We start from the raw sequence: 57,671 nt of genomic DNA, 5'->3' as shown, positions 1-57,671 counted from the left end.
GCCGGCCCGTGGCCGGGATCGACAGCCAATCGTGCCGGAACGTGCCGCAATAGTGGCCGACGGCAGCGACATAATCCCGCCCCTGATAGTCGCCGCCGATGAGGATCAGGTCGCGCCGCTCGAGGTCGGGGAGGGCGCGCTTGAGAGGCAGCCAGACCGTTTCGAGCGCCTGGTCGCGTCCTGTCATTTCGTTGAGGGGATGCGACATTCGCCACTGCGCATCTGCCGTCGACACCGAGGCCAGGCGGGCCGGAAGCTCTGACGCCGCCGCTTCGGCGATCTCCTGCAACGCCCGGTACAGGCTTTGCTTGTTGGCGACATGCCGGTCCGAATTCTGCATTTCCTGTCCTCCCATATCGGTGGTCGCGGCGCGGCGGCGAATGTCCTGCAAAGGGCTTAGTCGCCAAACTTGAAAATTGTTATTGACTACGTAGTCATTTTTTGCAAGCCTTTAATCATCGGGTCAGGCGCCGGTTGGGACGGCGGACGATCGACGCCGAAAACAAGAAGAACCGACCAGAAGGAGAACGCAGATGACAATGACAGTCACGATGAAGGCGCTGTTGTCCGGAGCCATGTTGATGGCGCTGGCGACGACGGCGCAGGCCGCATGCGGGATCGAGAAGGGCTCGATCCGCATTCTGGGCAATGATTTTCCGGCGATCCAGGCGGTCACGGCCGCGGCCGCGACCTGTCGGAGCGATACGGTGCAGTTCAAGGTGAACCTGACCCAGGATCACGAGAGCCTCGCGGTCGCCGCGCTGAAGGCGAATCCCGCCGAATACACGTCCCAGATCGTCGCCAGCTCCTCGATCCTGCCGCTCCTCAACGACGGCCTCATCCGGCCGCTCGACGATTACGTCGCGAAGGATGGCGCCGGGCTCAAGAAGACCCAGCTGATCACCATCAACGGCAAGGTCATGGCCGTCGCCTTCATGGCCAATGCGCAGCACCTGTTCTATCGCGAGGACATTCTCAAGGCGGCCGGCGTCGAGCCGCCGAAGACCTATGAGGAGGTGCTTGCCGCGGCCAAGGCCATCAAGGACAAGGGCCTCGTGAAATATCCCTTCGGCGGCACCTACAAGGCCGGCTGGGACCTCGGCGAGGAATTCGTCAACATGTACATCGGCATGGGCGGCACTTTCTTCAAGGAAGGCTCGGCCGAGCCTGCGATCAACAATGAGAAGGGTGTGGCGGCGCTGGAGATGATGAAGGCGCTGAGCGCCTACATGAACCCGGACTACCTGACCTTCGATTCCAACGCGCTCCAGGCCGAATTCGAGGCCGGAAACGTCGCCATGGCGAACTTCTGGGGCTCGCGCGCCGGCGCGGTGACGGATGGGGAGGGCTCGAAGCCCGAGATCACCGGCAACATCAAGTTCGCCGCCGCACCGACGGTCGCCGGCGGCACGATCCCCGCCACGACGCTCTGGTGGGATGGTTTCACGCTGGCGACCAACATCTCCGACGACGACGCTGCGGCGACCTTCAAGGCACTGGCATCGGGCGTGACCAAGGAGGTCGCCAATGCCAATACCGACAAGGCGGTCTGGCTGGCGGACGGCTTCAACCCGGGACCGCTTGCGCAGGGCACCCTCGAATCGGCGAATGCCGGTGCGCTTCCCTATCCGATGGAACCCTATATGGGCCTGATGCACACCGCGCTTGGCAATGGGCTCGCGGAATTCATGCAGGGCAAGGAGGACGCCGCCAAGGCGCTTTCCGACGTCGAGGCGACCTACAGCGCCGCGGCCCAGGCCGCCGGCTTCCTGAAATAGGGCCGCGCCGGCTCCGCCACGTCGCGGGCAGGCTGCCTCGCCCGCGAACACCTGATCCACAACCGGCACAAAGGGAGGGCTCGATGCCGCATCGGACATTCATTGCGTTTATCCTGCCGTCAGCCCTGGCGATGCTGATCTTCATCGCCCTTCCGATCGTCTCGGTTGTCGTCCAGTCGCTGTTCATCGAGCACGAGCGGGTCATGGTGACCGCCGAGAATTGCGGCCCCTTCGGCTGCAAGAAGGAAAGCCATGTCGACGAGGCGGCGACGGCCGAACTCAGGCGCGACCAGCCGCTCGGCCGCTTCAACGGCCTCGGCACCTATCTGGACCGCAAGCATCTCGCGGCCAAGGAGGTGCGTGAGGCATTCGCCGAGGCCAGCGGGCCGATCGATTTCCTGACGCGCGTCGGCAGCCTGCCCCTGTACAAGGCCTTGGGCTTCACGCTCGCCTATACGTTCGTGGTCACGCCGCTGGTGCTCATCCTCGGCTTCATGATCGCACTCGCGGTCAACGCGCTCCCGTATTTCGTGAAGGGGCCGGTGATCTTCGCCTCCCTCCTGCCGATGATCATCACGCCGCTGATCGGCTCGCTGATCCTGTTCTGGATGATCGATGCGAACGGCATCATCGGAGCGTCGCTCCAGGCGCTGTTCAACGATCCGGACCTCTCGCTCAAGGCGTCACCCACGCTGACCTGGATCACGCTCATGGTCTATGGCGTCTGGCACTCGGCCCCCTTCGCCTTCGTCGTCTTCTATGCCGGTCTCCAGACCCTGCCGCATGACACGCTCGAAAGCGCGATGATCGACGGCGCCAACCGTTTCGAGCGCATTCGCTTCGTGGTCCTGCCGCACCTGATGCCGCTTGCGATCTTCGTCGGGCTGATCCAGCTGATGGATAATTTCCGCGTCTTCGAACCGATCGTCGGCTTCAATGCCGGCGCGAGCGCGACATCGCTCTCCTACGCGATCTACACCGATCTGCGCAGCACCGGCGCGCCGCTCTTCGGCTCGGCGGCGGCGACCTCGATGCTGACCATCATCGGCATCTGCATTCTCATGGCGCCCGTGCTCGTGCGGACCTGGCGCGATTTCAAGCGTCGGCACTGAGGAGTTGGCCATGTCGGTCCTGACTGCAAAGACCTCACCCTGGATGCGCGGGGCCGCGATCGGCTTCATCACGCTCTGGCTGCTGATGGCGGCCTTCCCCTTCGTCTGGACGCTCTGGGGATCGTTCAAGGTGCAGGGCGATTTCTTCTCGCGCCAGGACTGGCTGAATGCGCTCTACGGCGTCCAGACGCTCGCCGAGACCGGCAGCAGCTTCACCGGCCGAGGCTATTACGGCGCCTGGGTCGAACGCGAGTTCTGGCGTTCGGTCATCAATACCGGCATCGTGACCGGCTTCGTCGTGGTCATCTCGCTGACCTTCGGCACGCTGGGTGGCTACGCCCTGTCGCGCTCGACCGCCCGCTATGCCTTCTGGATCCTGATCGCGGCGCTGATCTTCCGCGCCATGCCGCATATCACGTTGCTGTCGGGCTATCTGCTGCCCTTCTTCCAGCTCGGTGTCTGGGGCTATCTGTCCACGGCGATCATCGTGCTCGTGGCGATCAACCAGCCCTTCACCATCTGGATGCTCAATTCCTTCTTCCAGACCATCCCGAAGGACCTCGACGAGAGCGCGATGGTCGACGGCTGTTCACGCTTCCAGGCGTTCCGGCTGGTCATCATCCCGGTCATGTGGCCGGGCGTGATCACCACCGGCCTGTTCTCCTTCCTGCTCGCCTACAACGATTTTGCGGTCACCGCCGTCCTGCTCTCGCAGGAGAACCAGACGATGGTGCCGAAGATCGCGAGCTTCATGGGCAGCACGCAGGTGCAGGGCAATGTGATGTTCGCCGTCTCGGCGGTCGTCTCGGCCACGGTGCCGCTCTTCATCCTCGTGCTTTTCTTCCAGCGCCACATCGTCAGCGGGCTCACCGCCGGCGCAGTCAAGGGTTAACCGGCATGGCGACCATCAGCCTCAAGAATGTAAGCAAGAAATGGGCGGGGTTCACCGGCGTCGATGCGCTCAGCCTCGACATTGCCGACGGGGAGTTCCTTGTGCTGCTCGGTCCCTCGGGCTGCGGCAAGACCACGACCATGCGCATGATCGCCGGTCTCGAAACCATCTCCGACGGCGAGATCTGGATCGGCGATCGCGTGGTCAACACGCTGGAGCCCAAGGACCGCGACATCGCCATGGTGTTCCAGTCCTACGGCCTCTATCCGACCATGTCGGTCTACGAGAACATCCGGTTCCCGCTGAGGGTGCGCAAGGTTCCGCGCGAGACCCACCATGAACGCGTCATGCGGGCGGCCGCCATGGTCGAGCTCGGCGACTTCCTGGAGCGGCGGCCGGCGGCGCTGTCCGGCGGTCAACGGCAGCGCGTGGCGCTCGCCCGCGCCATCGTGCGCCAGCCGACCGTCTTCCTGATGGACGAGCCGCTGTCCAATCTCGATGCCAAGCTGCGCGTCTCGACGCGCGCCCAGATCAAGAACCTGCACCACGAACTGAAGACCACCACGATCTACGTCACCCATGACCAGATCGAGGCCATGACGCTCGCCGACCGCGTGGTCGTCATGAACCGTGGGATCGTGCAGCAGGTCGGCACGCCGATGCAGATCTACGACCGCCCGGCGAACACCTTCGTTGCCGGCTTCATCGGCTCGCCGGCCATGAACCTCATCGAAGGCGACATCCGGTCCGGCGTTTTTACCGCGACCAACATGCGGGTCGAGGGCCTTGCCGGCATGCCGGACGGTCCGGTGACGCTGGGCTTCCGGGCCGAGGATGCCGGCGTGGCGGACCGGGGCGGCCAGATAAGCGCGCCGGTCTATTCCATGGAGCTGCTCGGCGATGCCTCGATGGTGACCGTGCAGTGCGGCAAGGCGCTCGCCGCGGTCAAGACACCCAAGGATTTCCGCATCGCGATCGGCGCACCGGTGGGGATCACCGTGCCGGCCTCGATCTGCCACTTCTTCGATGCCCGCAGCGGGCATCGCATCGAACATCCAGGAAAGGATTGATTGACATGAAAGGCTCAAGACCGGAACAGGGCGTCCTCACCAAGGACAACGACCACAGCAAGACCGCCGAGACCAAGGCGGTGATCGAAGGCATGGTCGATGGCCTCAACGACCATCGCATCTCCGATATCGGCGAGTTCTTCGCCGAGAATTTCCGCTGGCTCGGCAATGCCGGCTGCGGCACCAAGATGGGCCTCAAGGAGTTCCAGCGGAACTGGCAGCATCCGTTCCAGGCCGCCTTCTCCGACAAGGTCTGCGTCGACGAGGCGCGTCTCTTCGACGGCGAGTGGGGCGCTGCCTTCGGACGCCAGGAAGCCACCCATTCCGGCGAGTTCATGGGCATCGCCCCGACCGGCAAGCGCGTCGAGATCCGCTACATGGACTTCTGGAAGGTCGTCGACGGCAAGATCGTCGACAACTGGGTCACCGTCGATTTCCCCCATGTGATGCGCCAGCTCGGCGTCGATCCGTTCAACGGCCATGGCTGGGAAGCCTATGACAGCGGCGAGAAGGTTCCGCCGAAGAAGCAGGGATGAGACCATGCCTGTCACGTATCTGAAGAAGGGAAAGTCCGCGGAGGAGCGGTCGGGCGACGACGCCACGGTCCGCGCCAATGTCGAGGCGATCCTGGCGGATATCGAGGCGCGCGGCGATGCCGCCGTCCGCGCGCTGTCCGTCAAGTTCGACCGCTACGATCCGCCGGCCTTCCGGCTGACCGCGTCCGAGATCGAGGCCCTGATGAACCGGGTCTCCGCCCGCGACATGGCGGATATCCGCTTCGCCCAGGCACAGGTCCGGCGCTTTGCCGAAGCGCAGCGTGCCTCGATGACGGATGTCGAGATCGAGACGCTCCCGGGCATCATCCTCGGGCATCGCAACCTGCCGGTCCAGTCGGTCGGCTGCTACGTTCCGGGCGGCAAATTCCCGATGGTCGCTTCGGCGCATATGTCGGTGCTGACCGCGTCCGTGGCCGGCGTGCCGCGGATCGCTGCGGCGACACCGCCCTTCAAGGGTGCGCCGAACCCGGCCGTCATCGCGGCGATGCATCTCGGCGGCGCGCATGAGATCTACGTGTTGGGCGGCATCCAGGCCGTCGGCGCGCTGGCGCTCGGCACGCAGACGATCGAGCCGGTGCACATGCTCGTCGGCCCCGGCAACGCCTATGTCGCCGAAGCCAAGCGCCAGCTTTTCGGGCGGGTCGGCATCGACCTCTTCGCAGGGCCGACCGAGACGATGGTCATCGCCGACGAGACGGTGGACGCCGAGGTCTGCGCCACCGACCTGCTGGGCCAGGCGGAGCATGGCTACAATTCGCCCGCCGTGCTGGTGACCAATTCGCGCCGGCTCGCCGAGGCGACGATGGCCGAGGTCGAACGCCTGCTGAAGCTGCTTCCGACCGCCGAGACGGCATCCGCCTCCTGGCGCGATTACGGCGAGGTCGTCCTTTGCGACAGCCATGAGGAGATGCTTGCCGTCGCCAATGACATCGCCTCCGAGCATGTGCAGGTGATGACCGACCGCGACGACTGGTATCTGGAGAACATGACGGCCTATGGCGCGCTGTTCCTGGGACCGCGCACCAATGTCGCCAATGGCGACAAGGTGATCGGCACCAATCACACCCTGCCGACCAAGAAAGCCGGCCGATATACCGGCGGGCTGTGGGTCGGCAAGTTCCTCAAGACGCATTCCTACCAGAAGGTGCTGACCGACGAGGCGGCCGCGACGATCGGCGAATATTGCTCGCGCCTGTGCATGCTGGAAGGTTTCGTCGGCCATGCGGAGCAGGCCAATGTGCGCGTGCGCCGTTATGGCGGCCGGAACGTGCCATACGGAGCGGCCGCCGAATGACCCCCGCATCCCTGCCACGCACGCCGTCGTTCCGGCTGGATGGCCGTCGCGCCCTGGTCACGGGGGCGTCGTCCGGGATCGGGCTCGGCGCTGCCGCGGCGCTGGCGGCGGCGGGCGCGCATGTCGTGTGTGCCGCCCGAGGCCGGGAGCGGCTTGCGGACGTGGTGAGGGCGATCGGCGCGGAAGGCGGAAAGGCCGAAGCGATAGCGTTCGACATCGCGGATATCGCCGCGATGCGGGACGCCATCGGCGGGCTCGAACCCTTCGACATCTATGTCAACAGCGCGGGGACTGCGCGCCATGGTCCCGCGCTGGAGACGCAGGTCGCCGATTTCGACAGCGTTTCGGCCATCAACTGGCGGGCGGCGCATTTCTCGGCGGCTGAAGTCGCGCGCGGCATGATCGCCCGCGGCCGCGGCGGATCGATCGTCACGATCTCGTCCCAGATGGGCCATGTCGGCGGGGTCGACCGCTCGGTCTATGCGGCGTCGAAACATGCGCTCGAAGGCATGACCAAGGCGATGGCGATCGAATGGGCGCCGCACGCCATCCGGGTCAACACGATCTGCCCGACCTTCATCCGCACGCCGCTGACCGAGCAGACCTTCGCCAACCCCGAGCGGACGCGATGGATCACCGAGAAGATAAAGCTCGGCCGGGTCGGCGAGATCGAAGACATCATGGGTGCCGTCGTCTTCCTGGCGTCGGACGCCGCGGCGCTCATCACCGGAACTTCCCTTCTTATCGATGGCGGCTGGACCGCCGGTTAGGAGACCGCATGCCCCTCAAGGGATTTGACAAGAAATTCAGGGATTTCCCCGACTACATCCTCGGTGTCACCAAGGAGATCTGGGAAGATCGCGGCATTGCCACCCTGCACCAGTATTACGCGCCCGATATCGTCGTGCGCTCGCCGGCCTCGGTGGTTCGCGGCAACCGGAACGTCATCGGCGCCACCATGGCGACGCTTGCGGAATTTCCGGACCGCCAGCTCCTGGGCGAGGACGTCATCTGGTCGGGCAGCGACGAAGACGGCACGCTGCTGTCCTCGCACCGCCTGCTGTCGATAGCCACCCATCTCGGCGACGGCGTCTATGGCAGGGCCTCGGGCAAGTCCCTGACCTACCGGATCATCGCGGACTGCGCCGCGCGCGACAATATGATCTACGACGAATGGCTGATCCGGGACCAGGGGGCGATCGTGCGCCAGCTCGGCTGGGATCCCAAGCAGTTCGCGATCGACCTGATCGAGCGCGAGGGAGGCTCGGAAGCCTGCGTCAAGCCGTTCACGCCCGAGATCGACATCGCCGGCGACTACAAGGGCCGCGGCAACGACCATCCGGTCGGCAAGGACTACGCGGACTTCCTTTCCGCGATCATGGCGGCCGATTTCAGGGTCATTTCGAAGGTCTACGACCGCGCCTGCCAGCTCGACCTGCCCGGCGGCGTCACCGCTCATGGCCGGGGCGCGGCGGATCGCTTCTGGATGGAGTTGCGCGCGGCGTTTCCCGATGCCCGCTTCGAGATCCACCACGTCATCGGCCGGACCGATGCGGCAATGCCGCCGCGCGCGGCGCTCCGATGGTCGCTGACGGGCACCCATGACGGCTGGGGCGGCTTCGGCGCGCCGACAAAGGCGGAGGTCCACATCATGGGCATGTCGCATGCGGAATTCGGCCCCTACGGCCTCAAGCGCGAATTCGTGATCTTCGACGAAACCGCGATCTGGAAGCAGATCGCCCTCAAGACGGGATGAGAGATATGACACCTCAGGAAATGGAACGGCGCATCGTGCGCTATGGCGAGCTGAAACCGTGCAAGACCGCCTTCATCGACGCCCATACGCCGGGTTCGAACCAGAAGGAGAACTTCACCATCATCGGCGCCGGCGTGTCGGAGAGCCCGGACCAGCATATCCACATTCGCGAGACGCCCGGCTTCAACATCGGCGCGGCCGGCCAGCCGCCCAAATGCCGCAACTCGCTGCATTCACATCGCACGGCCGAGGTCTTCTTCGTGCTCAAGGGGCGCTGGCGCTTCTTCTGGGGCCGCCATGGAACGGCCGGCGAGGTCGTGCTCGAGGAAGGCGACATCTTCAACATTCCGACCGGGATCTTCCGCGGCTTCGAGAATATCGGCACCGATTACGGGATGATCATGGCCATACTCGGCGGTGACGATGCCGGCGGCGGCGTCATCTGGGCGCCGCAGGTCATCGAGGATGCGCGGGACCACGGCCTGGTGCTCGGCAAGAACGGCAAACTCTACGATTCCAAGAAGGGACAGTCCCTGCCGGACGGCGTGCCGCCCATGCCGCTCCTGACGGATGAAGAGCTGAAGGCCTTCCCCGAGCCGACGACCCTCGATGTCGTGCCGCACTATGTCGGCCGCTACTGGGACATGATGGCGCTGGCGGATCGCCAGCCGGCCAGGGTGATCGGCACCGAGGGCATGCTGCGCGACCGCCCGGGCTTCGAGGTCGAGCTGCTCGGCCGCGGTTCCATTCCCGAAACGCCCTACACGACCCCCTCGCACGAGGTTCTCATGGTCATGCGCGGTCACTGGAAACTGTCGTGGCAGGGCGGCGAAGCCGTCCTTGCGCCCGGCGACACCTGCGCCGTGCCGCCCGGACTGGAGCACGCGCTCGTGCCGTCCATGACAGGGGAGGCCAGCCTCTACCGCGTCCGCAACACCGACGACCCCGCTGGCCCGACGCACAAGCTGGCCGCGTGAGCGCGCCGCTGCTCCTGATACCCGGCCTGATGTGCGACGAGCGCCTTTTCGCACATCAGGCTGCGGCGCTCGCCGGCGGGGCCGAGGTGATCTGCGCCCGGCTCGACGGGCCGCCGAGCATCGAGGGACTTGCCCGCATGCTTCTCGACCGGCATCCGGGGCCGCTTCGCCTCGCCGGGCTTTCCATGGGCGGCATCGTGGCGATGGAGATGGTGCGGCAGGCACCGGAACGGATTGAGCGGCTGGCGCTGCTCGACACGAACCATCACGCGGATCTGCCGGAGCGCTTGCCGATCCGGAACCAGCAGATCGACGATGCGCGCAACGGCAGGCTGGCCGCCGTCATCGTCGAGGAGATGCGCCCCGCCTATTTCGCCGCCGCCAATGCCGACAAGCAACCGCTGCTCGAATTGGTCCTCGACATGGCGACGGCGCTCGGGCCGGCTCTCTTCGAGCGCCAGTCGATCGCCCTGCGGGACCGACGCGACCAGACCGAGACGCTCCGCTCTTACTCCGGTCCGACGCTTGTTCTCTGCGGGGCGGAGGATCGGCTGTGTCCCCCGCGCCGGCACGAGGAGATGGCGCGGCTCTTGCCCCGTTCCGAGCTCGTCGTGGTCGAGCAGGCCGGGCACCTCACCACGATCGAACAGCCCGGCGCCGTTTCGTCGGCGCTCGCGCATTGGCTCGTCCGGTGACAGTCCCCGTCGCCCGGCGATCTCAAGGAGGTTCATCCATGACACTCGATGCTTCACTTCAAAGCCTGCTGGCCTCCGTCGATACGCCCACGGTCTGCAACGCGATCGAGGTCGCGCAGGGCAGGCGCGGCTTCCAGGGGTTCACCCGGGGCACCGTTCTTACGGCGCAGCCTCGTCTCAAGGCATTTTTCGGCTATGCAAGGACGGCGAGAATTCGTGCGGTTCATCCGTCAACCGAGGCTCCCGACGTGATCCGCCGCCGGCGGATGGACTATTACCGCTACATGGCGGCGGGACCGCGACCGGCGGTCACGGTCATCGAAGACCTCGACGGCGCCGCCGCCATCGGCGCGTTCTGGGGAGAGGTCAACACGACGGTTCACAAGGGACTGAAGCTGTCGGGCGCGATCACCAACGGGGTCATGCGGGATCTCGACGATCTCGCGCCGGATTTCCAGGTGCTCGCCGGATCCATCGGGCCAAGTCACGGTTTCGTTCATGTCGTCGATTTCGACACGCCCGTTACCGTCTTCGGCTTGTCGGTTGCACCGGGTGATTTCCTTCACGCGGATCGCCATGGTGCCGTGGTGGTGCCGCCCGAGGTGCTGCCCGAGCTCGAGACGGCGATCGAAAAGATGCGGGAGAGCGAAACCTTCATTCTGGAGCCGGCGCGAAGAGACGACTTTGATATCGGAAAGTTCGAAGAGGCATGGGCGGCCTTCGAGAGGGCCAGAATATAGAAATGATGGCCGGCTTTCCTCCATTCCCTGGCTCCCAGATTGTTTTTTCGTAGCTTGTGCGTGGTTCATCAGCTTTCGTGTATTTGATCATGGATGGCTATGGCACAGGGTATCGCAGCCATCCTTCGAGGCTATCGGTCAGCCGTCTGCGACCAATCCAGCACGATGAATGGTTCGACGATATGCCGTGCCATGATGTCCCCGTAGAGCGTGGCCGGATCGTCCGGCTTTGCATGATGAACCAGGCCATGAAGCGGGATTTTGTCTTCGGCGAGCCAGTCCAGGGCACGGGACAAGCCGCTGAAAATCGAGTGCGGCGCATTGTTGTAGCCTTCAAGCAGTTCCTCCCAGAGAAAGCTGCGGGCGTGCATGGGAAGTTCCCATTCCCAGCCCGAGCGCAAGGTGACGTGGTTGAAGAAGACGGCATTGAGCACGTCATAGGCCGTCAGATCGGTATGTTTGCGCCAGGGAACGCCGACGAGGACCACTTCTCCCATGCGGCGGATGATGCGGCAGCCTTCCAGCACGGCACCCTCGTGGCCCGAGCAGTCGACCACCAGCGCGACCCGGCCGGCGAGATCGGGATCGTCCAGCGGCATGGCCGAACGCGTATCGCTGATGCCGCTGCGGGCGAGCTGTTCCCGGCGCACGGCGTCGGGATCGACCACCGTGACGCGGTAGCCGCAGATCTGGAACAGATGGGCGGCGAGGAAGCCGACGGGGCCGGCGCCTGTTATGACGACACGATCGCCCGGGCGGGCCTTTGTCGTCATCAGGGTGGTCATCGACACGCCCATCAGCCGTGCGATGACGGCGGTGTCGGGTGCCATGCCGTCCGGCAGCGGCAGGGTGTGTTCGGCCGCGTGGGTCTGGCTCGATCGATGGTAACCCATCGCAAAGCGCCGTTCGCCGCGCGTCACGCCGGTCACGCCTTCGCCGACCTCCTCGACCTCGAAGACTGCGGCATAGCCCGGCCGGACCGGAAAGGCGTCGCCATTGGCCCAACCGATCTCGGTGCCTTGGCTGATCAGCGTGCACAGCGTTCGCCCTCGTATCTCGCCGCGTTGCAGCGGCTGGTCCTCATAGGGCCGGAGCTGGAAGGTCCGGCGGGAGGGGATGATGATTTCCATTGGCATGGGCGAGGCTTTCAGGAGAGGAGCGTGCCGCCGGTCGCCGCATCGAAGAGATGCAGGCCGGCCGCGTTGAAGGTGACATGGACCGACGCGTCGTTTCCCGGCCGGTTGGCGGCAGGAACCTGGGCGATCATCTCATGCAGGCCGACCCTGAGGTCGAGGAGCGCGTCATCGCCGAGATACTCGGTCACTTCGACGGTGGCGCGCAGGGCGCCCGGGTTGTCGGCTGCGGTCAGCGTGACATCCGATGGCCTTGTGCCGATGAGCACGGCCTGGCCCTCCGCGGTGCGGCCGGCGAAGCGGTCGGGCAGGGGGAGCGTGAAGGCTTCGGCCTGCAGCTTTCCACCCATCAGGCGCGCCGGCACCAGATTCATGGCGGGGCTGCCGATGAACGTCGCGACGAAGGTGTTGGCGGGGCGGGTATAGACATCTTCCGGGCTGCCCACCTGTTCCACATGGCCGTCCCGCATGATGACGATCTTGTCGGCCAGCGTCATGGCCTCCACCTGGTCGTGGGTGACGTAGAGGATGGTGGTGCCGAGCCGCTTGTGCAGCTTGCCGATCTCCCAGCGCACCTGCGTGCGCAGTTTCGCGTCGAGGTTCGACAGCGGCTCGTCGAAGAGGAAGACCTCGGGCGTGCGCACCATGGCCCGCCCCATCGCGACGCGTTGCCGTTGGCCGCCCGATAGTGCAGAAGGCTTGCGCGCCAGCAGGGCGTCGAGACCGAGGATGGCGGCCGTCTCCCGAACGCGCCGGTCGACTTCGCCGGGGGCGAGCTTCAGCGGACGCAGGGCGAACTCCATGTTCTGCCGTACGGTCATGTGCGGGTAGAGCGCGTAGTTCTGGAACACCATGGCGACGCCGCGATCCTTGGGCGCCACGTCGTTGACGACCCGCCCGCCGATCGAGAGCTTTCCGTCGGAGACGTCCTCCAGGCCTGCGACCATGCGCAGCGTCGTGGTCTTGCCGCAGCCCGACGGGCCGAGAAGCACGACGAATTCCCCCTTGTCTATGGCAAGGTCGATGCCGTGGACGATCTCGAAGGCGCCGTAGCGCTTGACCACTTTTTCCAGTGCAATGGACGACATGCGCCCCTCCTTACTTGACTGAGCCCATCGTCAGGCCGCGGACCAGCCAGCGCTGGCAGGTCAGGACGAAGACGACGCCGGGGATGAGGATGATGAAGGAACCCGCCATGATGCGGCCCCACTGGACGGCATCGGATGACCAGAAGGACATGACGGCGACGGTAGCGGTCTGCGCCCTGGAGCCTGTGAGCATCAGGGCGAAGAGGAACTCGTTCCACGAGAAGATGAAGCAGAACACCGCCGAGACCGCGAGGCCGGGTGCCGCGAGCGGCAACGTCACGCGCCAGAAGGTCTCGATGATGCCGTAGCCGTCGACCATCGCCGCCTCTTCGAGTGCCGACGGCACCTCGTCGAAGAAACCTTTCATCAGCCACACGACCAGCGGGATGTTGGCGGTGGAATAGACGATGATCAGCGCCAGCGGCGTGTCGAGGAGGCCGGCAGTCTTGAAGATGATGTAGTAGGGTACGACCACCGTGATGGGCGGGAACATGCGCAGCGACAGGATCCAGAAGGCCACGTCGTTCATTCGCCTGTGGCGTATGCGGCTGATCGCATAGGCCGCGAGCGAACCGAAGACGAGGCTGATCGCCGTCGAGCCGAGGGCGACGATCAGGCTGTTGCCGATGAACTTCAGGAACGGACGCTCGGTGAAGAGCACATGGTAGTGTTCCCAGGTCGGCGTGAAGAAGAAGGCCGGCGGCTTCTGGAACATGATGGGCGCAGGCTTCACCGAGGAGGAAGCGACGAGATAGATCGGCGTCAGGAAGACGATCAGCACCACCGCGAGAAGCAGGTAGACGAGGATGGCCTGACGGGTCGAAGGCTTGTTCATGGGGCTACTCCAGCGCCGAGCGGTCGCGGTTCAGCGATTTGAAAAAGAAGGTGACGAGGACCGTGATGATGGCGAGCGAGACGAAGGACGCCGCGGCGCCCATGCCCATGCGCCAGAAGGTGAAGGACTCGCGATAGATGAACATGGAGAGCACTTCGGTGGAGTCGCCCGGCCCGCCCTTCGTCAGCACGAAGATGATGTCGTAGATCTTAAAGGCGTCGATCGCGCGCAGGAACATCAGGCTGATCAGAACGGGCTTCAGCTGCGGCAGCGTCACGCGCCAGAACACGTCCCAGCGCGAGTTTCCGTCGATCATCGCCGCCTCGTAGGGCTCGGGCGACAGCGAATGCAGCGCGGCGGCCGTGCCCATCATGATGAAGGGCGTCCATTGCCAGATGTCGGCTATGGCGATCGCCCAGAGCGCCCAGGTCGTGGTGGTGATCCAGCCGACGCCGGAAAGGCCGACGAGGCTAAGGAAATAGTTGAGATAGCCGAGTTCCGGGAAATAGAGGAACAGCCAGACGAGCCCCACGATGACGGGCGAAATCATCATGGGGATGAGCAGAAGCGTGCGTGCCACACCCATGCCGGGCAGGCGCTGCGTGACGAGAAGCGCGATGCCGACGCCGAGCACGAGCTGGATGGAGAGCGTCATTGCCATCAGCTTCAGCGTCGTGACGAGCGCATGCAGGAACGTGCCCGAGGACAGGATCTCGGCATAGTTCGCCCAGCCGACGAAGATGCGCGGAATGAAGGGTTTGGCAAGGTCGTAATTGCGAAACGACAGCCAGCCCGCATAGAGCATCGGATAGATCGTCGTGAGGAACAGGACTGCGACGACGGGCAGCAGGAAGAGAACGAAGATGCGCCTGTTGCGCGTTGCTTGATAGGCCATGGCGGAACTCCGGCATTATCCTCTTGTTTTGACGCATTCCCGGACGCAAAACCGCGTGCCGCACTTTGCTGGAAATGCTCCGGGAAGCGCCGCCCCGGGGAGGCTGGGGCGGCGCGGCGAACGTGCGCGTCAGTCCGCAAGGACCTTCGCCGGCACGTCGTTGATCCAGCGCAGGCGCGTTTCGACCGGGAACATCTTCAGGCGCGAATTGACCGCATTGCACGCCGTGGTCAGCGCTTCCGCAGCCGTTGCGGTCTCGCCGGCCATGAACTTGTTCAGCTCGACGCCGAAGGTCTCCTCGACATCTTGGTAGAACGGGTGGAAGATGCGGCGCTTGGCATTGGCCTGGCTGTCGAGCAGAACCTTGTAGTAGGGGTATTTCTGCTGCAGGTCCGGATCGGCGAGGATCGCCTTGCGGAACTGGCTGACGCCGTTGCCCTCGGTGGCGAAGCGCCGCATCAGGTCTTCACTCGTGGACCATTTGATGAAGGCCCAGGCGGCTTCCTTTTCCTTGTCGGAGACTTTCGCGTTGATGGCGAAGGAGAGCGCGCCGGTATAGGTCGGCTCAGGTTTGCCGCCGTCCGTCGGATTGGCCGCGAAGCCGGCCTTGCCGATTTCCGCGAGCCTGGCTTCCGCGGGGTTGGTGAGCCGCACGGAGCGGACCGACCAATAGGCGGCCTGAGCAGCCTCGCCGCGCTCCATGTAGCCGGACTGGATGTCCCACATCAGGCCGAGATAGTCCGGAGGGTTGAAGGGGATCAGCGACTTCATGTATTCGGCCGCCTTGATGTGCGGTTCGCCCGTCATGGCGCAAAGACCGGTCTGCGGGTCCCAATAGTCGCCGCCGAACGAGCGCATGAACGGGAAATAGTCATGCGTGATGGCGCCCTGGACGCGGCTGTAGGACTGGCTGGCGCCGTAGAGATCGTTTTCGAGCGGCTTGCCGCCGGCGTTCTCGCCCTTCTTGCGGGTGAAGAATTCGGCGATGTCGCGATACTGGTCCCATGTCGTCGGGGCGGCGAGGTCGTAGCCGTATTTCGCCTTGAACGCGGCCTGTTCCCCGGGATTTTCGAAGAGGTCGGCGCGGTACTGGTTGAGCCAGGTCATGCCGGAGGCGGGAAAAGCGAGAAGCTGGCCCTGCCAGGTGTTTTCCTGCAACTGGATCGGGATGATGTCGTCGAGCTTGATGTCTGCGGCATCGCGCCTGGCGAGGTCCGTCAGGTCGACGAGTGCGCCGGCCTCGCCGAGCATGCCGACCCAGGGGCTGTCGACCCAGAGCAACTGATAGGACGGCGAATCGGAACTTGCTTCTATGATGATCTTGTCGACGAGCCCCGGATAGGGAAACATGTCGATCTGCACCTTCGCGCCGGTCAAGGCCTCGAATTCCCCGACGATCGGGGCAAGGCGGGTGACTGACGTATCGCCGATGCCGAGCATTTTCAGCTCGACGCCTTCGAATGGCTTTTCGGCCATCGCCGCGCCTGCTGTCGCCATGCAGAGTGCCACGGCATAAGCCAGAGTTCGCATTCTACCCATTTTCTCCTCCTGTTGAGTCCCGTTGTTGAAACGTTTCACCAATTGGCGAAACGCCATGCGGTACGGGGCCGCATATTGCGATATCAATCGGTTGCGGGAGACCACTGTGCGGGACCACCCGCCCGCTCGGCGCCCAGGGGACCCGCCATGCTGACGATTTCGAGGAACTGGCCCCAGGGCGCCTTCAGGTAACACCAGGTCAGGCCTTCCATGGGACCTCCGTCGATATAGGTCGGCCCGTCCAGCACCTCGACGCCTGCCGCGCGAAGCCGGGCGGCCGCCGCATTGCAGTCGTCCACCTGAAAGGCCAGGTGATAGCCGCCGGGCTGGCTGTTGCGCTTGAGCGGGGCGTCAGGCTCGGCATCGCCGGAGTACTTGAAGAGTTCGAGATTGGCGCCGTTGCCGACGCGCAGCACCTTGATGTCCTCGATGCGCGCGTTGCACGTCACACCGAGACGCCGCCGCATATATTCGCCATCCACATCGATGAGGCCGGTGGACAGGCATTCCACCGCACCGAACAGCCCTGTGAAAAACGCCACCGCCTGGTCGAGATCGGGCACCGTGAAGCCCACATGCTGCATTCCGTAGACTTTCATGAATTCCTCCCCTTCCTTGGATAAATCAGGCCAATTCCCGTTTGCGACCATGCTCTTGCGACAGGTCCGCCGCCGGCAGGGGCGGCAGGCCGCGAATGAGATCGCTGGCCTTTTCGCCGATCATGATCGTGGGGGCGTTGGTGTTCGACGAGTTGATCTGCGGCATGACGGAGGCGTCGCAGACCCGGAGGTCGGCAATACCCCGCACGCGCAGCTCCGGATCGACCACCGCCATGTCGTCCGTGCCCATCCGGCAAGTGCCGACCGGATGATGATCGGTCTTTGCCATGCGGCAGGCGTAATCGAACAGGGCCTCGCGGTCTTTCACCCCGTCGCCCGGCAGCACCTCGCGGCGCAGATAGGGGCGCAGTGCCGGCTGGCGCAGGATCTCGCGGGCCATTTCCAGCCCGCGCAGCGAGATTTCGCGATCGTAGGGATCGGACCAGTAGTTCGGGTCGATCAGCGGCGCGGCCGCGGGATCGGAAGAGGCAAGGCGCACCGTGCCGCGCGATCGGGGGCGCATGAGGGCGGAATTGAGGGTGACGCCCCAGCCGTTGATCGTGGCGATGCCCTTTTCGATGCCGGAGCCCTGGCCGAGATGGAACTGCATGTCCGGCCAGAAGGCATCCGGATCGGCATACCAGAAGCCGCCCGTCTCGAAGAGGGAGGAGGCCACCGGCCCGGATTTGAGGGCGAAATATTGCAGGCCGGCGGCGATCATCCGGTCCGGCCTGAGCACCCCGTCATAGGAGTGCGGCCCCGTGCATTCGGCGAGCACGCAGATGTCGATATGGTCCTGCAGGTTTTCGCCAACCCCCGGCAGGTCGTGCAGGACTTCAACGCCTGCCACGCGCAGATGATCGGCAGGCCCGATGCCCGAGAGCATTAGGAGGCGCGGAGAGCCGATGGCGCCTGCCGTCAGGATCACCTCGCGGCGGGCATGATGTACGGTTCCGTCCATCATCTCGACGCCGGTCGCGCGGCCGGCGGCAACGAGAATGCGCCGTACCTGGGCGTTGGTCTCGACCGTCAGGTTCCTTCGCGGCTCGGCGTCGCGAAGATAGGTTCCGGCGGTAGACGAGCGGCGAACATCCCGCTGTGTCAGCTGATAGAAGCCGACGCCTGCCTGATGCCGGCCGTTGAAATCGGGATTGTAGGGCATGCCCCATTGCTGCCCGGCGCGCACGAAGGCTTCGCAGATCGGCAGCGCGGCGCGCGGCATCGACACGCCGAGCGGACCGTCCGTGCCGTGGAAGGGTTCGGAAAACCGCTCGTTTCCCTCGGCGCGCTTGAAGTAGGGCAGGACATCGCGATAGGCCCAGCCAAGGCAGCCGTGCTCCTCGGCCCAGGCATCGTAGTCCCGGCGGTTGCCGCGGGTATAGATCTGCGCGTTTATGCTCGATCCGCCGCCGATGACTTTTGCCTGGGTGAACCAGAGCACACGATCGCGCAGGTGCTTTTGCGGCACGGTGGACCAGCCCCAACTCGCAATGCCCTTCGTCATCTTGGCAAAGCCGGCCGGCCAATGGAACAGGACGGACCGGTCGCGCGGGCCTGCCTCCAGCAGGAGGACCGTCATGTCGGCATCTTCCGTCAGCCGTGCGGCGATCACACATCCGGCCGAGCCTCCACCGACGACAATGTAATCCGCGTCCATCGCCTTCCTCACTAGTATGTAACTAGTCCGTTACTTGAAACGATTAACCAAACGAAGCTCGCAGTCAAGGGGAAAGCGCAGGCGAATGTGCGATTCAGGCTGTGATGACGGATTTCCGCTGAACGAGGATTGGCTCAAGCCGATGGCGAGGGGCGGTGTTGGTGCTCGAGAAGACGCGGCGAAGGGCAATTTCAGCAGACATTTGTCCGATCAGCGCCGGTCGGATATCGACGGTCGTCAGTTCCGGCTCAAGGATGCGACCCTGCGGAATGTTGTCGAAGCCGACGATCGAGATATCGCGTCCCACGATCATGCCCAATTTGCGGGACGCGCGATAGGCGCCTGAGGCCTGGTCGTCGTTGAAGCAGATCACGGCATTCGGGAGGATGCCTTGGGATGCCAGCCAAAGCATCTTCTCCTCGGCGAAATCGGGATGCATGAGCCCCGGAACCAGCCGGCACGCCGCTTCCGGCAAACCGGCGCGGGCAAGTGCCCGCCGGATGCCGGCGCAACGGCCGTCCCAGGTGCTGGTGTGGGGATAGCCACCGATGAAAACCATCGAGCGGTGCCCGGCGGCAAGCAGGCAGCTGGCCGCCAGATAGCCGGATTTTTCGTCGTCGACGCCGACAAACGCCGCCTGGCTGCCGGCCAGGTCGCGAACGCACAGGACGAGTGGTAGTCCGTGACCGAGCATGGGGGCCAGGTCAGCCAATGCGGTCCCGTGGACAGGGGACAGGATGACGCTGCCGACGCCCTGCGCCACCATCGAGGCCAAAAGCTGCTCTTGCCGAACCGGGTCGTTCTGGGCGGTCGCCAGAAGCGTGAGCCCTCCCGCTTCGTAGACGGTGGCTTCCAGCGAGGCTACGAGCTCGCTGAAGAATGGATTGATGATATTGTTGAGAATGACGCCGACGAGGTTCGATTTGCCGGTGCGCAGACGTGCCGCCGAGGCATCGCGAATGAAGCCGAGTGCGTTGGCGGCCGCCAGCACGCGCTTGCGCGTCGCCTCGGAGGAGCGCCCGGTTCCCGAGAGCACGTAGGATGCCGTTGCGACCGATACGCCTGCTGCCGCAGCAACGTCCTTGATTCCGGATCGTTTCATGGCGTGCGGCGCAGACAGGTCATGTCAAACGGCGACCAGGCGCGTGATCGTTTCGATGTTGAACCGGATGCGCTGCTCCAAGGCTTCCCTGGCCATCAGGTCCCGCTCGTAGATGATCGAACCGGTGAAGCGGTTCGTCAGATAATAGTAGCCGACGGCGGCGATCGTGATGTTGAGCTGCACCGGATCGATGCCGTCGCGGAAGACGCCTGCCTTCACGCCACGGTCGAGGATGTTCGAGACCATGCCGACAAGCTTGCGGCTGGAGGACTTGACGATTTCCGATTTTTTCAGGTGCTTCGCGCGGTGCAGGTTCTCGCTGTTGACGAGGGTGAGAAACTCTGGGTTCTTGAGGTAATATTCCCAGGTAAAGCGAACCAGCTGTTCGAGCGCGGCCTTCGGATCGAGATCCTCCAGGTGGAGTTTCTGCTCCGCGCTGCGGATGTCGAGATACGCCTCTTCCAGGACGGTCTGGAACAGCCCCTCCTTGCTTTCGAAATAGTGGTAGATCATGCGCTTGTTGGCTTTCGCCTTTTCGGCGATGTCATCAACTCTCGCACCACCCAGACCGTTCTTCGCGAACTCTTTTTTGGCGGCCTCGAGAATGCGGGCCTTGGTGGCCTCCGCGTCGCGGATGCGCGGCTTGCGGCCTGGTTTTTCCTGCTGGTCGCCTGTCGTTGTCAAAACTGTTCTCCGCCGCGGTCAAGGTTTCCACTGTCTCGGTCATATATGCACGAATCGCGCGTCGTCGAAAACAGACGAACCGTGCGGCGCGCTCCAGGCCAGTGTATCCCACTTGACGGCGATGGCAATAATGCAGTAACTAGTTAGTGCGTTAATGGCGCAGCGCACATTGCGGATCGGAGGCATCCGTACGGTGTGGCCTGCCAAATCTGCCGTAACGCAAGCTGCATTTTCAAACGGGAGCCGGAGGAGCCAATGTCGACCTTCATCAAGGATTTCATCGAGCGGGAAACAATCAGCCGCCGCAACTTTCTTTTCGCCACGGCGGCCGGTTTCGGCGCGGCCGCGGTGCCGGGTGTTTTCGGCGGCGGCACCGCCGCGGCGGCGCTGACGGACCCGGCGATCGCCTGGAGCTATCGTGACAGGGCGTCCGCCTACTGGAACTCGGTCGTTTCCGGCGGCGAAGCCTTCGTGGAATCGCTCGGCAAGCCGAAGAGCGCGCTCGTCAGCCTGATCAACGAGGGCTCGACCGAGAAGTCGCTCTCCGACATCAAGGCCTTCCTTGCCAAGAACAACGGCAATTGCGCCATCGCCTGCGATGCCAATGACAGCCCGAACGCCCGCCCCGTCGTCGAGGCGGTCCAGGCGGCTGGCGCCTACATTTCGACGATCTGGAACAAGACCGACGACCTGCACCCCTGGGACTTCGGTGACAACTATGTCGCCCACATGACCTGGTCCGATGTGAAGCCCGCCGAGGAGACGGCCCGCATCCTGTTCGAGGCCATGGGCGGGGAAGGCGGCGTCGTTCACCTTGGCGGCATCGCGGCCAACAATCCGGCCGCCGAGCGCCTTGCCGGCCTCAAGAATGCGCTCAAGGATTTCCCGAACATCGAGCTGCTCGACGCGCAGCCGGCCGACTGGGACACCCAGAAGGGCGCCGCCCTGATGGCTTCCTTCCTCACGCGCTACGGCGACAAGATCAAGGGCGTGCATTGCGCCAACGACAATATCGCTTATGGCGTCATCGAGGCGCTGCGCGCCGAGGGCATCGAGGACATGCCGATCGTTGCCTATGACGGCAATCCGGAAGCCGTGCAGATGGTTATGGACGGCCAGTTGCTCGCCACAGTCTTCACCAATCCCCACTGGGGCGGCGGCATCAGCGCGGCGCTCGCCTACCATGCCGCCATCGGCACCTTCAAGCCTTCCGAGGAGCCGAAGGAGCACCGCGAATTCTACGGCCCGACGATCCTCGTCACGGCCAGGGATGCGGCGGAATTCAAGGCGAAGTACCTCGACTCCGTTCCGGCCTATGACTGGAAGGACTTCTGGGGGCCGTCGAACGGCCAGATCCAGTACTGATCCTTCAGCGAACTCGGCGGCAGCCAGAAGCGCTGCCGCCGCACTCCCTAAAATTCATCGGGAAGAGGGGTGTCTGACGTGACACGTCGCATATCGCGCGAAACCTTGATCAAGTGGGCGCCGTTGCTGGTGCTGCTTGCGCTGGTGATCTTTTTCACCGCGCTCAATCCGACATTCTTCTCTCTGCGGAACTTTGCCCGCATCGCGATTGCGGCGTCCCCGGCCCTGATGGTCGCCGTCGGCGTCACCTTCATCATCGTCATGGGCTCGATCGACCTTTCCATGGAGGGGACGGTCTCGCTCACGGCGGTCTCTTTCGCCTTCATCTTCGCCCAACTCGGCGGCTCGCTCGCCGGGCTCGGTTGGATTGCCATCCCGTTAACGCTCGCCCTCGGCGGCCTGATCGGGCTTCTCAACGGGCTGGTGCATGTGAAGCTGAAGATCCCGTCCTTCATGGCGAGCCTCGCCATGGGTTTCGTCGGGACGGGTGCCGCGATCCTGCTCACCGGTGGCGATATCGTAAAGGTCAGCGATGCGGCTTTCCGCGGCCTGCTCACGGTGCGCTGGCTCGGCTTCCCGCTGATGGTCTATGTCGCGGCCTTCTTCCTGCTCGTCGGCTGGTTCATCCAGACCCACACGACGCTCGGCCGCAACTTCTACGCCGTCGGCGGCGGCGAGGACCTTGCCCATGCCTCCGGTCTCAATGTCACCCGCGTCCGCGTCACGGGCTTCGCGCTGGCCGGCGTCTTCTATGCCATCGCGGCGGTCCTCGTCGTCGCCCGCATCGGGCAGGCGGAATCCGTGACGGGCGCCAATTTCATGTTCGTTTCCATCACGTCCGTGGTCGTTGGTGGCGTTGCGTTGTGGGGCGGCATCGGCGGCGTGTGGAATGCGCTCGTCGGCGTGCTGATCGTCAATGTCATCGACAACGGCATGGTCGTCATCGGGCTGCCGGACTTCCTGCAAGCCGGCGTGCTCGGCCTGCTCGTCATCCTTGCCGTCGTGCTTTCGACCGACCGCAAGATGCTTTCCTTCGTCAAGTGAGGCGCGCCATGTACGAGCTGAAAGCCGTCGACAAGAAATTCCCCGGTGTTCACGCGCTGAAGGCCATCGATTTCCATATCAGGCGCGGCGAGATCGTCGGCCTCGTCGGCGAGAACGGCGCCGGCAAGTCGACCCTGATGAAGGTCATCTACGGCGCCTACCAGCCGGATGGCGGCCAGATCCTGATCAAGGGGTCGTCCGTCCGCTTCGCCAATCCGCGCCAGGCGATGGAGAAGGGCATCGGGATGGTGTTCCAGGAACAGTCGCTGATCCCCAACCTCACGGTCATGGAGAACATCTTCCTCGGTTACGAACGCCAGTTCGTCCGCTTCGGGGTCGTCGACTGGAAGGCGATGGCGAAGGCGGCGAAGGCGCAACTTGCGAAGGTGAAGCTCGGCATCGATCCCGCAATGGTCACGTCGAAACTCTCCTTCGCCCAGCGCCAGCTCGTCGAGCTCGCCAAGGTTCTGACGCTGGAGGAACGGGTCGATGGCGATCTCGTCATCCTGCTCGACGAACCGACATCGGTCCTGTCGAAGGACGAGGTGCAGCTGCTCTTCAAGCTCGTTCGCGAACTGACGACGCGCGCCTCCTTCATCTTCGTCTCGCACCGCATGGACGAAGTCATGGACCTTTCGGACCGCATCTACGTCATGAAGGACGGTGAGGTGGTCGACGTCGTCGAACGTGGCGGGGCGGCGGCCGAGGCCATCCAGCACAAGATGGTCGGCCGCAACGTCGACAAGGAATACTACCGCGAGCACCTGCAGAAACCGTATGAAGCAGCGAAGGTGCTGGTCGAGATGGAGCGTGTCGGCCTGCCCGGCCGCATCCAGGATATTTCCCTCAAGCTGCATGCCGGCGAGGTCCTCTGCCTCGTCGGAACGGAGGGTTCCGGCCGCGAGGCGATCCTGCGCACGATCTACGGCATGCTGACGGCGACGTCCGGCCGGCTTCGCATCAAGGGCGAGGACGCCGCCGCCTTCTCGCCGCGCCAGTCGGTCGCCCACGGCGTCGGCTATGTGCCGCGCGAGCGCAAGATCGAAGGCATCGTCGCCGGCATGAACGTCTACGAGAACATGACGCTCTCACAGATGAAGAAGCATTCGAGCGGCGGCGTTCTGCGCGTTTCGGAAGAACGGGCTCTGGCGCGCGACTGGATCAGGAAGCTCTCGATCAAGGCGCATTCCGAATTCGCCGATTGCGGCAACCTCTCCGGCGGCAACCAGCAGAAGGTCGTGCTTGCCAAATGGCGCTCCGCCGGCTCGGATATCATGTTGCTCGACCACCCGACGCGTGGTCTCGACATCGGCGCCAAGGAGGATGTCTACGACATGATCCGCGCCATGAGCGCGGCGGGCGTCGGCATCGTGCTGGTCGCCGATACGCTGGAAGAGGCGATCGGCCTGTCGCACACCATCATCGTCGTCAAGGACGGGCGCATCCAGAAGCAGTTTGCCTGCGAACCTGGTGCAAAGCCGACGCCCTTCGACCTGCTGCACTACATGATCTGAGGGACAAGATGGATATTCAGCGCCTCAAACCGCACCTGCCCTGGATCACGCTGGTCGTGCTCGTCGCGATCGTCGGCATCAACGATCCCGGCTTCCTGCGTCCCTCGAACCTCCTCGGCATCGCCGGCGATATCGTGCCGCTGTTCATCATGGCGCTCGGGCTCACCTTCGCCATCTATATCGGCGGCATCGACCTTTCGGCCCAGTCCATGGCCAATATGGTGACGGTCATCGCCTCGGTCTATCTCGCCTCCATGGGCGCGTGGGTCGCCGTGCTTTGCGTGATGGCCGGCTTCCTGCTCGGCATGCTCTCCGGCTATGTGACGACGCGGCTCTTCGTGCCGTCCTTCATCTCGACGCTCGCCGTCGGCGGCATCGCCTTCTCGATTGCGCAATGGCTTTCCGGCCAGCGCGCACTCAACATGGATGCGGCGCAACGCAACGAGACCTTCGGCTGGATGATCGGCCGCACCTGGGGCGTGCCGAACGAGTTGCTGATCGCGGCTGTCCTCGTCGCCATCTGCCTGTTCATCGAGCGCCGCACGACGCTTGGACGTGCCCTCAAGGCGGTCGGCGCCGGCGAGCTGGCGGCCGCGGCCTCCGGGCTCAACGTCGCGCGCTACAAGATCCTCGCCTTCGCGATCTCGGGTGCGCTTGCGGCCATCGCCGGCCTGCTCTTCGCAGTGAAACTTTCGGGCGGCGCGCCGACCATCGCCAACGGCTTCCTGCTGCCGGCCATCGTCGCCGTGCTGGTCGGCGGCACGCCGCTGACCGGCGGTGTCGGCGGCGTCGCCAACACGGTCGTCGGCACGCTGATCGTCGCCGTCATCCGCGCCTCGATGCTCTATTTCGAGATCGACGCGACGCGCCAGCAGATCGTCTTCGGCATCGTGCTCATCGTCGCCATCGCGCTGACCATCGACCGCGCCAAGCTGCGCACCGTGAAGTGAGGGCAGGCAATGACGACCATGCGCGCCGCCGTCCTGACCGCGCCGAAACGCTTCGAGCTCCGTGAGGTCCCCATCCCGAACATCGGGCCGGAGGACGTGCTGGTGCGGGTGACGCGCACCGGAATCTGCGGCACGGACATCCATATCTTCAATGGCCATTATGCGGCCGACCGGCTGCCGTTGATCCTCGGCCACGAGTTCTGCGGCACGATCGCCGGGCGTGGAGCCAATGTCCGTCACCTCGATATCAGCGCGCGGGTCGTCGTCGACATCAATATCGGCTGCGACACCTGCTTCTGGTGCCGCCGCAACGAGGTGCTGAACTGCGCCGAAGTCGTCCAGGTCGGCATCAGCCGGGACGGCGCCTTCGCCGAATATGTCGCCGTTCCCGCGCGCTTGACGATTCCGGTCTCCGCCGACATTGCAGACGACGTGCTTGCCTTGACCGAGCCGGTTTCCTGTGTCGTCCGCGCCGCGCGCAAGGCGAAGGCCGCACTCGGCCAGTCGGTCGTCGTTTTCGGCGCCGGGCCGATCGGCAATCTGCATGTGCAGATGATGCGGCTGATCGGCACCGCGCCCATCATCGTCGCCGACCTGTCCGCCGATCGCTGCCGAATGGCCATGGAGGCGGGAGCGGATGCCGCGGTTGCCGATCCGGCCCAGCTAGAGCCGATCGTGCGGAAAATGACCGCCGGGCGAGGGGCTGATCTCGTCATCGAAAGCGTCGGCAGCCGGAGACTTTATAAACAGGCGTTCGATCTGGCGCGTCGGGGCGGCCATGTCGCCTTTTTCGGCATCACGCCGCCGGGTGAGACCGTACCCGTCGATATTCTGCGCACGGTGTTGGAGGAAACGAGCCTGAAGGGCTCCGTCGCCGGCATGGGAGAGGATATGCATGATGCGCTGACCCTTCTATCGCACGGTCGTTTCCGCACGAGCGATTTCACCAAGGCGAGCTATACGCTGGAGAATATCCAGCAGGCTTTCGAAACCCTCGGCGACCGGCCGCAGGACCTGAAGACGCAAATCGCCGTTTCGGCGTAAATACCATCGAAGTGGAGGATTTCATGGACCAGAAAAACCCGCATCTTTCTACGCCGACCGCGGCACGCAACTTCGGTTTCTTCGTCGATGGGCAGTGGAGGGATGGAACGGAGCGCTTCGAGCGCGCCTCGCCGGGTCATGGCACGCCCGTCACGCGTACGGTTCGCTGCACGGTGGAGGACCTGAACGCCGCCGTCGCCGCGGCACGGCTCGCCTTCGAGGATCGCCGCTGGTCGGGCCTTTCCGGTGCCGCTCGCGCCGGCGTCCTGCTGCGCGTCGCTGAAATCCTGCGCCGCCGCCGCGACGAGATCGCCTATTGGGAGGTGCTCGAAAACGGTAAGCCGATCTCCCAGGCGCGTGGCGAAATCGACCATTGCATCGCCTGCTTCGAGGTCGGCGCCGGTGCGGCGCGCATGCTGCATGGCGACAGCTTCAATTCGCTCGGTGACGATCTCTTCGGCATGGTGCTGCACGAGCCGATCGGCGTCGTCGGCCTGATCACGCCGTGGAACTTCCCGTTCCTGATCCTGTGCGAGCGCGTGCCCTTCATCCTCGCTTCCGGCTGCACGATGGTCGTGAAGCCCTCCGAAGTCACCTCCGCCACCACGCTGCTGCTCGCCGAAGTGCTGGCGGAAGCGGGTCTGCCTGCCGGGGTCTACAATGTCGTCACCGGTTCCGGCCGCGTGATCGGTCAGGCGCTGTCGGAGCATCCGGACGTGGACATGCTGTCCTTCACCGGCTCCACGGCGGTCGGCCGCTCCTGCGTCCATGCCGCCGCCGACAGCAATTTCAAGAAGCTCGGCCTGGAACTCGGCGGCAAGAACCCGATCATCGTCTTTTCCGATGCCGATCTGGAGGACGCGGCGGACGGCGCGGCCTTTGGCATCAGCTTCAACACCGGGCAGTGCTGCGTCTCGTCCTCGCGGCTGATCGTCGAGCGCTCGGTCGCCGCCGACTTCGAGAAGCTCCTCGCCGAAAAGATGGCGAAGATCCGCGTCGGCGATCCGCTGGACGAGGCGACGCAGGTCGGTGCGATCACCACCGAGGCGCAGAACGCCACGATCCTAGACTATATTGCCAGGGGCAAGGCGGCGGGTGCGCGGCTTCTGGCCGGCGGCGGGCCGATCGATCTCGGTCGGGGCCAGTATATCGCGCCGACCCTCTTCTCCGGCGTCTCGCGCGACATGCCGATCGCCCGTGACGAGATTTTCGGCCCGGTTCTCTGCTCCATGCATTTCGACACGGTCGAGGAAGCCATCCAGCTTGCCAATGATACCGTTTACGGCCTTGCGGCGAGTGTCTGGACGAAGAACATCGACAAGGCGCTGACGGTGAGCCGTCGGGTGCGTGCCGGCCGCTTCTGGGTCAACACCATCATGGCGGGCGGTCCCGAAATGCCGCTCGGTGGCTTCAAGCAGTCCGGTTGGGGCCGCGAAGCCGGCATGTATGGTGTGGAGGAATATACCCAGGTGAAGTCCGTTCATGTGGAGATCGGCAAGCGGACGCATTGGATCGCGTGATGACAGAGGGTTACGACTACGTCATCGTCGGCGGCGGCAGCGCCGGCTGCGTGCTGGCGGCGCGGCTTTCGGAAAATCCGTCCGCGCGGGTGTGCCTCATCGAAGCGGGCGGGCGCGATAGCCACCCGCTGATCCACATGCCTGTCGGCTTTGCGAAGATGACGACAGGCCCGCTGACCTGGGGGCTGAAGACCGTCCCCCAGAAGCATGCCGGCAACCGCGAGATTCTCTACGCGCAGGCCAGGGTGCTGGGCGGCGGCTCCTCCATCAACGCCGAGGTTTTCACGCGCGGCCATCCCAGCGATTACGACCGTTGGGTCGCGGAAGGGGCCGAGGGCTGGGGCTTCAAGGACGTCCAGAAATATTTCCTGCGTTCGGAGGGCAATTCCATCCTCTCCGGTGCCTGGCATGGAACGGACGGACCGCTTGGTGTCTCGAACATTCCTGAGCCGCAGCGCATGACGCGTGCCTTCGTGCAGAGCTGCCAGGAGTTCGGCATCCCCTACAACCCTGATTTCAATGGCCCGGTACAGGAAGGCGCCGGCGTCTACCAGGCCACGACGCGCGACAACCGCCGCTGCTCGGCAGCCGTCGGCTATCTGCGGCCGGTCCTGCAGCGACCGAACCTGACGGTCGTCACCGGCGCGCTCGTCTTGCGCATCGTCTTCAAGGGGCGCCGCGCCATGGGTGTCGACTATGACGTCGGCGGCAAACGCAAGACCGCGCGGGCGGAAAGCGAAGTGCTCCTCACCTCGGGCGCCATCGGCACGCCGAAGCTGATGATGCTTTCGGGTATCGGCCCGGCCGACGCGTTGCGGCGCCACGGCATCGACGTCGTGCAGGACATGGCCGGCGTCGGCCGGAACCTGCAGGACCATTTCGGTGTCGATATCGTCGCGGAGCTGAAGAACCACGACAGCCTCGACAAGTACAACAAGCTGCACTGGTCGCTCTGGGCTGGCATTCAATACGCCCTGTTCAAGTCCGGCCCGATCACCTCCAACGTGGTGGAGGGCGGGGCATTCTGGTACGGCGACAAGGATAGTCCCTGCCCGGACCTGCAATTCCATTTCCTCGCGGGTGCGGGCGCGGAGGCAGGCGTTCCGAGCGTGCCGAAGGGCGCGTCCGGCATAACGCTCAATTCCTATACGCTTCGGCCGAAATCGCGGGGAAGCGTGACCTTGCGCTCGGCCGATCCGCGCGCCTTGCCGCTTGTCGATCCGAACTTCCTCGCCGACCCCGATGATGTGCGGATTTCCGTGGAGGGCGTGAAGATCAGCCAGGAGATTTTCAGCCAGCCGTCCTTGCAGAAATACATCAAGACGCTGCGCTTTCCCGACGGCAACGTGCGCACGCAGGAAGACTATGTCGCCTATACGCGCCAGTACGGCCGGACCTCCTACCATCCCACCTGCACCTGCAAGATGGGGCGGGACGAGATGGCGGTGGTCGATCCGCAACTGCGCGTGCATGGCCTCGACGGCATCCGCATCTGCGACAGTTCCACCATGCCGAGCCTCGTGGGGTCCAACACCAATGCGGCGACGATCATGATCGGGGAAAAGGCGGCGGACATGATCCGCGGCAATGCCTGATTGTTGCAGGCCGGAACGTGGGAAGGGCGGCCCTGCGGCCGCCCTTTCGCATCAGTCCCATTCCGGCGCCCAGGGCAACTGCCCCGGCTTGATGATGCGATAGCCGGTGGCGTTGAGGGCGTCGATCCGTTCCATGTCGATGGACGACAGCGTGAAATCCATGATGTCGAAATTCGCGCGGATGTTTTCCGGCTTGGTCGACATGGTGTTGAGCGGAACGCCTTTTTGCAGGATCCAGCGCAGCACCACCTGGGCGGCAGTCTTGCCGTAGGCCGCGCCGATTTCGGCGAAAAGACCATGTTTGAACACTTCGCCCCGGGCGATCGACGCGTAGGACGAGAGGGGAATGCCCGTTTCCGACGCCGCGGCGAGGAGTTTGCGCTGGTCGACCAAGGGGTGGAATTCCACCTGGTTGGTGACGAGCGGTCCCTCGATCACGGCGCGCGCCACATGCATCATCCGTGCGGTGTAATTGGAGACGCCGATGGCGTCCGCAAAGCCTCTCTCCCTGGCCGATTGCAGCAGGCGCAGGGACGGCGTGACATCCCCATCCGCCGGCGGCCAGTGCAGGAGGAGTGCGTCGACGCGGTCGATCCGAAGCGCCTTCAGGCTGGCCTCGACGGACGGCAGGAACGTCTCCGCGGAATAGTTGTCCGGGTGTACCTTGGTGGTGATGCAGAGCTCGCCGCGCGCGACGCCGCTCGAAGCAAGCGCCGCACCCGTCTCGGCCTCGTTGCCATACATCTGCGCCGTATCGAACGCCCGGTAGCCGGCGGCGATCGCCGCGTGGACGGCGGTGCGCAGCGCCTCGCCCTTCAAGGGATAGGTGCCGAAACCGCGCTGAAAATTCCGTTGGAAATAGATGTTCATGCTTCCTCCTCGATGGGCCCATGTGGGGCGGTGCGTCCATTGGACGACGGTTCGAAGATCCTTCTTGCGCGACCGCTCCGTTCATGTTTAATGTATAACTAGTTAGTTACTTAATGCAATGGGAATTGGAGGACGGCATGCGGAAGGTGAAGACTGCGGACGAGGCGGCCAGGCTCGTCAGGGATGGTTCGGTCGTTGCGGTCAATTCGTCGTCCGGGCTTTGCTGCCCCGATGCCGTGCTGAAGGCGCTGGGAGAACGTTTCGACCGCGAAGGCCATCCGCGCGGGCTCACCTCGGTTCATCCGATCGCGGCCGGCGACCTCTTCGGCACCAAGGGCGTCGACCATATCGCCAAGCCGGGCATGCTGGCGAAGATCATCGGCGGCTCCTATCCGTCCGGGCCGAGCAATGCCGAGCCGCCGCTCGTCTGGCAGATGATCCTGAAGGAGGAGCTTGCCGCCTGGAACGTGCCGTCCGGCATCGTTTTCGACATGCTGCGCGAGGGCGCGGCCAAGCGCCCCGGCGTGCTGACCAAGGTCGGCATGGAGACCTTCGTCGATCCGGAGCAGGAAGGCTGCGCCATGAATGCCAGCGCACGGGCCGCGCCGCTCGTCAAGCGCGTCTCCTTCGAGGGCGAGGACTGGCTGCATTTCCCGGCGATCCGCCCGGACGTCGCGATCATCCGGGCAACGACCGCCGACCAGAACGGCAACCTGACCTTCGAGCATGAGGGTGCGACGCTCGGCGCGATGGAGATGGCGCTTGCCGCGCGGAACTCCGGCGGCTTGGTCATCGCCCAGGTGAAGCGCGTTGCGGCCAACGGGACCTTCCGTCCCCATGACGTGCGCGTTCCCGGCATCCTCGTCGACGTCATCGTCGAGGCTCCCGACCAGTTGCAGACGACGGCGACACAATATGATCCCGCGATCTCGGGAGAGCTGTTCCGGCCGCTCGAAACCTTCCGCCTGCCCGCGCTCGACGTCGGCAAGGTGATCGCCCGCCGGGTCGCGCAGGAGCTGAGGGCGGACTGGGCCGTCAATATCGGCTTCGGCATTTCCGCGAACGTGCCGCGCATCTTGATCGAGGAGGGGCTGCACGGCAAGATCACCTGGGTGATCGAGCAGGGCGCCGTCGGCGGTGTGCCGCTGCTCGACTTCAAGTTCGGCTGTGCCTCCAATGCGGAGGCCTTCGTCGCCTCGCCGCACCAGTTCTGCTATTTCCAGGCGGGCGCGTTCGATTGTTCGCTGCTCTCCTTCCTCGAAATCGATGCGGAAGGCTCGGTCAATGTCAGCCGTCTGGCGGCGACGCCGCACCGGACCGCCGGTGCCGGCGGCTTCGTCGACATCACGGCACGGGCGCGGAAGATCGTCTTTTCCGGGAATTTCAATGCCGGCGCGAAGATGCGCGTCGATGACGGCCGCCTCGTGATCGACAAGGAAGGGCGTATCGCCAAGTTCGTGCCGAAGGTCGATCAGGTCAGCTTTTCCGGCAAGCGCGCCCGCGCGCAGGGCCAGGACGTCACCTATGTCACCGAGCGCTGCGTGATAAAGCTCGGACAGGAGGGGCTGGTCGTCACCGAGATCGCACCCGGCCTCGATCTCCAGCGGGATATCCTCGACCAGGCGACCACGCCGCTCGGCGTCTCCGACACGGTCAAGACGATGGACGATGCGCTGTTTCGCGATGACCTCATGGGGCTGGTCCTGTGAGCGACGCGCGCATCGAGCTCCGTGTCGAGGAGCGCATCGCGTACCTGACGATCTGCCGCGCGGAAAAGCTGAATGCGATCGACGAGGATATGGTCGATGCGTTGTTGCAGGCCTGTCGTGCCATCGAACGCTCGGATGCTCGCATCGCCATCCTGACGGGAGAGGGCGCAAAGTCCTTTTGCGCGGGCGGCGATATCGAGGCGTGGAGCCGGCTCGATGCAGGCACGTTCTCCCGCCGCTGGCTGCGCGATGGCCATGATGCCTTCGATGCGCTGGCGCGGCTGATCGTGCCGCTGATCGCCGTCCTGAACGGGCATGCGCTGGGCGGTGGGCTGGAGCTTGCCGCCTGCGCCGACCTGCGCATCGCCGAAGCGCATGTGAAGATCGGCCTGCCGGAGGCCGGCCTCGGCATCATTCCCGGCTGGTCGGGCACGCAGCGGGCCTCGCGGCGGTTCGGTGCAGGCCTTGTCCGCCGCATGGCGTTGTTCGGCGAGGTGTTTTCCGCCGAGGAAGCGCTGGCGCTCGGACTGGTGGACCGGGTCGTGACGACGGGAGAGGGAGCGGCGGCCGCGCAGATCGCCGCGGCGCGTGTGTTGCAGCGGTCTGCCCGGGCAACGGAACTCACCAAGATGCTGATCAACGCTGCCGAGGGCGAGGAGAGCGAGCGAGTGGTCGAGGCTCTCGCCGGCGCCGTTGCCGCGTCTTCGGACGATCTGACGGAGGGCCTTGCAGCCTATCGGCAGAAGCGCCCGGCGCGTTTCGGTCAATAGAATGTTCAGCGGCAGCATTCAGCCCTTGGGACGTGGCTCATGAAACCAGGTGACAAAGAATTCCTTGCCGGCCTCTTCGGCGCTGCAGTCGAGGCCGCCGATCCGGAGACGGCGCTCCGTGCCCATCTTCCAGCCCGGCCGCGCGGGCGAACCGTCGTCGTCGGCGCGGGCAAGGGCGTGGCGCAACTCGCGGCGGCCTTCGAAAGGCTGTGGGACGGCCCACTCGAAGGCGTGGTGGTGACGCGCTACGGCTACGCCGCTCCCTGCCGGCGCATCCGTGTCCTCGAAGCCGCCCATCCCGTGCCGGATGCAGCGGGGCTGCAGGCATCGCGGGCGCTCTTTGCGGCGGTGGAAGGTCTCGGCGAGGAGGACCTTGTGGTCGCCCTGGTCTGCGGCGGCGGTTCGGCCCTGCTGCCCTGTCCGCCAGGGCCTCTCACCTTGGCGGATGAGGCAGCGATGAACAGCGCGCTCCTTGCCAGCGGTGCACCGATCTCCGTCATGAATGCGATCCGCAAGCAGGTCTCCGGCATCAAGGGCGGGCGGCTTGCCGTGGCCTGCCGTCCGGCGAAGGTCGTGACGCTCGTCGTCTCCGACGTGCCGGGCGACGATCCGGCGCAGGTCGCCAGCGGGCCGACCATAGCGGATGCCGCCGATCGCGCGGAGGCGCGGGCGCTGGTCGGGACATGGGGCATCAAGTTGCCGGAGGCTGTCGAATCCTGGCTTGCCGGAGAGGAGGGGCAGCCGCCGTCGCCGGCCGATCCGGTTCTTGCCGACCACGAGGTTCATGTCGTCGCTTCGGCGCGTCTCTCCCTTGAGGCCGCCGCCGCGCGAGCGGAAGCGCTCGGCGTGCCCGCGGTCATCCTGTCCGACAGCATGGAGGGGGAGGCGCGCGACGTCGCGCGCGTGCATGCGGCCATCGCCCGCGAAGTCGCCAGCCGTGACCGCCCGTTTACGCGTCCGGTCGTCATCCTGTCGGGCGGCGAAACGACGGTGACGATCCGGGGGCAGGGAAAGGGTGGACGCAATACGGAGTTCCTGTTGTCGCTCGTGCTTGCCGGCGAGGGCGTTCCGTTCGCCGCGCTCGCGGCCGATACGGATGGCATCGACGGTTCTGAGGACAATGCGGGTGCCTTTGCCGATGGCGCCAGCATGCAGCGCTTGCGCGGACTGGGTGTGGACCCTGCCGCCCTGCTTGCCGCCAACGATGCCTGGACGGCCTTCCACCGCCTCGGAGACCTGTTCGTGCCTGGCCCGACGGGAACCAATGTCAACGATTTCCGGGCCATTCTGATCCGGTAGCAAAACCCGCGCCGCCTTGGCGGCGCGGGCGGATGGCGCTTCAGGCCGGGACGGGCGCGTCCTCGCGCAGCAGGCCCTTCTGCTTGAGGTCCGCCCAGAAATCGCCTGGAATCGGATGGGAGAACCAGGCAAGGTTCTGGTCGAGCTGTTCGATCGTGCGCGTGCCCGCCATGAAGGAGGGGACGGCGGGGTGGGCGACGACGAACTGCAGGGCCGCAGCGGCAAGCGGCACGCCGTGTTCCGCACAGACGGCCTCGATCTTCGCCACCTTTTCCATGACGTCACGCGGCGCCGGCGCGTAATTGTACTTCGCGCCCTCCTTCGCGCCGGTGGCGAGGATGCCAGAATTGAAGCCGCCGCCCACGACGACCGCCGCGCCGCGCTCCGCGCAGAGCGGAAGGAAACTGTCGAGCGCCTCCTGTTCGAGAAGCGTATAGCGGCCCGCCAGCAGGAAGCAGTCGAAATCGTGGCGCAGCAGAGCCTCATGGCAGACCTGCCACTCATTCACCCCGACGCCGATCGCCTTCACCACTTTTTCCGAACGCAGCCGCTCCAGCGCCCGCCACGCGCCGTCCATCGCCTGCTCGAACACCTCGGGCTGCTCGCTTCCGCGCGTGAAGACGTCGATGTCGTGGATGAAGCACATGTCCATGCGTTCCAGCCCCAGTCGCTGCAGGCTGTCCTCGAAGGCGCGCATCGTGCCGTCGTAGCTATAGTCGAAATGCATGGTGAAGGGGGCGGCATTCGTCCAGGGCGCAAAGTCGATGGTCTCGCGTTTCGCGGGGCGCAACAGCCGACCCACCTTGGAAGCGAGGACGAAGTCGTCCCGCGTCTTCCAGCGCAGGGCATGGCCGGTGCGCAGCTCGGCAAGCCCGTGGCCGTACATCGGCGCGGTGTCGAAGAAGCGCACGCCGGCCTCCCAGGCGCGCGCGAACATCGCTTCCGACGTCGCCTCGTCGATCTCGCGGAAAATATTGCCGAGAGGGGCGGTTCCGAAACCGAAGGCGGTCACCTCCAGATCCGTCCGGCCGAATTTACGCTTTTGTCCGGGATGCATGGTTCTTCTCCATAAGTAACTATATGGTGCATAATATGCATGCGCCGAATCCGCGCGCAAGCACCTTCCCCGTCTTGTGGGCACTTTTCCATCTTGACGCCGATCGGGCATCAAATGTATGTAACTAGATAGTTACTACATTGGAGGAATCGAATGTATCTCACAGAAGTGCAGGAGCAGGTGCGCGAGATGGCGCGCACATTCGCCGATGAAGTGATCCGGCCGGTCGCCGAGGAGCTGGACCGCGCGGAACGTTTCCCGGCGGAGCTCTACGACGAGATGGCCAAGCTTGGCCTGTTCGGCATCGGCGTACCGGAAGCGCTGGGCGGTCCGGGCTTCGACACGGTGACCTACGCCCTCGTCATGGAGGAGCTGAGCCGCGGCTACGCCTCCGTCGCCGACCAGTGCGGCCTGCTCGAACTCATATCGTCCCTGCTGGTCCGTCACGGGACGGAGCGTCAGCAGGCGATGCTGCCGGACATTCTCGGCATGCGCGCCAAGGTCGCCTATTGCATCACCGAGCCGGAGGCCGGCACCGACGTCTCGGGCATCCGCACGACGGCGACGCGCGACGGCAATGGCTGGCGGCTGAACGGCGGCAAGATCTGGATTCACAATGCGCCGGTCGCCGATTACGGCTTCGTGCTTGCGCGCACCGACAAGGAAGCGGGAAACCGCGGCATGTCGATCTTCATCGTCGACCTGCATGCGGCGGGCGTCGAGCGCGGCCCGAAGGAACACAAGATGGGCCAGCGCGCCAGCCAGGTCGGCGCGCTCAATTTTACCGATGTCCGTCTTTCGGCCGATGCGTTGCTCGGCACGGAGGGCCGCGGCTTCCACATGATGATGTCGGTCTTGGACAAGGGCCGCGTCGGCATCGCCTCGCTGGCGGTCGGCATCGCCCAGGCCGGCCTCGAGGCCGCACTCGACTATGCCGGCACGCGAAAACAGTTCGGCAAGGCCATCGCCGATTTCCAGGGCGTGCAATGGCTGCTGGCCGACATGGCCAAGGATATAGAGGCCGCCCGCCTGCTCGTCCGCTCCGCCGCCTCGAAGATCGACGCCGGCACGGATGCGACGAAGGCCTGCTCGATCGCCAAGTGCTTCGCCGGCGACATGGCCGTGCAGAGGACGGCGGATGCCGTGCAGGTGTTCGGCGGCTCCGGTTATATTCGCGGTTTCGAGGTGGAGCGCCTCTATCGCGATGCCAAGATCACGCAGATCTACGAGGGCACCAACCAGATCCAGCGCATGATCATCGCCCGCGAACTCCTGAAGAAGGGCGCAAGGGAATGAGAGCCGCGTCCGTCCGCCCGGTCGCGCTCGTGACAGGCTCCTCGCGCGGTATCGGGCTTGCGGTCGCGGAAGCCTTGGCGCGCGAGGGTTTCGCCGTCGCCGTCAACGGTCCGGTCGACGACGCGGAACTGTCGGCCGCCGTGGCGCGGGTCGCCGCCCTCGGTGCGCCGGTCGCCGCCGCACCGTTCGACGTCACGCGGGTTGGCGGCCATGACGCCGCCCTCGCCGTCGTCGAGGAAAAGCTCGGCCGGCTGACGACGCTCGTCAACAATGCCGGTGTCGGCGTGCTGAGGCGCGGCGACATGCTGGACGTGTCGGAAGAGAGCTGGGACCGCTGCCTCGCCGTCAATGCGAAGGCCATGTTCTTCCTCAGCCAGGCCTTTGCCCGTCGCCTGCTGTCGCGGGAGCGCTCCCCGCTCTTCCACTCCATCGTCAACGTCACTTCCTCGAACGCCGTCGCGGTGGCCGAGCAGCGTTCGGAATATTGCGCCTCGAAGGCAGCCGCCGCCATGGTCTCCAAGGCGCTCGCCGTCCGGCTCGGGCGCGAGGAGATCGCGGTCTACGACGTCCAGCCGGGCCTGATCGCCACCGAGATGACCGCGCCGGTCATCGACGCCTATCGCGAGCGGGCCGAGCAGGGCCTGACCCTGTTTCCACGCGTCGGCCAGCCAGACGATATCGGCGCGCTGGTTGCCTCGCTCGCGTCGGGGCGGCTTCCCTACACCACCGGACTGTCGATCCCGGCCGATGCCGGCATGCTCATTCCGCGCTTCTGAGGTCTTGCCATGAAAATTGCGCTTCCCGATACCGATGGCCGCCTTTCCGACTATTTTCTGTCTGGCAGGCCGATCGCCGCCGCGACGCTTGGCCGGAACCCCGCCCGCGTCGTCTATTCCGCCGCCCATGTCGTCGCCGATCCCTTCACCGCCAACGACCCATCCGGCCGCGCGACGGTCGATTGGGCGAAGACGATGGAGTTCCGCCGCTATCTCGCCGGCCTCGGCCTTGGCATCGCGGAGGCCATGGATACGGCGCAACGCGGCATGGGCCTCGACTGGCCGGGCGCGCTCGAGCTCATCCGCCGCACGCGCGAGGAACTGCCCGATGCGCTGGTGGCGAACGGCTGCGGCACCGACCATCTCGATCCGGCGGCGGCCACCAGCCTCGACGATGTCCGCAAGGCCTATCTGGAGCAGGCCGAAGCCATCCAGAAGCTCGGCGGACGCATCATCCTGATGGCCTCTCGCGCGCTTGTCCGCGCCGCGAAGGGACCGGAAGACTATGTCAGGATCTATTCGGACGTGCTTGCCGCCTGCGACGAGCCGGTGATCCTCCACTGGCTGGGCGACATGTTCGATCCGCAGCTTGCCGGCTATTGGGGCACCGTCGATTTCGATCCGGCCATGCAGACCGCGCTTGCGGTCATCGAGGAGAACATGGCCAAGGTGGATGGCATCAAGATTTCCCTCCTCGACAAGGAGAAGGAGATCGTCATGCGCCGCCGGCTGCCGGCGGGCGTGAAGATGTATACGGGTGACGATTTCAACTATCCAGAGCTTGTCGAGGGCGACGGCGAGGGCTTCTCCCATGCCCTGCTCGGCATATTCGATCCGCTGGCACCCGCGGCAGCCTATGCGGTCGAGCGGCTGGGTGAAGGCGACAGGGCAGGCTTCCGCGCGACGCTCGATCCGACCGTGCCGCTCGCCCGGCTGATCTTCCGCGCGCCGACCCGGTATTACAAGACCGGCGTGGTGTTCCTTGCCTGGCTGAACGGCTTCCAGGATCACTTTGTCATGCTGAACGGCGCACAGGCCATGCGCCCGCTGCCTTATTTCGTCGAGATCTTCCGCCTGGCCGACCAGTGCGGCCTGCTGCGCGACCCTGAATGCGCCGTCGAGCGCATGAAGAGGCTGCTCACCCTCTATGGGGCATAGGCGATGCGCGACTTCTCGGCCGACCATTCGGCGCTCGCGCTCAACACTGCGAGCCTCGGACACAATCTGGATGGCTACGGCGCAGGCTGGCCGCCGGAGCGGGTCATCGATGCTTGCGCGGCGCGCGGCTTCGGCTCCATCGTCTTCTGGCGGCGGGAAATCGGGACGCGCGCGGCGAAGATCGGCGAGCGGGTGCGCGCCGCCGGCCTGTCGGTCGCCGGGCTTTGCCGCACGCCCTTCCTCGTCGGGGGCGAGGCGACGGACCGGCAGGCGGTAATGGACGGGGCAAAGGCCTCGGTCGACATGGCCGCAGCGCTCGGTGCCCCGGTGCTGACCATCGTCGTCGGGGGCGTACATCCCGGCACCAAAGGAACCGCCGCCAGCCTGAAGATCCTCGCCGACCGGGTCGCGGAACTCGCGCCGTATGCGCAGGCGTGCGGCGTGCGGCTTGCGCTCGAACCGCTTCATCCCGTCTATGCCGGAAACCGCTCCTGCCTGACGACGCTGCGCGATGCCGTCGATCTCTGCGAAAAAGTCGGCGCGCCCAACCTCGGCATCGCCGTCGATGTCTATCATGTCTGGTGGGACAGCGACCTCGAAACCCAGTTGCGCCGCGCCGGCCCTGGCCGCCTGTTCGGCTACCATCTCTGCGACTGGCTGGCCGATACGACCGACGTGCTGCTCGATCGCGGCATGATGGGCGACGGCGTGGCCGATCTGAAAGCCATTCGCGCGGCCGTGGAGGGCGCCGGCTATGCCGGCCCCTGCGAGGTGGAAATCTTCTCGGCCGGCAACTGGTGGAAACGAGACCCGAACGAGGTGCTGGACGTGATCGTCGAGCGCTTCCGTACGCTTTGCTGAAAGGTTACCCCATGAAACTGCTCGTACCGATCAAGCGTGTCGTTGACTACAACGTGAAGATCCGTGTGAAGGCGGATGGCTCGGGTGTCGAGCTTGCGAACGTGAAGATGTCGATGAACCCGTTCGACGAGATTTCGGTGGAAGAGGCGCTTCGGCTGAAGGAGGCGGGCAAGGCGGAGGACGTGGTCGTGGTGTCGATCGGCCCGGCCAAGGCCGAGGAGACGTTGCGGACGGCTTTGGCCATGGGCGCCGACCGGGCCGTGCTGGTCGAGACCGAGGACCAGGTCGAGCCGCTGGCGGTCGCCAAGATCCTCAAGGGCGTGGCGGAAGCCGAACAGCCGGGTCTGGTCATCGTCGGCAAGCAGGCGATCGACGACGATTCGAACCAGACCGGCCAGATGCTGTCGGCGCTGCTCGGCTGGGCGCAGGCGACGTTCGCCTCGAAGGTGGAGATCGGCGATGGCTCGGCGAACGTGACGCGCGAGGTCGACGGCGGCCTGCAGACCATCGAGGTCAAGCTTCCGGCGGTGGTCACGACGGACCTTCGCCTCAACGAGCCGCGTTATGCCTCGCTGCCGAACATCATGAAGGCGAAGAAGAAGCCGCTCGACAGGAAGACGCCGGCCGACTTCGGCGTCGACACGAGCCCGCGCCTGAAGGTGCTGAAGACCGAGGAGCCGTCCGGCCGCAAGGCGGGCGTCAAGGTGAAGAGCGTCGCCGAGCTGGTCGACAAGCTCAAGACCGAAGCCGGCGTGCTTTGATCGGCGAGATTTGAGGAGATTACGAACATGGCCATTCTTCTTCTGGCAGACCACGACAACGCACACCTTTCCGACCAGACCGCCAAGGCGCTGACGGCGGCAGGGCAGATCGGCTCCGACGTGCATGTGCTCGTCGCGGGCTCCGGTGCCAGGGCCGCGGCCGAACAGGCGGCGAAGCTGTCGGGCGTGACGAAGGTTCTGCTCGCCGACGATGCAAGCCTCGCCAACAACCTCGCCGAGCCGCTGGCGGCGCTGATCGTGTCGCTTGCCGGCAGCTATGACGCCATCGTCTCGGCCGCGACTTCGGTCGGCAAGAACGTGCTGCCGCGCGTTGCCGCCCTGCTCGATGTCGCGCAGGTCTCGGAAATTGTCGAGGTTGTCTCGGCCGACACGTTCAAGCGTCCGATCTATGCGGGCAACGCTATCCAGACCGTCCAGTCCACTGACGCCAAGAAGGTGATCACGGTGCGTACGGCGTCCTTCGCCGCAGCCGGTGAGGGCGGCAGTGCTTCGGTCGAGACCGTTTCGGCTGCTGCCAATCCGGGTCTTTCCACCCACGTTCAGGATGCGCTGTCGTCCTCCGACCGTCCGGAACTGACGTCTGCGAAGATCATCATCTCGGGCGGCCGTGCGCTCGGCTCGTCGGAGAAGTTCCAGGAGGTGATCCTTCCGGTGGCCGACAAGCTCGGCGCCGCCGTCGGTGCAAGCCGCGCTGCGGTCGATGCGGGCTATGCGCCGAACGACTGGCAGGTCGGGCAGACGGGCAAGGTGGTCGCGCCGCAGCTCTATATCGCCTGCGGCATCTCGGGCGCGATCCAGCACCTTGCCGGCATGAAGGATTCGAAGGTGATCGTGGCGATCAACAAGGACGAGGAGGCGCCGATCTTCCAGGTCGCAGACTACGGCCTCGTCGCAGACCTCTTCGACGCCCTGCCCGAACTCGAAAAGGCGCTTTGACCGGATGGCGTCGATGGCGGAAGACCTCCCCGAACGCGAGAGCATGGAATTCGACGTTGTGATCGTGGGTGCGGGTCCGGCGGGCCTTTCCGCGGCGATCCGGCTGAAGCAGGTGAACCCGGAGCTTTCCGTCGTCGTGCTGGAGAAGGGCGCGGAAGTCGGCGCGCATATCCTGTCGGGCGCCGTCGTCGATCCGATCGGCATCGACCGCTTGCTGCCCGGCTGGCGCGAGGACGCCGGCCATCCCTTCAAGACCGAAGTGACCGACGACCGCTTCCTCTTTCTCGGCCCCGCCGGCTCCGTCCGCCTGCCGAACGCCTTCATGCCGCCGCTGATGAACAACCACGGCAACTACATCGTCTCGCTCGGCAATGTCTGTCGGTGGCTCGCGATCAAGGCGGAAGAGCTCGGCGTCGAGATCTATCCCGGCTTTGCCGCAACCGAAGTGCTCTACAACGACGAGGGCGCCGTCATCGGCGTCGCCACCGGCGACATGGGCATCGAGCGCAATGGCGAGCCCGGCCCGAACTATACCCGCGGCATGGCGCTTCTCGGCAAGTACACGTTGATCTCGGAAGGCGTGCGCGGCTCGCTCGCCAAGCAGCTCATCGCCAAGTTCAGGCTGGACGAGGGCCGCGAGCCGCAAAAGTTCGGCATCGGCCTCAAGGAACTCTGGCAGGTCAAGCCCGAAAGCCACAGGCCCGGCCTCGTGCAGCACTCCTTCGGCTGGCCGCTCGGCATGAAGACCGGCGGCGGCTCCTTCCTCTATCACCTGGAGGACAACCTCGTCGCCGTCGGCTTCGTCGTGCACCTCAACTACAAGAACCCCTATCTCTATCCTTTCGAGGAGTTCCAGCGCTTCAAGACGCATCCCGCCATCAGGGGCACCTTCGAGGGCGGCAAGCGCCTCTCCTACGGCGCGCGCGCCATCACCGAGGGCGGCTACCAGTCGGTGCCGAAGCTGTCCTTCCCCGGCGGGGCGCTGATCGGCTGCTCGGCCGGCTTCGTCAACGTGCCGCGCATCAAGGGCAGCCACAATGCGGTGCTGTTGGGCATCCTCGCGGCCGAGAAGCTGGCGGATGCGATTGCGGCGGGCCGGGCCAATGACGAGCCGATCGAGATCGAGCAGGGCTGGCGCGACTGCGCCATCGGCTCGGACCTGAAGAAGGTGCGCAACGTCAAGCCGCTGTGGTCGAAGTTCGGCACGGCGGTCGGCGTGGCGCTCGGCGGCCTCGACATGTGGACGAACACGCTGTTCGGCTTCTCCGTCTTCGGCACGCTCAAGCACGGCAAGACGGACGCGCAGAGCCTGGAGCCGGCGGCAAAGCACAACAAGATCGACTACCCGAAGCCGGACGGGGTGCTCACCTTCGACCGCCTCTCCTCGGTGTTCCTGTCGAACACCAACCACGAGGAGGACCAGCCGATCCACCTCCAGCTCAAGAACCCGGAGCTGCAGAAGACCTCCGAGCTCGACGTCTATGCCGGCCCGTCCACCCGCTACTGTCCCGCCGGTGTCTATGAATGGGTCGAGAAGGACGGCCAGGACGTCTACGTCATCAACGCGCAGAACTGCGTCCACTGCAAGACATGCGACATCAAGGACCCTAACCAGAACATCAACTGGGTCCCGCCCCAAGGCGGCGAGGGGCCTGTCTATCCGAATATGTGAGGCGTGGGGGCTGGATCACGGGGACGCTTGTGTTCATGTTCCCCGGCGCCGTCGCCGGGCTGCGGGAGATCTGTTGACAGCGCGAAACGGAACATATAGTGAACATTTATGAAGAAATCGCTACAGGCTCGTTTGGCCATCCTGGCGGATGCCGCCAAATACGACGCGTCATGCGCCTCCAGCGGGACAGAGAAACGGGATTCGCTCAGGTCCAACGGCCTTGGCTCCACGGAAGGTGCGGGGATCTGCCATGCATATGCGCCCGATGGGCGGTGTATTTCACTTCTGAAGATCCTGCTCACCAATTTCTGTATCTTCGACTGCGCCTATTGCATCAACCGGTCCTCAAGCAATGTGGAGCGTGCGCGTTTCACGCCGGATGAGGTGGTCTGGCTGACGCTGGAATTCTATCGGCGCAATTATATCGAGGGGCTTTTCCTGTCGTCCGGGATCATCCGCTCGTCGGATCATACGATGGGCGAGATGGTCCGCGTGGCGCGGGACCTGCGCACGGTGCACGGCTTCCGCGGTTATATTCACCTCAAGTCGATCCCCGATGCCGCTCCGGAGCTGATCGAGGAGGCGGGACTCTATGCGGACCGCCTGTCGCTCAACATCGAACTGCCGACGGACGCGGGCATCGGGCGTCTTGCGCCCGAGAAGCGGCCGGACGGCATTCGTCGTGCGATGGGCGATTTGCGCCGCAAGATCGAGGCGGCGGACGAGCCGACCTTGCAGACCAGGCGCCGCAAGCGTTTCGTGCCGGGCGGGCAGAGCACACAGATGATCGTTGGCGCCGATGGAGCCGACGATGCGACGATCCTGAGGACCAGCGCCCGGCTCTACGGCAGCTACGGCCTGAAACGTGTCTATTATTCCGCCTTCAGCCCTATTCCCGATGCCTCCCGCGCGCTGCCGCTCATCAAGCCGCCGCTGGTGCGCGAACATCGGCTCTATCAGGCTGACTGGCTTTATCGCTTTTACGGTTTCGGTGTGGACGAGATCACGGCATCGATAGGCGGCATGCTCGATCTGGACATGGACCCCAAGCTTGCCTGGGCGCTAACCCACCGCCAGACCTTTCCTGTGAACGTCAACCGTGCGGAGCGCGAAACCCTGTTGCGCGTACCGGGGTTCGGCCTGAAGACGGTGGATGCGATCCTGTCCAGCCGCCGCTTTCGCCGCCTGCGGTTGGAGGATCTGGCGCGGCTCGGCGTTTCCCTGCGCAAGGTGCGCGCCTTCATCGAGGCGGAGGGATGGACACCCCGGCGTCTTGCCGACCGTGCAGACCTCAAGACGCTCTTTGCCCCGAAACCGGAACAGCTTTCGCTGCTCTGATGCACACGATCCCCTTGCTCGGCCGCGGTGATTTTTCCGAATGGCGCGATGCGGCGCGGGCGCTGGCGGCTGCCGGTATTTCGCCGCGCGACGTGGACTGGCGCATTCAGGGCGATATAGGCCTCTTCGAGGCGAGCGCCCCACCCGACCTGCCGGCGCCCGATGCCGCCGCGCCGCCGGTCGTCGTGCCGCCTTCCTTCCTGCCGCTCGCCGAAGCCGTCGCGTGCCACACCGAGCCGGGGCGCTTTCATCTGCTCTATCGGCTGCTCTGGCGGCTGCAATCTGACCGTCGCCTGCTGGAGCTGACGTCGGACAAGGATGTCGCCTGGGCGCGGCTTCTGGCCAGGAACGTCGCGCGCGACAGCCACAAGATGACGGCCTTCGTCCGCTTCAAGGAAATCGCAGGGGAGGCCGGAGGTCGCCGGCGGTTCTTCGCCTGGTTCGAACCGACGCATTTCGTCGTCGCCCGAACCGCGCCGTTCTTCCGCCGCCGCTTTGCCGATATGGACTGGATCATCGCCACGCCGAAGGGCACGGCGAGCTGGGACGGCGAAGCCCTGATCGCCGACACGCGGCCGGGCGATGATCCCGGGCACGGCGACCCGACGGACGAACTCTGGCGCACCTACTATGCCAGCATCTTCAATCCCGCGCGGCTCAAGATCAGGGCCATGCAGGCGGAGATGCCGAAGAAATACTGGCGCAACCTGCCGGAAGCCGCGCTGATCCCCGAACTGATCGCCAATGCGGAGGCCAATGTGCGCGCGATGGCCGAACGCGCCGCCAGCGACCCGCCGGCCTTTCACTATCGGCTGAAGGAAGCCGCGCAGGCCATCGCCGAACCGGGATTGGCGGAAGCCGGCACGCTGGAGGCGTTGCGCGCAGAGGCCCGCCATTGCACGCGCTGCCCGCTGCATTGCACGGCCACGCAGACCGTCTTCGGAGAAGGGCCGCAGGATGCGCGCCTCATGATGGTCGGCGAGCAGCCGGGTGATCAGGAAGACCTGAGCGGCCGCCCGTTCGTCGGCCCGGCGGGAAGGGTGTTCGACGCGGCGCTGAAGGAAGCCAGCATTGCCCGCGATACGCTCTATCTGACCAATGCGGTCAAGCACTTCAAATATGAGCCGCGCGGCAAGCGCCGCATTCACCAGAAGCCAAACCAGGGTGAGATCCAACATTGCCGCTGGTGGCTGGCCAGGGAGGTGGAACTCGTGAAGCCGAAGCTGATCGTGGCGCTCGGTGCGACCGCGATCTACGCGCTGAGCGGCGAGCGCACGCCGCTGAGCCAGCTTCGCAGCAGGCCGATCGCCATGCAGGGCAACGTCGTCCTGTACCCGACCATCCATCCGTCCTTCCTGCTGCGCCTGCCGGACAAAGCGGAGCGCCAACGCCAGCATGCTCTCTTTGTTGAGGACTTACGGTCGGTTCGAGCGCTTGTGTCCAGTGCAGGATGACGATTTCCGCCAATCGATGTGGTTGCTTATGCCTGACAGGTCTCCGTGGTCTCAGCCTCCGCAACCGGATGGGGACCCCCGCGGCACACGCCGCATCCCTCAAGAGCGGCCTTTCCGCACGAGGCCTCTTGCCGAAAGCCGCGTGGGCGCGGCAAATGCGCGCCGGTCGGAGAAAAATTGTATTGAACGTGGTAGAAGCGGCGCCGTCGATCGTCTTATCTCATGAACACAATGCCAATACCGAAAGCGCGCCTGCCGATGTCTGCCCTTCTGAAGCGTTTTGCGTCCTACTATCGCCCGCACCGCGGCCTGTTCGCGCTGGACTTTTCCTCGGCCGTCGTCGCCGGCCTCCTGGAGCTCGCCTTTCCCGTCGCCGTGACGCTGTTCATCGACCGCCTGCTGCCGACCGGCCGCCTCGACCTCGTCGCGCTCGCCGCCCTCGGCCTCTTCCTCATCTACCTCGTCAATGCGGGCCTGCAGGTCATCGTCACCTATTGGGGCCACATGCTCGGCGTGCGCATCGAGGCGGAGATGCGCCGTAAGGCCTTCGACCACCTGCAGAAGCTCTCCTTCGGCTTCTTCGACAACCAGAAGACCGGCCATCTCGTGGCCCGGCTGACCAAGGATCTCGAGGAGATCGGCGAGGTCGCCCATCACGGGCCGGAAGACCTCTTCATCGCCGTCATGACGCTCGTCGGCGCCTTCGTGCTGATGCTGTGGGTGCATGTGCCGCTCGCCTTGATCACCGCCGTCATCGTGCCGCTGACGGCCTTCGTCACCACCCATTACGGCGCGCGCATGACCACGACCTGGCATGCGCTCTACGGCCGCGTCGCCGATTTCAACGCCCGCATCGAGGAGAATGTCGGCGGCATCCGCGTCGTGCAGGCCTTCGCCAATGAGGACCACGAGCGTAAGCTGTTTGCCGAGAGCAACCGGAACTACCTCGTCACCAAGCTCCAGGCCTACAGGGTGATGGCGGCCTCCATGTCGCTCTCCTACCTTTCCATGCGCTTCGTGCAGGTGGTGGTGATGCTGGCCGGCGCCTGGTTCGTGACGCGCGGCGAGCTTTCGGCCGGCGGCTTCGTCGGCTTCCTGCTCCTGGTCGGCGTGTTCTTCCGGCCGATCGACAAGATCAACGCGATCATCGAGACCTATCCCAAGGGCATCGCCGGCTTCACGCGCTACACGCAGTTCCTCGACACGGAGCCGGACATCCGGGACCGCGAGGGTGCCAGGGATGTCGGGCGCCTTGCCGGCGATATCGAATATCGCGCCGTCAGCTTCGGCTATGGTGCCGACCGGCCGGTCTTCGGCGGGCTGAACGTCTCGATCGGAGCGGGCGAGACGATCGCCTTCGTCGGTCCGTCCGGCGCCGGCAAGACGACGATCTGCTCGCTGCTGCCGCGCTTCTACGAGGTCGCATCGGGCGCGATCACCATAGACGGCATCGACATCCGCGACATGACGCTGCGGTCGCTGCGCTCGAACATCGGCATCGTGCAGCAGGACGTGTTCCTGTTCGCCGGCACGATCCGCGAGAACATCGCCTATGGAAGGCTGGAGGCCAGCGAGGCGGAGATCCTCGATGCGGCGCGCCGGGCGCGCCTCGACGACGTGATCGCCAACCTCGCCGACGGTCTCGACACGGTCGTCGGCGAGCGCGGCGTCAAGCTCTCGGGTGGGCAGAAGCAGCGCCTCGCCATCGCCCGCATCTTCCTGAAGAACCCGCCGATCCTCATCCTCGACGAGGCGACCTCGGCGCTCGACACGCAGACGGAGCGGGCGATCCAGCAATCGCTCGCCGAGCTCTCGGCCGGCCGCACCACGCTGGTCATCGCCCATCGCCTGGCCACCATCGCGAACGCCGACCGCATCCTCGTCGTCGACGACGGCCGCATCGTCGAGCAGGGAAGCCACAGCGACCTCATCGAGCGACGCGACGGACGATACCGCAACCTCCACGCCGCGCAGACGCAGACCGAGGGCTCCTCCCTCCATTTCATGAAAGGCAAACGGTAGGGCGGCGCCCCGGTTCCGCCCGGCTTGATGCTCGAAGCCGGTCTCCGATGCCTGGGCTGTGGGGGCGAACCCGCATTGTCCAGCGCAGCGTGGTCGATGGCCGAATGTCCCGTTTTCTTCCGCTCTCATCGCAAGTCCATGGGTGAACGCCGGGGACAAGGTCGGGATTCAGCCCTTTTCCAAACTTATGTAAAATAACATACATAAGTTGATTGACTTATGGATACTGGTGTTGAATTTATTCGCCAAGCGAGAAGGACGCGACGCGTAGGCGACGGCGCTTGGAAGAGACGGGTGGATGAAAATGCCTGAGACAAGCACGCCGGTTCAGCCGGAAGACGGCGCAAACGCGATCCAGGCGCTTTCGATGGATGCCGTCGAGCCCGCCGTGGCCGCAACGGTGCGCAGTCTCCCCGCTGGCGTCGGCAGGAAAAGGTTGACGGTATGAGCCGCAGCTATGTGATCGGGCTGGACTATGGTTCGGAATCCGCGCGCGGGGTCATCCTCGATGCGGTGACCGGCGAGCAGATCGACAGTCATGTCCACGCCTATCGTCACGGTATCCTGACCGGCGCGCTTCCCGGCGGAGCGGCGCTGCCGCGGGGATGGGCCCTGCAGAATGCCGCGGACTATGTCGAGGCGGCAGAGGAGATCCTCGGCCGTCTCGGGCGGAACCGGAGGGTGCTGTCGATCGGCGTCGGCTTCACGGCGAGTTCGCCGATGCCGGCGACGAGCGAGGGTGCCGCGCTATCGGATATCCACCCGAACGACCCGCATGCCTATGTCAAATTGTGGAAACACGGCGCCGCGCAACCCTATGCCGACGCGATCAACCGGAAGGGGGGCGGCTTCCTCGACAATTTCGGCGGCAAGCTGTCCGGGGAATGGCTGCTTCCCAAGGCCGCGCAGATCGCGCAGGAAGCGCCCCATATCTGGGCGGCGGCGGCCCGCTTCATGGAAGGCGGGGATTGGCTGGTCTGGCAACTCTGTGGAACGGAGGCGCGCAGCCTCGGCCTTGCGGCCTACAAGGCGCAGTATTCGCGCGTCTCCGGCTATCCGAAAGGCATCGTGCCGGGGCTTGAGGGCAAGCTGTCGCAACCGCTTCCCGTGGGGTCGGCGGCGGGCAGCCTCTTGCCCGCCTGGCATGCGCGTACGGGCATCGAAGGCCCTACGACCATCGCGGTCGCGGTCATCGACTCGCATGTCGTTCTGCCGGCCATCGGCGCTGTCTCGTCCGGATGCTTCGTCGGCGCGCTCGGCACGTCGGCGGCCTATCTCTATCTCGGCGCGGACTATCGCTCCCTGCCTGCGGGCATCGAAGGCGTGGCTATCGACGGCGCCGTGCGGGATCTCTGGTGCTACGAGGCCGGGCAGGCCAGCTTCGGCGACATGCTCGCCTGGTTCGTCAAGGCCTTCCCGCGGGGCGGCAGCATGGAGGAGAGTTTCGCGCTCTACAACGCGGCTGCGTCGAGGCTGCCGGCCGGGAGCAACCATCTGATCGCGCTCGACTGGTGGAACGGAAACCGTGTGCCGCTCGCCGATTCCATGCTGAGCGGCCTGTTGCTCGGCCTGACGGTTCATTCGACCGCCGACGGCATCTACCGCGCGCTGCTCGAAGCGCTCTGCTTCGGCGCGCGAACCGTTCTGGATCTCTATCGGGCGGCGGAATTCACGGTCGATCGTGTCCTGATGACCAGCGGCCTGGCGAAGAAGAACCCCCTTCTGGTGCAGATCATGGCCGACGTCATGGAGTGCGCGATCGAGGTTCCGCAGATCGCCAACGCGACGGCCGTCGGCGCGGCCATCCACGGCGCGGTCGCGGCCGGGCTCGTCGGCACCTATCGCGACGGCTCGGCGCGCTTCGGCGCCCGGGAGTTCCAGACCTACCGTCCCCGACCGGAGACCGCGGAGCCCTACCGCGCGCTTTATGCCCAGTACCGGACGCTCTGCGCGAATGCGTCGCTGCGGCGCGTGATGAGGGATCTTGGCGAGGTGGCCGCGGCGCCCGGCGAGGTCAGCCTGCCCCCGCAGCCGCGTGACGGCGGGTCTGTAGCCTGACCGACGGATGTCGACGGCGAATGGGCACCTGTCTTATCGGAGAGGAATGACCGTGAGGCGGTGAGTGCGCTGTCCGCGCTGTCCGTTTTTGGCGGCAGCGTCGGCCAGATCGATGTCGCCTTCAGGCCCGAAGTGACCTGCTGTGCATGGGACGGCCGCACGCGGGGCGCGGCCGTCCTTTCAAGGTTTAGAAGCTGAAGGCGCGGTCGCCATCCTCGTCCTGGATGCGGGTCGGCAGGCCGATCCGGTTCAGCAGGTTGATGAAGGGCTTCGGCGGCAGTTCTTCCACGTTGGCCATCTTCTTCACGTCCCATTCGCCGGTGGCCACGAGCATCGCGGCGGCGACCGGCGGAACGCCGGCGGTATACGAGATGCCCTGCGAGCCGACTTCCTCATAGGCTTCCTTGTGGTCGGCCACGTTGTAGATGAAGACGGTCTTCTCCTTGCCGTCCTTCAGGCCCTTCACATAGTCGCCGATGCAGGTCTTGCCTTCATAGCCGGGGGCGAGCGACGCCGGATCCGGCAGCACGGCCTTGACGACCTTGAGCGGCACGACTTCGAGGCCCTCGGCGGTCTTGACCGGCTGCTCGGAGAGCAGGCCGAGGTTCTTCAGCACGGTGAAGACATTGATGTAGTGGTCGCCGAAGCCCATCCAGAAGCGCACATTGGCGCCGTCCATGTTCTTGGCCAGCGAATGCACCTCGTCATGGCCGCAGAGATAGGCGCGGCGCGTGCCGACGACCGGCAGGTCGTAATCCTTGCCGATCTCGAACATCTTGTTCGTCTGCCACGCACCGTTCTGCCAGGAATAGACGACGCCGGTGAATTCGCGGAAGTTGATTTCCGGGTCGAAGTTCGTGGCGAAGTACTTGCCGTGGCTGCCGGCATTGATGTCGACGATGTCGACGTCGGTCACCTTGTCGAGATACTCGTCCTTGGCGAGCTTGGCATAGGCGTTGACGACGCCCGGGTCGAAGCCGGCGCCGAGGATGGCGGTGATGCCCTTCTCCTCGCATTCGGCCGCGCGCTTCCACTCGTAGTTGCCGTACCACGGCGGGGTCTCGCAGATCTTGCCCGGCTCCTCGTGGATCGCGGTGTCGATATAGGCGACGCCCGTATCCATGCAGGCGCGCAGCACCGACATGTTGAGGAAGGCGGTGCCGACATTGATGACGATCCCGGACCTGGTTGAGGTGATCAGCGCCTTGGTCGCTTCGATATCGAGGGCGTCGAGCGCATGGCCTTCGAGCACGCCGGCCTGTTTCATCGCCTTCTTCTCATGGACCGACGCGATGATCTTGTCGCACTTCGCCTTGGTGCGCGACGCGATGTGGATGTCGCCGAGCACGTCGTTGTTCTGGGCGCATTTGTGCGCCACGACCTGTGCGACGCCGCCGGCGCCGATGATGAGCACGTTCTTCTTCATTTCGGGGGTTATCTCCTTCTACCCGTTCAGGACGCCTCAGGAGAGGCTTTCTTCATAGTCCGCGTAGGTGAATTCGCGGACGGTCTTGATCTCGCCATCGAGTTCGCGGATGGCGATCGCCGGCATTTTCACGCCATTGAACCAGTTCTTCTTGACCATCGTGTAGCCGGCCGCATCCTGGATGGAGATGCGGTCGCCGACCTTCAGCTCGTTCTCGAAATCGAACTCGCCGAAGATGTCGCCGGCCAGGCACGACTTGCCGCAGATCATGTAGCGGTGCGGCCCGGTGTTTGGGGAAAGCTTGGCCTTCTCCCGGTAGATCAGCAGGTCCAGCATGTGGGCCTCGATGGAACTATCGACGATGGCGAGGTCCTTGCCGTTGTTCAGAAGGTCGAGCACCGTCGTTTCGAGCGTGGTCGACCTGGTGATCGAGGCCTCGCCCGGCTCCAGATAGACCTCGACACCATATTCGCCGGCAAAGCGCTTCAGCCGCTCGGCGAACTTTTCCAGCGGATAGGTTTCACCGGTGAAGTGGATGCCGCCGCCCAGACTCACCCATTCGGCCTTCTTCAGGAGCGGCGCGAACTTCTCCTCGATTACGCGGAGCATGCGGTCGAACAGGTCGAAATCGCCGTTCTCGCAGTTGTTGTGGATCATGAAACCGGAGATGCGGTCCATGACCGGCTCGACTTTTTTCACATCCCATTCGCCGAGGCGCGAGAAGGGGCGGGCCGGATCGGCGAGATCGAAGCTCGAGGAGGAGATGCCGGGATTGAGCCTGAGGCCCCGGACGATGCCGGCGGCCTTGTCGGCAAAGCGGTCGAGCTGGGCGATCGAATTGAAGATGATCTTGTCGGCGTGGCTGACGACCTCGTCGATCTCGTAGTCCGCATAGGCGACGGAATAGGCATGGGTCTCCTTGCCGAAGCGCTCGTGGCCGAGGCGCACTTCGTTGAGCGAGGAGGAGGTTGTGCCGTCCATGTAGTCGCGCATGAAATCGAAGACCGACCAGGTGGCGAAGCACTTCAGCGCCAGCAGCGCCTTGGCGCCGGAGCGTTCGCGGAGAAGCGCGATCTTTTCCATGTTGGCGAGCAGCTTCGACTTGTCGATCAGATAGTAGGGTGTCGTCAGGGACATGCTGGACCTGTCTTCTTTGGGTGTGCCGGCCGCCGGCAAAAAGCCGGCAACGCGATAGAAACGCGAGGCGAGGGAGGTGCAGACCTCCGCTCTCGCGTGGATTTCAGAAAGGAAAGCCGGAAGTTACGGTATCGTCGTCCGGACACGGCGGTATGACAGCGCTTTTGCGCTGTTGCCCCGCTCGCGGTGCCTCGTCGGGAAAAGAGCAGGCAGGCACGGCGTCTTGGCCGGCCGCACGGGGCGGGTCGGCGCAACGGCGTCAAAGCCAGAGCGTGCCGCCGGGGCACACGTCGAAAAGCGTTCTTCCGTTCGGGGGGCGTCGACCGAGCCCATCCCCGATTGGAAGAGGGCGTCGCAAGACATGGCGTCCTCCCCAACCAGCAGATGAAACCTGCAATAAGTGGGGGCTCTGTAGCACAGCGCGGCCATGGATTTCAATGCACCTCTTTTTGCGCGATTTTGCGTTTTTCGCTCTTGCACCTCTAGTCGCTAGAGGTCGTAGAACCTCTTCACGAGACGAAAGAGGAATCTACGATGTCCGATGTGAAAGAGACCCGGTTCCGGGTGGGCGGCATGGATTGCGCCTCCTGCGCCAGCAAGATCGACACGGCGGTGCGCCGCATGCCGGGGGTTGCGGAGGTTTCCGTTTCCGTCACCGCCGGCACCATGCGCGTGCAGCACGATGCGACCAGCGACCTGGAGGCGATCCGCCGCAAGGTTTCCGGGCTCGGCTATTCGGTGACGCCGGCTGCGGGGGGCGCGGAAAAGCCCGCGGCAAAACATGTGCACGGCCCCGGCTGCAACCACGACCATGGCCACGGGCATGACCATGGACACGGCCACAAGCACGATCATGGCCATGCGCATGATCACGATCACGACCATGATCGTGCCGGTCACGACCACACGCCGAAGGCGGCGACCGTCGAGGGGCTGCATGGCCACGACCATGGCCCCTCCGAAGGGCCTTGGTGGAAGGGCAGGAAGGGGCGGCTGACCATCCTTGCCGGCGCGGCGCTGGTCCTCGCCTACGGCATCGGCCACCTCTTTCCGGCCATCGAGACCTATGCCTTCGTCATCGCCATGTTCGTCGGCCTCGTGCCGATCGCCCGGCGCGCCATCATGGCCGCGCTGGCCGGCACGCCGTTTTCCATCGAGATGCTGATGACCATCGCCGCCGTCGGTGCGGTGATCATCAACGCGACCGAGGAGGCCGCCGCCGTGGTCTTCCTCTTCCTCGTCGGCGAACTGCTGGAGGGCGTCGCCGCCGGCAAGGCGCGCGACAGCATCCGCTCGCTCTCCGCCCTCGTGCCGAAGACCGCGCTTCTGGAAGAAGGCGGCCGGACGACGGAGGTGCCGGCCGAGGGGCTGGCCGTCGGCGCGGTCATCCTCGTGCGCCCCGGCGACCGCATTTCCGCCGACGGCACGATCATCGACGGCGAGAGCGCCATCGACGAGGCGCCCGTGACCGGGGAAAGCACGCCGGTGCGCAAGGAGGTCGGCGACACCGTCTTCGCCGGCACGGTGAACGGCGAAGCGGCCCTGCGCGTGCGCGTCACCGCGGCGGCGGCGGACAACACCATCGCCCGCGTCGTCAAGCTGGTCGAGGAGGCCCAGGAATCCAAGGCCCCGACCGAGCGCTTCATCGACCGCTTCTCCAGATATTACACGCCCGGCGTCGTGGTGGTCGCCGCGCTCGTCGCGATCATCCCGCCGCTCTTCTTCGGCGGCGTATGGAGCGAGTGGGTCTACAAGGGCCTTGCCGTTCTGCTGATCGGCTGCCCCTGCGCGCTGGTCATCTCGACGCCGGCGGCGATCGCCGCCGCGCTCTCCGCCGGCGCCCGCCGCGGCCTCCTGATGAAGGGCGGCGCGGTGCTGGAAGGCCTCGGCAAGCTCACCGCCATCGCCTTCGACAAGACCGGCACGCTGACCGAGGGCAAGCCGAAGGTCACCGACATTGTCGCCTTCTCGGCTTCGTCCGGCGAGGTGCTGCGTCTTGCCGCCGCGCTGGAGGCCGGCTCCAGCCATCCGCTGGCGCTCGCCATTCTCGGCAAGGCGGCGGAAGAGGGCATCGTGCCGCCGGTCGCAGGCGGCGCGCGGGCGCTCGGCGGTAAGGGTGTTGCCGCTACCGTCGAGGGCAGGGAGGTCTTCCTCGGCTCGCCCAGGGCCGTCGCCGAGACGGTGACGCTTTCCGACGAGGTGAAGGCCACCACCGCCGCGCTCAACGACGACGGCAAGACCGTCTCCATGCTGGTGGTCGACGGCGTGCTCGCCGGCGCCGTCGCCATGCGCGACGAGCCGCGCCCCGACGCGGCCGCCGGCCTCAAGGCACTGAAGGACGCCGGTATCCGGACGGTCATGCTGACCGGCGACAATGCCCGCACGGCAAAGGCCGTCGGCGCGGAACTCGGCATCGAGGTGCGCGCCGAGCTGATGCCCGAGGACAAGCAGCGCATCGTCGGCGAGTTGCAGCGCGAAGGCTATGTCGTCGGCAAGATCGGCGACGGCATCAACGACGCCCCGGCGCTCGCCGCCGCCAATGTCGGCATCGCCATGGGCGGGGGCACCGACGTGGCGCTGGAGACGGCCGATGCCGCCATCCTGCACGGCCGCGTCGGCGACGTCGCGCTGATGACGGACCTGTCGCAACGCGCCATGCGCAACATCGTCCAGAACATCGTCCTCTCGCTCGGCCTCAAGGGCGTGTTCCTGGTGACGACCGTGGTCGGCATCACCGGCCTCTGGCCGGCGATCCTCGCCGATACCGGCGCCACCGTGCTCGTCACGCTGAATGCGCTCCGTCTTTTGAGGCCGATCAGGGGATGAGGCGCCGGGCGCTCCTTGCCCTTGCCGCGATCGTCGCCGTGACGGTCGCGGCAAGGGCGCCGTCCGGCGAGGCGGCAAAACGGCGTGTCTTCGAACTTGAGACCGTCGACGGCAAGCCCTTCCGCTCCGCCGATCTGGCCGGAAAACCCTATCTGGCCTTCTTCGGCTTCACCCATTGCCCGGATGTCTGCCCGACCGCGCTCTTCGAACTGTCGGGTCTCTTGCAGGATATCGGCCCGGCGGCGGATCGCATCACGCCGCTCTTCATCTCCATCGATCCCGAGCGCGACACGGCGGATCTCCTGAAGCTCTACATGACGTCCTTCGATCCGCGCATCATCGCGCTTCGCGGCGACGCGGCCCAGACGAAGGCGGCGGCGGATGCCTTCTCGGCCTTCTACAGGAAAGTGCCGACCGCTTCGGACAGCTACACGATGGAGCACACCGCCGGCCTCTTCCTCATCCGTGCGGACGGCCGGCTGCAGGGCATGCTGGACATGCACGAGCCGCGCGAAACCCAGCTTCGGAAGCTGCGGCTGCTTGCGGGCGCCTGAACGCGCTCAATCGTGATCGTCGTGGCAGAGGTCATGGTTGGCGAGCGCCCGGATGACGTAGCAGTCGCTGATCTGGTCGGAATGGCAATGGCTGGTGATGCGCTCCAGCTCGGCCTCCAGCTTGCGCAGCCGGGCGATCTTGCGCCGCACGGTGGCGAGCTGTTCGGCGGCGATGCGGTCGGCATCGCGGCAGGGGCGTTCGGGGTGCTGGCTGAGGTCGATCAGCTCGCGGATGGCGTCGATGGTGAGGCCGAGATCGCGCGCGTGGCGGATGAAGGCGAGGCGCTCGCGCTCCTCGCTGGAATAGCGCCGCTGGTTGCCTTCCGAGCGCTCGGCATGGGAGAGCAGGCCCATCTGCTCATAGTAGCGGATGGTGGGAACCTTGACGCCCGTGGCCTTGGAAAGATCGCCGATCGTCAGCATCGCCTCTGCCTCATCGAATGTGCCCGTCGAATGTGTCTTCGCCACAGATGTGCCGGGATTGTGGGCAAATCAAGTCTTCTTTGCCGCCTGCCCGGTGCCGCGCGCCGGAAAGGGGCTGCTGACGATTTGTTGTTCGCCGCGTGATCGCCATGCGAGGAAAATCGCCGGACGGGGCCTTGATGCGCAGGCGGCTTGAGGTTTTATGCTCGCCCGCAGCGGCGGGTGCCTTGGATTCGGCGCTTGCCGGGGCGTGATGCCGCGCTGGAGCCGGTCGAGGCCACAAGATTAACGAAGTTCTAAGCAATCGCTTGGAATCTGTACCCCGAGATGCGCCGCCCTCGAACCGGCGCGCCCGGACCTCCAACAACCGAAAACGACCCATGTTTGCGCTTCGCCATCGACTTTCCCGAGAAACCGCCCGCTTGCGCCTGCCGCTTCTTGCGCGGCTTGCCGCCGCCGCCGTCGCCGGCGGCCTGCTTGCCGGCTGCATGGCCATGGATGTCGCCTCGCTGGCCGAGGCGCCGCAGCTTTCCAACAAGGTGAAGGCGGAGATGGCGAAGAAGAAGATGCGGCCGGAAAGCCCCGTGCTGGTGCGCATCTTCAAGCAGGAAAGCGAGTTGGAGGTCTGGAAGGTCGATGCGAGCGGCCAGTATGCGCTGTTCAAGACCTATCCGATGTGCCGCTGGTCCGGCAAGCTCGGCCCGAAGAAGAAGAGCGGCGACCGCCAGGCGCCGGAAGGCTTCTACCATGTCTCGGCCGGCATGCTGAACCCGAACTCGCAATATTACGTCTCCTTCAACCTTGGTTATCCGAACAGGCTGGAATCGGCGCTCGGCTATACCGGCGAGGCGCTGATGGTGCATGGCGCCTGCTCCTCCTCCGGCTGCTACGCGATGACCGACCAGGGCGTCGGCGAGATCTACGCCATCGTGCAGCGGGCGCTGGAGGGCGGGCAGCAGCGCTTCCAGGTGCAGGCCTATCCCTTCCGCATGACGACGCAGAACATGGCCAAGCACCGCGGCGATCCGAACATGCCGTTCTGGCGCACGCTGAAGGAGGGCTACGATGCCTTCGCCTTCACGCGCAAACAGCCGAAGGTCTCCGTCTGCGGCGGCCGCTATGTCTTCAACAAGGAATTCGACGGCGGTGAGCCGAGCGATCCGCTGGCGCAATGCCCGGCGGCACTGAGCGAGCCGGCGACCGATCTCGTCGCCAAGCTCGGCGCGGAACAGAAGAAGCTGGAGGCGGCGCTCGCCACCACCACGACGGTGTCGAGCTTTGCCTATATGGACGGCGGCATGCATCCGAGCTTCCGCACGCTCCTGAAGCAGCAGGGTGCGAAGGGCCTGGCCGCCCGCATCTCGCGCACGAAATATCCGGTCAGCCGGCCCGAAGCCGCGCTGGCCGATCCCTATGACGATTGACGCGAGGACATGCATTGACTGGTGAAAGCGTAAGCCGCCGATCCTTCCTGCTTGGCGGGGCAGGATTGGCAACCACCGTTCTGGCCGGCTGCACGACGCCGGTGCGCGAGCGGGTCGCCGTCGAACCCGAACCGATCGATACCAGCATCTACGCCGCCATGTACGGGCCGAAGCCGGACGAGCAGTTCCCGCTGCCGGCCATTCCCTACCAGAAGATCGACCGGCGCTTCTATCGCCAGATGGTGCCGAACCCGACCGGCGAGCGCCCCGGCGTGATCGTCGTCGATACGGCGAACCACTTCCTCTACCTCACCTACGAGGACGGCCAAGCCATGCGCTATGGCGTCGGCCTCGGCCGCGCCGGCTTCGAATGGGCCGGCCGCGGCGT

General features: G+C 65.1%; 51 protein-coding genes (2 of these 51 running past the window's edge). 36 read left to right on the top strand and 15 right to left on the bottom strand.

Features of this window, described 5'->3' with window-relative positions; genetic code table 11:
* A protein-coding gene (locus tag MUU56_RS14775; RefSeq protein WP_244768037.1) for a nuclear transport factor 2 family protein crosses the window boundary here: on the bottom strand, positions 1-340 show its 5' portion. The gene continues 737 nt to the left of window position 1, outside the view; only the first 340 of its 1,077 coding nucleotides appear in the window; its start codon is at positions 338-340; its stop codon lies off the left edge, out of view.
* 193 nt (positions 341-533) lie between these two features.
* Between MUU56_RS14775 and MUU56_RS14770 the strand changes: the two genes are divergently transcribed.
* The 11 genes from MUU56_RS14770 to MUU56_RS14720 all read left to right on the top strand — a co-directional run bounded on the left by MUU56_RS14770 (position 534) and on the right by MUU56_RS14720 (position 10,871).
* Complete coding sequence (locus MUU56_RS14770; RefSeq protein WP_244768036.1) at positions 534-1,778, top strand: ABC transporter substrate-binding protein; 1,245 nt, start codon at positions 534-536, stop codon at positions 1,776-1,778.
* An 83-nt stretch (positions 1,779-1,861) separates the two neighbouring features.
* Positions 1,862-2,890 carry a carbohydrate ABC transporter permease gene (locus MUU56_RS14765; RefSeq protein ID WP_244768035.1) on the top strand — a complete coding sequence of 343 codons (1,029 nt, stop codon included), beginning with the start codon at positions 1,862-1,864 and terminating at the stop codon, positions 2,888-2,890.
* Between the two features lie 10 nt (positions 2,891-2,900).
* A complete protein-coding gene (locus MUU56_RS14760; RefSeq protein WP_244768034.1) occupies positions 2,901-3,782 on the top strand; it encodes a carbohydrate ABC transporter permease in 882 nt (293 codons plus the stop codon).
* Positions 3,783-3,787: 5 nt separating this feature from the next.
* On the top strand, positions 3,788-4,852 hold the full coding sequence (locus MUU56_RS14755; protein WP_244768033.1) for an ABC transporter ATP-binding protein: 1,065 nt from the start codon (positions 3,788-3,790) through the stop codon (positions 4,850-4,852).
* Positions 4,853-4,857: 5 nt separating this feature from the next.
* Positions 4,858-5,388 (top strand): ester cyclase, encoded by a 531-nt coding sequence (locus tag MUU56_RS14750; RefSeq protein ID WP_244768032.1) that lies wholly within the window; start codon positions 4,858-4,860, stop codon positions 5,386-5,388.
* 4 nt (positions 5,389-5,392) lie between these two features.
* On the top strand, positions 5,393-6,703 hold the full coding sequence (gene hisD / locus MUU56_RS14745) for a histidinol dehydrogenase (RefSeq protein WP_244768031.1): 1,311 nt from the start codon (positions 5,393-5,395) through the stop codon (positions 6,701-6,703).
* A complete protein-coding gene (locus tag MUU56_RS14740; protein WP_244768030.1) occupies positions 6,700-7,473 on the top strand; it encodes an SDR family NAD(P)-dependent oxidoreductase in 774 nt (257 codons plus the stop codon). The genes hisD and MUU56_RS14740 overlap by 4 nt, the downstream gene beginning before the upstream one ends.
* A gap of 8 nt (positions 7,474-7,481) precedes the next feature.
* A complete protein-coding gene (locus MUU56_RS14735; protein WP_244768029.1) occupies positions 7,482-8,459 on the top strand; it encodes a nuclear transport factor 2 family protein in 978 nt (325 codons plus the stop codon).
* A gap of 5 nt (positions 8,460-8,464) precedes the next feature.
* Positions 8,465-9,436, top strand: a complete 972-nt coding sequence (locus MUU56_RS14730) for a cupin domain-containing protein (protein WP_244768028.1) — start codon at positions 8,465-8,467, stop codon at positions 9,434-9,436.
* Positions 9,433-10,131, top strand: coding sequence for an alpha/beta fold hydrolase (locus tag MUU56_RS14725; protein ID WP_244768027.1), 699 nt, complete (start codon positions 9,433-9,435; stop codon positions 10,129-10,131). The genes MUU56_RS14730 and MUU56_RS14725 overlap by 4 nt, the downstream gene beginning before the upstream one ends.
* Before the next feature lie 38 nt (positions 10,132-10,169).
* Positions 10,170-10,871 carry an RraA family protein gene (locus MUU56_RS14720; protein WP_244768026.1) on the top strand — a complete coding sequence of 234 codons (702 nt, stop codon included), beginning with the start codon at positions 10,170-10,172 and terminating at the stop codon, positions 10,869-10,871.
* 131 nt (positions 10,872-11,002) lie between these two features.
* On the opposite strand, the gene MUU56_RS14715 is transcribed toward MUU56_RS14720, so the two are convergent.
* The 9 genes from MUU56_RS14715 to MUU56_RS14675 form a co-directional block, all read right to left on the bottom strand.
* The gene (locus tag MUU56_RS14715; protein WP_244768025.1) at positions 11,003-12,007 is read right to left on the bottom strand and encodes a zinc-binding dehydrogenase; all 1,005 of its coding nucleotides are present in this window, start codon (positions 12,005-12,007) and stop codon (positions 11,003-11,005) included.
* An 11-nt stretch (positions 12,008-12,018) separates the two neighbouring features.
* A complete protein-coding gene (locus tag MUU56_RS14710) occupies positions 12,019-13,092 on the bottom strand; it encodes an ABC transporter ATP-binding protein (RefSeq protein ID WP_244768024.1) in 1,074 nt (357 codons plus the stop codon).
* A 10-nt stretch (positions 13,093-13,102) separates the two neighbouring features.
* Positions 13,103-13,927: a carbohydrate ABC transporter permease gene (locus MUU56_RS14705; RefSeq protein WP_244768023.1), complete on the bottom strand. Its 825-nt coding sequence runs from the start codon at positions 13,925-13,927 to the stop codon at positions 13,103-13,105.
* A gap of 4 nt (positions 13,928-13,931) precedes the next feature.
* Positions 13,932-14,822, bottom strand: coding sequence for a carbohydrate ABC transporter permease (locus MUU56_RS14700; protein ID WP_244768022.1), 891 nt, complete (start codon positions 14,820-14,822; stop codon positions 13,932-13,934).
* Between the two features lie 129 nt (positions 14,823-14,951).
* Positions 14,952-16,352, bottom strand: a complete 1,401-nt coding sequence (locus MUU56_RS14695) for an ABC transporter substrate-binding protein (RefSeq protein ID WP_244768021.1) — start codon at positions 16,350-16,352, stop codon at positions 14,952-14,954.
* Between the two features lie 92 nt (positions 16,353-16,444).
* Positions 16,445-16,960, bottom strand: coding sequence for a VOC family protein (locus MUU56_RS14690; RefSeq protein WP_244768020.1), 516 nt, complete (start codon positions 16,958-16,960; stop codon positions 16,445-16,447).
* Positions 16,961-16,985: 25 nt separating this feature from the next.
* Positions 16,986-18,617, bottom strand: a complete 1,632-nt coding sequence (locus tag MUU56_RS14685; RefSeq protein ID WP_244768019.1) for a GMC family oxidoreductase — start codon at positions 18,615-18,617, stop codon at positions 16,986-16,988.
* 94 nt (positions 18,618-18,711) lie between these two features.
* A complete protein-coding gene (locus MUU56_RS14680; protein WP_244768018.1) occupies positions 18,712-19,719 on the bottom strand; it encodes a LacI family DNA-binding transcriptional regulator in 1,008 nt (335 codons plus the stop codon).
* A 24-nt stretch (positions 19,720-19,743) separates the two neighbouring features.
* Positions 19,744-20,403, bottom strand: a complete 660-nt coding sequence (locus MUU56_RS14675) for a TetR/AcrR family transcriptional regulator (RefSeq protein ID WP_244768017.1) — start codon at positions 20,401-20,403, stop codon at positions 19,744-19,746.
* A gap of 255 nt (positions 20,404-20,658) precedes the next feature.
* Between MUU56_RS14675 and MUU56_RS14670 the strand changes: the two genes are divergently transcribed.
* The 7 genes from MUU56_RS14670 (at position 20,659) to MUU56_RS14640 (ending at position 29,435) form a co-directional block, all read left to right on the top strand.
* Complete coding sequence (locus tag MUU56_RS14670; RefSeq protein ID WP_244768016.1) at positions 20,659-21,768, top strand: sugar ABC transporter substrate-binding protein; 1,110 nt, start codon at positions 20,659-20,661, stop codon at positions 21,766-21,768.
* Positions 21,769-21,846: 78 nt separating this feature from the next.
* Entirely contained in the window at positions 21,847-22,812 is a 966-nt protein-coding gene (locus MUU56_RS14665; protein WP_244768015.1) for an ABC transporter permease, read from the top strand.
* Positions 22,813-22,820: 8 nt separating this feature from the next.
* Positions 22,821-24,326 carry a sugar ABC transporter ATP-binding protein gene (locus tag MUU56_RS14660; RefSeq protein WP_244768014.1) on the top strand — a complete coding sequence of 502 codons (1,506 nt, stop codon included), beginning with the start codon at positions 22,821-22,823 and terminating at the stop codon, positions 24,324-24,326.
* An 8-nt stretch (positions 24,327-24,334) separates the two neighbouring features.
* On the top strand, positions 24,335-25,276 hold the full coding sequence (locus tag MUU56_RS14655; protein WP_244768013.1) for an ABC transporter permease: 942 nt from the start codon (positions 24,335-24,337) through the stop codon (positions 25,274-25,276).
* Between the two features lie 9 nt (positions 25,277-25,285).
* Positions 25,286-26,320 (top strand): zinc-dependent alcohol dehydrogenase, encoded by a 1,035-nt coding sequence (locus MUU56_RS14650; RefSeq protein ID WP_244768012.1) that lies wholly within the window; start codon positions 25,286-25,288, stop codon positions 26,318-26,320.
* A gap of 23 nt (positions 26,321-26,343) precedes the next feature.
* Complete coding sequence (locus tag MUU56_RS14645; RefSeq protein WP_244768011.1) at positions 26,344-27,840, top strand: aldehyde dehydrogenase family protein; 1,497 nt, start codon at positions 26,344-26,346, stop codon at positions 27,838-27,840.
* Positions 27,840-29,435 carry a GMC family oxidoreductase gene (locus MUU56_RS14640; RefSeq protein ID WP_244768010.1) on the top strand — a complete coding sequence of 532 codons (1,596 nt, stop codon included), beginning with the start codon at positions 27,840-27,842 and terminating at the stop codon, positions 29,433-29,435. Before MUU56_RS14645 ends, MUU56_RS14640 begins: the two co-directional genes overlap by 1 nt.
* Before the next feature lie 51 nt (positions 29,436-29,486).
* Here MUU56_RS14640 and MUU56_RS14635 read toward each other — a convergent pair whose 3' ends face one another.
* Entirely contained in the window at positions 29,487-30,305 is an 819-nt protein-coding gene (locus MUU56_RS14635; RefSeq protein ID WP_244768009.1) for an aldo/keto reductase, read from the bottom strand.
* A gap of 137 nt (positions 30,306-30,442) precedes the next feature.
* Between MUU56_RS14635 and MUU56_RS14630 the strand changes: the two genes are divergently transcribed.
* Genes MUU56_RS14630 through MUU56_RS14620 form a run of 3 tightly spaced genes read left to right on the top strand, consistent with a single transcriptional unit; the run spans position 30,443 to position 34,083 of the window.
* On the top strand, positions 30,443-32,014 hold the full coding sequence (locus tag MUU56_RS14630) for an acyl CoA:acetate/3-ketoacid CoA transferase (RefSeq protein WP_244768008.1): 1,572 nt from the start codon (positions 30,443-30,445) through the stop codon (positions 32,012-32,014).
* Positions 32,011-32,784 (top strand): enoyl-CoA hydratase/isomerase family protein, encoded by a 774-nt coding sequence (locus MUU56_RS14625; protein ID WP_244768007.1) that lies wholly within the window; start codon positions 32,011-32,013, stop codon positions 32,782-32,784. Before MUU56_RS14630 ends, MUU56_RS14625 begins: the two co-directional genes overlap by 4 nt.
* 39 nt (positions 32,785-32,823) lie before the next feature.
* On the top strand, positions 32,824-34,083 hold the full coding sequence (locus tag MUU56_RS14620) for a glycerate kinase type-2 family protein (protein WP_244768006.1): 1,260 nt from the start codon (positions 32,824-32,826) through the stop codon (positions 34,081-34,083).
* Positions 34,084-34,123: 40 nt separating this feature from the next.
* On the opposite strand, the gene MUU56_RS14615 is transcribed toward MUU56_RS14620, so the two are convergent.
* On the bottom strand, positions 34,124-35,140 hold the full coding sequence (locus MUU56_RS14615; protein ID WP_244768005.1) for an aldo/keto reductase: 1,017 nt from the start codon (positions 35,138-35,140) through the stop codon (positions 34,124-34,126).
* A gap of 153 nt (positions 35,141-35,293) precedes the next feature.
* Here MUU56_RS14615 and MUU56_RS14610 point away from each other — a divergent pair, with 153 nt between their 5' ends.
* The 11 genes from MUU56_RS14610 (at position 35,294) to MUU56_RS14560 (ending at position 49,493) form a co-directional block, all read left to right on the top strand.
* Complete coding sequence (locus tag MUU56_RS14610) at positions 35,294-36,436, top strand: acyl-CoA dehydrogenase family protein (protein ID WP_244768004.1); 1,143 nt, start codon at positions 35,294-35,296, stop codon at positions 36,434-36,436.
* Positions 36,433-37,212, top strand: a complete 780-nt coding sequence (locus MUU56_RS14605; protein WP_244768003.1) for a 3-ketoacyl-ACP reductase — start codon at positions 36,433-36,435, stop codon at positions 37,210-37,212. Before MUU56_RS14610 ends, MUU56_RS14605 begins: the two co-directional genes overlap by 4 nt.
* A gap of 9 nt (positions 37,213-37,221) precedes the next feature.
* Positions 37,222-38,370, top strand: a complete 1,149-nt coding sequence (locus MUU56_RS14600; RefSeq protein WP_244768002.1) for a dihydrodipicolinate synthase family protein — start codon at positions 37,222-37,224, stop codon at positions 38,368-38,370.
* 3 nt (positions 38,371-38,373) lie between these two features.
* A complete protein-coding gene (locus MUU56_RS14595; RefSeq protein ID WP_244768001.1) occupies positions 38,374-39,231 on the top strand; it encodes a sugar phosphate isomerase/epimerase family protein in 858 nt (285 codons plus the stop codon).
* 11 nt (positions 39,232-39,242) lie between these two features.
* A complete protein-coding gene (locus MUU56_RS14590) occupies positions 39,243-39,992 on the top strand; it encodes an electron transfer flavoprotein subunit beta/FixA family protein (RefSeq protein WP_244768000.1) in 750 nt (249 codons plus the stop codon).
* Positions 39,993-40,019: 27 nt separating this feature from the next.
* Positions 40,020-40,949, top strand: a complete 930-nt coding sequence (locus MUU56_RS14585) for an electron transfer flavoprotein subunit alpha/FixB family protein (protein WP_244767999.1) — start codon at positions 40,020-40,022, stop codon at positions 40,947-40,949.
* 13 nt (positions 40,950-40,962) lie between these two features.
* Positions 40,963-42,621, top strand: coding sequence for an electron transfer flavoprotein-ubiquinone oxidoreductase (locus MUU56_RS14580; RefSeq protein WP_244767998.1), 1,659 nt, complete (start codon positions 40,963-40,965; stop codon positions 42,619-42,621).
* A 108-nt stretch (positions 42,622-42,729) separates the two neighbouring features.
* Positions 42,730-43,959, top strand: coding sequence for a putative DNA modification/repair radical SAM protein (locus MUU56_RS14575; protein ID WP_244767997.1), 1,230 nt, complete (start codon positions 42,730-42,732; stop codon positions 43,957-43,959).
* On the top strand, positions 43,959-45,413 hold the full coding sequence (locus MUU56_RS14570) for a UdgX family uracil-DNA binding protein (RefSeq protein ID WP_244768121.1): 1,455 nt from the start codon (positions 43,959-43,961) through the stop codon (positions 45,411-45,413). The genes MUU56_RS14575 and MUU56_RS14570 overlap by 1 nt, the downstream gene beginning before the upstream one ends.
* A gap of 258 nt (positions 45,414-45,671) precedes the next feature.
* Positions 45,672-47,435: an ABC transporter ATP-binding protein gene (locus MUU56_RS14565; protein ID WP_244767996.1), complete on the top strand. Its 1,764-nt coding sequence runs from the start codon at positions 45,672-45,674 to the stop codon at positions 47,433-47,435.
* A 444-nt stretch (positions 47,436-47,879) separates the two neighbouring features.
* A complete protein-coding gene (locus tag MUU56_RS14560) occupies positions 47,880-49,493 on the top strand; it encodes an FGGY-family carbohydrate kinase (RefSeq protein ID WP_244767995.1) in 1,614 nt (537 codons plus the stop codon).
* 187 nt (positions 49,494-49,680) lie between these two features.
* Here MUU56_RS14560 and MUU56_RS14555 read toward each other — a convergent pair whose 3' ends face one another.
* On the bottom strand, positions 49,681-50,919 hold the full coding sequence (locus tag MUU56_RS14555) for a saccharopine dehydrogenase family protein (RefSeq protein ID WP_244767994.1): 1,239 nt from the start codon (positions 50,917-50,919) through the stop codon (positions 49,681-49,683).
* Between the two features lie 36 nt (positions 50,920-50,955).
* A complete protein-coding gene (locus tag MUU56_RS14550) occupies positions 50,956-52,056 on the bottom strand; it encodes a carboxynorspermidine decarboxylase (RefSeq protein ID WP_244767993.1) in 1,101 nt (366 codons plus the stop codon).
* Between the two features lie 534 nt (positions 52,057-52,590).
* Between MUU56_RS14550 and MUU56_RS14545 the strand changes: the two genes are divergently transcribed.
* Positions 52,591-54,882 carry a heavy metal translocating P-type ATPase gene (locus MUU56_RS14545; protein WP_244767992.1) on the top strand — a complete coding sequence of 764 codons (2,292 nt, stop codon included), beginning with the start codon at positions 52,591-52,593 and terminating at the stop codon, positions 54,880-54,882.
* A complete protein-coding gene (locus tag MUU56_RS14540; RefSeq protein WP_244767991.1) occupies positions 54,879-55,436 on the top strand; it encodes an SCO family protein in 558 nt (185 codons plus the stop codon). The genes MUU56_RS14545 and MUU56_RS14540 overlap by 4 nt, the downstream gene beginning before the upstream one ends.
* A 6-nt stretch (positions 55,437-55,442) precedes the next feature.
* On the opposite strand, the gene MUU56_RS14535 is transcribed toward MUU56_RS14540, so the two are convergent.
* Complete coding sequence (locus tag MUU56_RS14535; RefSeq protein ID WP_244767990.1) at positions 55,443-55,859, bottom strand: MerR family transcriptional regulator; 417 nt, start codon at positions 55,857-55,859, stop codon at positions 55,443-55,445.
* Between the two features lie 380 nt (positions 55,860-56,239).
* On the opposite strand from MUU56_RS14535, the gene MUU56_RS14530 reads away from it, so the two are divergent.
* Together MUU56_RS14530 and MUU56_RS14525 are read left to right on the top strand one after the other, a co-directional pair.
* The gene (locus MUU56_RS14530) at positions 56,240-57,283 is read left to right on the top strand and encodes a L,D-transpeptidase family protein (RefSeq protein ID WP_398432391.1); all 1,044 of its coding nucleotides are present in this window, start codon (positions 56,240-56,242) and stop codon (positions 57,281-57,283) included.
* A gap of 65 nt (positions 57,284-57,348) precedes the next feature.
* Positions 57,349-57,671 carry the 5' end (the start) of a L,D-transpeptidase gene (locus tag MUU56_RS14525; protein ID WP_398432389.1) on the top strand. Its footprint extends 331 nt past the window's final position, so only the first 323 of its 654 coding nucleotides appear in the window; it begins with the start codon at positions 57,349-57,351; its stop codon lies off the right edge, out of view.

Origin of the sequence: Shinella yambaruensis (assembly GCF_022899355.1) — a bacterium.
Taxonomy (GTDB): Bacteria; Pseudomonadota; Alphaproteobacteria; order Rhizobiales; family Rhizobiaceae; genus Shinella; species Shinella yambaruensis.
The sequence above is the reverse complement of the archived record's forward strand: the minus strand, read 5'-3'. Positions and strand labels throughout refer to the sequence as shown.

Coding starts and splice junctions, on each gene's coding strand:
- MUU56_RS14770 (WP_244768036.1), top strand. CDS start 534: ATGACAATGACAGTCACGATGAAGGCGCTGTTGTCCGGAGCCATGTTG.
- MUU56_RS14765 (WP_244768035.1), top strand. CDS start 1,862: ATGCCGCATCGGACATTCATTGCGTTTATCCTGCCGTCAGCCCTGGCG.
- MUU56_RS14760 (WP_244768034.1), top strand. CDS start 2,901: ATGTCGGTCCTGACTGCAAAGACCTCACCCTGGATGCGCGGGGCCGCG.
- MUU56_RS14755 (WP_244768033.1), top strand. CDS start 3,788: ATGGCGACCATCAGCCTCAAGAATGTAAGCAAGAAATGGGCGGGGTTC.
- MUU56_RS14750 (WP_244768032.1), top strand. CDS start 4,858: ATGAAAGGCTCAAGACCGGAACAGGGCGTCCTCACCAAGGACAACGAC.
- hisD (WP_244768031.1), top strand. CDS start 5,393: ATGCCTGTCACGTATCTGAAGAAGGGAAAGTCCGCGGAGGAGCGGTCG.
- MUU56_RS14740 (WP_244768030.1), top strand. CDS start 6,700: ATGACCCCCGCATCCCTGCCACGCACGCCGTCGTTCCGGCTGGATGGC.
- MUU56_RS14735 (WP_244768029.1), top strand. CDS start 7,482: ATGCCCCTCAAGGGATTTGACAAGAAATTCAGGGATTTCCCCGACTAC.
- MUU56_RS14730 (WP_244768028.1), top strand. CDS start 8,465: ATGACACCTCAGGAAATGGAACGGCGCATCGTGCGCTATGGCGAGCTG.
- MUU56_RS14720 (WP_244768026.1), top strand. CDS start 10,170: ATGACACTCGATGCTTCACTTCAAAGCCTGCTGGCCTCCGTCGATACG.
- MUU56_RS14715 (WP_244768025.1), bottom strand. CDS start 12,007: ATGCCAATGGAAATCATCATCCCCTCCCGCCGGACCTTCCAGCTCCGG.
- MUU56_RS14710 (WP_244768024.1), bottom strand. CDS start 13,092: ATGTCGTCCATTGCACTGGAAAAAGTGGTCAAGCGCTACGGCGCCTTC.
- MUU56_RS14705 (WP_244768023.1), bottom strand. CDS start 13,927: ATGAACAAGCCTTCGACCCGTCAGGCCATCCTCGTCTACCTGCTTCTC.
- MUU56_RS14700 (WP_244768022.1), bottom strand. CDS start 14,822: ATGGCCTATCAAGCAACGCGCAACAGGCGCATCTTCGTTCTCTTCCTG.
- MUU56_RS14695 (WP_244768021.1), bottom strand. CDS start 16,352: ATGCGAACTCTGGCTTATGCCGTGGCACTCTGCATGGCGACAGCAGGC.
- MUU56_RS14690 (WP_244768020.1), bottom strand. CDS start 16,960: ATGAAAGTCTACGGAATGCAGCATGTGGGCTTCACGGTGCCCGATCTC.
- MUU56_RS14685 (WP_244768019.1), bottom strand. CDS start 18,617: ATGGACGCGGATTACATTGTCGTCGGTGGAGGCTCGGCCGGATGTGTG.
- MUU56_RS14680 (WP_244768018.1), bottom strand. CDS start 19,719: ATGAAACGATCCGGAATCAAGGACGTTGCTGCGGCAGCAGGCGTATCG.
- MUU56_RS14670 (WP_244768016.1), top strand. CDS start 20,659: ATGTCGACCTTCATCAAGGATTTCATCGAGCGGGAAACAATCAGCCGC.
- MUU56_RS14660 (WP_244768014.1), top strand. CDS start 22,821: ATGTACGAGCTGAAAGCCGTCGACAAGAAATTCCCCGGTGTTCACGCG.
- MUU56_RS14655 (WP_244768013.1), top strand. CDS start 24,335: ATGGATATTCAGCGCCTCAAACCGCACCTGCCCTGGATCACGCTGGTC.
- MUU56_RS14650 (WP_244768012.1), top strand. CDS start 25,286: ATGACGACCATGCGCGCCGCCGTCCTGACCGCGCCGAAACGCTTCGAG.
- MUU56_RS14645 (WP_244768011.1), top strand. CDS start 26,344: ATGGACCAGAAAAACCCGCATCTTTCTACGCCGACCGCGGCACGCAAC.
- MUU56_RS14640 (WP_244768010.1), top strand. CDS start 27,840: ATGACAGAGGGTTACGACTACGTCATCGTCGGCGGCGGCAGCGCCGGC.
- MUU56_RS14635 (WP_244768009.1), bottom strand. CDS start 30,305: ATGAACATCTATTTCCAACGGAATTTTCAGCGCGGTTTCGGCACCTAT.
- MUU56_RS14630 (WP_244768008.1), top strand. CDS start 30,443: ATGCGGAAGGTGAAGACTGCGGACGAGGCGGCCAGGCTCGTCAGGGAT.
- MUU56_RS14620 (WP_244768006.1), top strand. CDS start 32,824: ATGAAACCAGGTGACAAAGAATTCCTTGCCGGCCTCTTCGGCGCTGCA.
- MUU56_RS14615 (WP_244768005.1), bottom strand. CDS start 35,140: ATGCATCCCGGACAAAAGCGTAAATTCGGCCGGACGGATCTGGAGGTG.
- MUU56_RS14610 (WP_244768004.1), top strand. CDS start 35,294: ATGTATCTCACAGAAGTGCAGGAGCAGGTGCGCGAGATGGCGCGCACA.
- MUU56_RS14605 (WP_244768003.1), top strand. CDS start 36,433: ATGAGAGCCGCGTCCGTCCGCCCGGTCGCGCTCGTGACAGGCTCCTCG.
- MUU56_RS14600 (WP_244768002.1), top strand. CDS start 37,222: ATGAAAATTGCGCTTCCCGATACCGATGGCCGCCTTTCCGACTATTTT.
- MUU56_RS14595 (WP_244768001.1), top strand. CDS start 38,374: ATGCGCGACTTCTCGGCCGACCATTCGGCGCTCGCGCTCAACACTGCG.
- MUU56_RS14590 (WP_244768000.1), top strand. CDS start 39,243: ATGAAACTGCTCGTACCGATCAAGCGTGTCGTTGACTACAACGTGAAG.
- MUU56_RS14585 (WP_244767999.1), top strand. CDS start 40,020: ATGGCCATTCTTCTTCTGGCAGACCACGACAACGCACACCTTTCCGAC.
- MUU56_RS14580 (WP_244767998.1), top strand. CDS start 40,963: ATGGCGGAAGACCTCCCCGAACGCGAGAGCATGGAATTCGACGTTGTG.
- MUU56_RS14575 (WP_244767997.1), top strand. CDS start 42,730: ATGAAGAAATCGCTACAGGCTCGTTTGGCCATCCTGGCGGATGCCGCC.
- MUU56_RS14570 (WP_244768121.1), top strand. CDS start 43,959: ATGCACACGATCCCCTTGCTCGGCCGCGGTGATTTTTCCGAATGGCGC.
- MUU56_RS14565 (WP_244767996.1), top strand. CDS start 45,672: ATGTCTGCCCTTCTGAAGCGTTTTGCGTCCTACTATCGCCCGCACCGC.
- MUU56_RS14560 (WP_244767995.1), top strand. CDS start 47,880: ATGAGCCGCAGCTATGTGATCGGGCTGGACTATGGTTCGGAATCCGCG.
- MUU56_RS14555 (WP_244767994.1), bottom strand. CDS start 50,919: ATGAAGAAGAACGTGCTCATCATCGGCGCCGGCGGCGTCGCACAGGTC.
- MUU56_RS14550 (WP_244767993.1), bottom strand. CDS start 52,056: ATGTCCCTGACGACACCCTACTATCTGATCGACAAGTCGAAGCTGCTC.
- MUU56_RS14545 (WP_244767992.1), top strand. CDS start 52,591: ATGTCCGATGTGAAAGAGACCCGGTTCCGGGTGGGCGGCATGGATTGC.
- MUU56_RS14540 (WP_244767991.1), top strand. CDS start 54,879: ATGAGGCGCCGGGCGCTCCTTGCCCTTGCCGCGATCGTCGCCGTGACG.
- MUU56_RS14535 (WP_244767990.1), bottom strand. CDS start 55,859: ATGCTGACGATCGGCGATCTTTCCAAGGCCACGGGCGTCAAGGTTCCC.
- MUU56_RS14530 (WP_398432391.1), top strand. CDS start 56,240: ATGTTTGCGCTTCGCCATCGACTTTCCCGAGAAACCGCCCGCTTGCGC.